The organism is Paraburkholderia sp. BR10923, from assembly GCF_040948765.1.
GTDB lineage: Bacteria > Pseudomonadota > Gammaproteobacteria > Burkholderiales > Burkholderiaceae > Paraburkholderia > Paraburkholderia youngii.
The window spans coordinates 1-57671 of sequence record NZ_JBFPKO010000010.1 but is presented as its reverse complement, the minus strand read 5'-3'; the positions used below and the strand labels follow the sequence as shown (position 1 = coordinate 57671).

At 60.7% G+C, this 57671-nt stretch carries 39 protein-coding genes and 5 pseudogenes (1 of these 44 running past the window's edge); 23 read left to right on the top strand and 21 right to left on the bottom strand.

The annotated features are described in order from the left end of the window. The 6 genes from AB3X94_RS20295 to AB3X94_RS20270 form a co-directional block, all read right to left on the bottom strand. Nucleotides 1-1117 carry the 5' portion of a CHASE2 domain-containing protein gene (locus AB3X94_RS20295; protein ID WP_368612497.1) on the bottom strand. The gene continues 242 nt to the left of window position 1, outside the view, so only the first 1117 of its 1359 coding nucleotides appear in the window; its start codon is at nt 1115-1117; the stop codon falls past the left edge of the window. A gap of 414 nt (nt 1118-1531) precedes the next feature. Next, nucleotides 1532-2512 (bottom strand): ABC transporter permease, encoded by a 981-nt coding sequence (locus AB3X94_RS20290; protein WP_368612496.1) that lies wholly within the window; start codon nt 2510-2512, stop codon nt 1532-1534. Between the two features lie 13 nt (nt 2513-2525). Beyond that, nucleotides 2526-3536: an ABC transporter permease gene (locus AB3X94_RS20285; protein ID WP_368612495.1), complete on the bottom strand. Its 1011-nt coding sequence runs from the start codon at nt 3534-3536 to the stop codon at nt 2526-2528. Beyond that, nucleotides 3529-5112, bottom strand: coding sequence for a sugar ABC transporter ATP-binding protein (locus AB3X94_RS20280; protein WP_368612494.1), 1584 nt, complete (start codon nt 5110-5112; stop codon nt 3529-3531). The genes AB3X94_RS20285 and AB3X94_RS20280 overlap by 8 nt, the downstream gene beginning before the upstream one ends. A gap of 460 nt (nt 5113-5572) precedes the next feature. Continuing rightward, the gene (locus AB3X94_RS20275; RefSeq protein ID WP_368612493.1) at nt 5573-6694 is read right to left on the bottom strand and encodes a Gfo/Idh/MocA family protein; all 1122 of its coding nucleotides are present in this window, start codon (nt 6692-6694) and stop codon (nt 5573-5575) included. A gap of 89 nt (nt 6695-6783) precedes the next feature. Further along, nucleotides 6784-7749, bottom strand: coding sequence for a sugar ABC transporter substrate-binding protein (locus AB3X94_RS20270; protein WP_368612492.1), 966 nt, complete (start codon nt 7747-7749; stop codon nt 6784-6786). Nucleotides 7750-8090: 341 nt separating this feature from the next. On the opposite strand from AB3X94_RS20270, the gene AB3X94_RS20265 reads away from it, so the two are divergent. Beyond that, nucleotides 8091-8948: a sugar phosphate isomerase/epimerase gene (locus AB3X94_RS20265; protein WP_176110523.1), complete on the top strand. Its 858-nt coding sequence runs from the start codon at nt 8091-8093 to the stop codon at nt 8946-8948. A gap of 303 nt (nt 8949-9251) precedes the next feature. Here AB3X94_RS20265 and AB3X94_RS20260 read toward each other — a convergent pair whose 3' ends face one another. The 3 genes and pseudogenes from AB3X94_RS20260 to AB3X94_RS20250 all read right to left on the bottom strand — a co-directional run bounded on the left by AB3X94_RS20260 (nt 9252) and on the right by AB3X94_RS20250 (nt 12650). Continuing rightward, the gene (locus tag AB3X94_RS20260) at nt 9252-9749 is read right to left on the bottom strand and encodes a RidA family protein (protein ID WP_176107331.1); all 498 of its coding nucleotides are present in this window, start codon (nt 9747-9749) and stop codon (nt 9252-9254) included. Between the two features lie 474 nt (nt 9750-10223). Beyond that, nucleotides 10224-10738: pseudogene (locus AB3X94_RS20255) on the bottom strand (cation transporter). Between the two features lie 370 nt (nt 10739-11108). Further along, nucleotides 11109-12650: a carbohydrate porin gene (locus tag AB3X94_RS20250; RefSeq protein WP_176107332.1), complete on the bottom strand. Its 1542-nt coding sequence runs from the start codon at nt 12648-12650 to the stop codon at nt 11109-11111. A gap of 1463 nt (nt 12651-14113) precedes the next feature. On the opposite strand from AB3X94_RS20250, the gene AB3X94_RS20245 reads away from it, so the two are divergent. The 5 genes from AB3X94_RS20245 (at nt 14114) to AB3X94_RS20225 (ending at nt 18165) form a co-directional block, all read left to right on the top strand. Then, on the top strand, nt 14114-14263 hold the full coding sequence (locus AB3X94_RS20245) for a hypothetical protein (RefSeq protein ID WP_176107333.1): 150 nt from the start codon (nt 14114-14116) through the stop codon (nt 14261-14263). Nucleotides 14264-14388: 125 nt separating this feature from the next. Further along, the gene (locus AB3X94_RS20240) at nt 14389-16050 is read left to right on the top strand and encodes an Nramp family divalent metal transporter (RefSeq protein ID WP_176107334.1); all 1662 of its coding nucleotides are present in this window, start codon (nt 14389-14391) and stop codon (nt 16048-16050) included. A 349-nt stretch (nt 16051-16399) separates the two neighbouring features. Beyond that, the gene (locus tag AB3X94_RS20235) at nt 16400-17107 is read left to right on the top strand and encodes an MgtC/SapB family protein (RefSeq protein ID WP_176107335.1); all 708 of its coding nucleotides are present in this window, start codon (nt 16400-16402) and stop codon (nt 17105-17107) included. Nucleotides 17108-17188: 81 nt separating this feature from the next. Continuing rightward, nucleotides 17189-17398 carry a hypothetical protein gene (locus AB3X94_RS20230; RefSeq protein WP_368612491.1) on the top strand — a complete coding sequence of 70 codons (210 nt, stop codon included), beginning with the start codon at nt 17189-17191 and terminating at the stop codon, nt 17396-17398. 626 nt (nt 17399-18024) lie between these two features. Next, nucleotides 18025-18165, top strand: coding sequence for a hypothetical protein (locus AB3X94_RS20225; RefSeq protein WP_176107337.1), 141 nt, complete (start codon nt 18025-18027; stop codon nt 18163-18165). A gap of 785 nt (nt 18166-18950) precedes the next feature. On the opposite strand, the pseudogene AB3X94_RS20220 reads toward AB3X94_RS20225, so the two are convergent. Continuing rightward, nucleotides 18951-19640, bottom strand: a pseudogene (locus tag AB3X94_RS20220) (lipid II flippase Amj family protein); the annotation flags it as partial. Nucleotides 19641-19965: 325 nt separating this feature from the next. Between AB3X94_RS20220 and AB3X94_RS20215 the strand changes: the two are divergent. After that, on the top strand, nt 19966-20094 hold the full coding sequence (locus AB3X94_RS20215) for a hypothetical protein (RefSeq protein ID WP_281375003.1): 129 nt from the start codon (nt 19966-19968) through the stop codon (nt 20092-20094). A 485-nt stretch (nt 20095-20579) separates the two neighbouring features. On the opposite strand, the pseudogene AB3X94_RS20210 reads toward AB3X94_RS20215, so the two are convergent. Further along, nucleotides 20580-21195 (bottom strand): annotated as a pseudogene (locus AB3X94_RS20210) (tyrosine-type recombinase/integrase); the annotation flags it as partial. A gap of 596 nt (nt 21196-21791) precedes the next feature. Between AB3X94_RS20210 and AB3X94_RS20205 the strand changes: the two are divergent. Continuing rightward, on the top strand, nt 21792-23417 hold the full coding sequence (locus tag AB3X94_RS20205) for a hypothetical protein (RefSeq protein ID WP_368612490.1): 1626 nt from the start codon (nt 21792-21794) through the stop codon (nt 23415-23417). Between the two features lie 115 nt (nt 23418-23532). Here AB3X94_RS20205 and AB3X94_RS20200 read toward each other — a convergent pair whose 3' ends face one another. The 3 genes from AB3X94_RS20200 to AB3X94_RS20190 form a co-directional block, all read right to left on the bottom strand. Beyond that, nucleotides 23533-25803 carry a filamentous hemagglutinin N-terminal domain-containing protein gene (locus AB3X94_RS20200; protein ID WP_368612489.1) on the bottom strand — a complete coding sequence of 757 codons (2271 nt, stop codon included), beginning with the start codon at nt 25801-25803 and terminating at the stop codon, nt 23533-23535. 276 nt (nt 25804-26079) lie between these two features. Next, entirely contained in the window at nt 26080-28473 is a 2394-nt protein-coding gene (locus AB3X94_RS20195; RefSeq protein ID WP_368612488.1) for a filamentous hemagglutinin N-terminal domain-containing protein, read from the bottom strand. A 1107-nt stretch (nt 28474-29580) separates the two neighbouring features. Beyond that, a complete protein-coding gene (locus AB3X94_RS20190; RefSeq protein WP_176107341.1) occupies nt 29581-30558 on the bottom strand; it encodes a zinc-binding alcohol dehydrogenase family protein in 978 nt (325 codons plus the stop codon). 213 nt (nt 30559-30771) lie between these two features. On the opposite strand from AB3X94_RS20190, the gene AB3X94_RS20185 reads away from it, so the two are divergent. Beyond that, nucleotides 30772-31707 (top strand): LysR family transcriptional regulator, encoded by a 936-nt coding sequence (locus tag AB3X94_RS20185; protein WP_176107342.1) that lies wholly within the window; start codon nt 30772-30774, stop codon nt 31705-31707. Nucleotides 31708-31764: 57 nt separating this feature from the next. Here AB3X94_RS20185 and AB3X94_RS20180 read toward each other — a convergent pair whose 3' ends face one another. Beyond that, nucleotides 31765-32676, bottom strand: coding sequence for a LysR family transcriptional regulator (locus AB3X94_RS20180; protein WP_176107343.1), 912 nt, complete (start codon nt 32674-32676; stop codon nt 31765-31767). Between the two features lie 479 nt (nt 32677-33155). Between AB3X94_RS20180 and AB3X94_RS20175 the strand changes: the two genes are divergently transcribed. The 7 genes and pseudogenes from AB3X94_RS20175 to AB3X94_RS20145 all read left to right on the top strand — a co-directional run bounded on the left by AB3X94_RS20175 (nt 33156) and on the right by AB3X94_RS20145 (nt 39262). Beyond that, nucleotides 33156-33425 carry an aldehyde dehydrogenase family protein gene (locus tag AB3X94_RS20175; protein ID WP_368612487.1) on the top strand — a complete coding sequence of 90 codons (270 nt, stop codon included), beginning with the start codon at nt 33156-33158 and terminating at the stop codon, nt 33423-33425. After that, nucleotides 33422-34060, top strand: coding sequence for an NADPH-dependent F420 reductase (locus tag AB3X94_RS20170; RefSeq protein ID WP_368612486.1), 639 nt, complete (start codon nt 33422-33424; stop codon nt 34058-34060). The genes AB3X94_RS20175 and AB3X94_RS20170 overlap by 4 nt, the downstream gene beginning before the upstream one ends. 44 nt (nt 34061-34104) lie before the next feature. Further along, on the top strand, nt 34105-35364 hold the full coding sequence (locus tag AB3X94_RS20165) for a hypothetical protein (RefSeq protein WP_368612485.1): 1260 nt from the start codon (nt 34105-34107) through the stop codon (nt 35362-35364). A gap of 25 nt (nt 35365-35389) precedes the next feature. Next, nucleotides 35390-36709 carry a hypothetical protein gene (locus tag AB3X94_RS20160; protein WP_176107347.1) on the top strand — a complete coding sequence of 440 codons (1320 nt, stop codon included), beginning with the start codon at nt 35390-35392 and terminating at the stop codon, nt 36707-36709. Between the two features lie 106 nt (nt 36710-36815). Beyond that, on the top strand, nt 36816-37877 hold the full coding sequence (locus tag AB3X94_RS20155) for a hypothetical protein (protein WP_368612484.1): 1062 nt from the start codon (nt 36816-36818) through the stop codon (nt 37875-37877). Then, nucleotides 37859-39049 (top strand): annotated as a pseudogene (gene dmeF / locus AB3X94_RS20150) (CDF family Co(II)/Ni(II) efflux transporter DmeF); the annotation flags it as partial. The gene AB3X94_RS20155 and the pseudogene dmeF, both read left to right, overlap by 19 nt. Nucleotides 39050-39057: 8 nt before the next feature. Next, nucleotides 39058-39262, top strand: a pseudogene (locus tag AB3X94_RS20145) (DUF1289 domain-containing protein). A 241-nt stretch (nt 39263-39503) separates the two neighbouring features. Here the strand turns inward: AB3X94_RS20145 and AB3X94_RS20140 are convergent. Next, complete coding sequence (locus tag AB3X94_RS20140; RefSeq protein ID WP_176107350.1) at nt 39504-40721, bottom strand: hypothetical protein; 1218 nt, start codon at nt 40719-40721, stop codon at nt 39504-39506. An 847-nt stretch (nt 40722-41568) separates the two neighbouring features. On the opposite strand from AB3X94_RS20140, the gene AB3X94_RS20135 reads away from it, so the two are divergent. The 6 genes from AB3X94_RS20135 to AB3X94_RS20110 all read left to right on the top strand — a co-directional run bounded on the left by AB3X94_RS20135 (nt 41569) and on the right by AB3X94_RS20110 (nt 46953). Next, entirely contained in the window at nt 41569-42018 is a 450-nt protein-coding gene (locus AB3X94_RS20135; RefSeq protein ID WP_176107351.1) for a mucin-associated surface protein, read from the top strand. 650 nt (nt 42019-42668) lie between these two features. Then, complete coding sequence (locus AB3X94_RS20130) at nt 42669-43298, top strand: transcriptional regulator (RefSeq protein WP_176384734.1); 630 nt, start codon at nt 42669-42671, stop codon at nt 43296-43298. Beyond that, nucleotides 43288-44259, top strand: coding sequence for an ornithine cyclodeaminase family protein (locus AB3X94_RS20125; protein ID WP_176107353.1), 972 nt, complete (start codon nt 43288-43290; stop codon nt 44257-44259). The genes AB3X94_RS20130 and AB3X94_RS20125 overlap by 11 nt, the downstream gene beginning before the upstream one ends. A 280-nt stretch (nt 44260-44539) precedes the next feature. Further along, on the top strand, nt 44540-45697 hold the full coding sequence (locus AB3X94_RS20120; RefSeq protein WP_246391991.1) for a pyridoxal-phosphate dependent enzyme: 1158 nt from the start codon (nt 44540-44542) through the stop codon (nt 45695-45697). A gap of 53 nt (nt 45698-45750) precedes the next feature. Then, entirely contained in the window at nt 45751-45960 is a 210-nt protein-coding gene (locus tag AB3X94_RS20115; RefSeq protein WP_368612483.1) for a hypothetical protein, read from the top strand. A gap of 63 nt (nt 45961-46023) precedes the next feature. Continuing rightward, nucleotides 46024-46953, top strand: a complete 930-nt coding sequence (locus AB3X94_RS20110; protein ID WP_368612482.1) for an asparaginase domain-containing protein — start codon at nt 46024-46026, stop codon at nt 46951-46953. A 309-nt stretch (nt 46954-47262) separates the two neighbouring features. Here AB3X94_RS20110 and AB3X94_RS20105 read toward each other — a convergent pair whose 3' ends face one another. Beyond that, a complete protein-coding gene (locus AB3X94_RS20105) occupies nt 47263-48354 on the bottom strand; it encodes a branched-chain amino acid ABC transporter substrate-binding protein (protein WP_246392162.1) in 1092 nt (363 codons plus the stop codon). A gap of 1096 nt (nt 48355-49450) precedes the next feature. Between AB3X94_RS20105 and AB3X94_RS20100 the strand changes: the two genes are divergently transcribed. Further along, nucleotides 49451-51790 carry a filamentous hemagglutinin N-terminal domain-containing protein gene (locus AB3X94_RS20100; protein WP_246391993.1) on the top strand — a complete coding sequence of 780 codons (2340 nt, stop codon included), beginning with the start codon at nt 49451-49453 and terminating at the stop codon, nt 51788-51790. Nucleotides 51791-52110: 320 nt separating this feature from the next. Here the strand turns inward: AB3X94_RS20100 and AB3X94_RS20095 are convergent, their stop codons facing one another. From AB3X94_RS20095 to AB3X94_RS20080, 4 genes are all read right to left on the bottom strand, one after another. After that, nucleotides 52111-54513: a filamentous hemagglutinin N-terminal domain-containing protein gene (locus tag AB3X94_RS20095; protein ID WP_368612481.1), complete on the bottom strand. Its 2403-nt coding sequence runs from the start codon at nt 54511-54513 to the stop codon at nt 52111-52113. A gap of 634 nt (nt 54514-55147) precedes the next feature. Continuing rightward, entirely contained in the window at nt 55148-56482 is a 1335-nt protein-coding gene (locus AB3X94_RS20090) for an amidohydrolase family protein (protein ID WP_368612480.1), read from the bottom strand. A 26-nt stretch (nt 56483-56508) separates the two neighbouring features. Beyond that, on the bottom strand, nt 56509-57294 hold the full coding sequence (locus tag AB3X94_RS20085; RefSeq protein WP_176107358.1) for an alpha/beta fold hydrolase: 786 nt from the start codon (nt 57292-57294) through the stop codon (nt 56509-56511). Continuing rightward, nucleotides 57291-57671, bottom strand: a 381-nt coding sequence (locus AB3X94_RS20080; RefSeq protein ID WP_368612479.1) for a fumarylacetoacetate hydrolase family protein, incomplete at its 5' end; no start/stop codon positions are given. The genes AB3X94_RS20085 and AB3X94_RS20080, both read right to left, overlap by 4 nt.

Below are 57671 nucleotides of genomic sequence, written 5' to 3'. Positions count from 1 at the left end.
GGCTGCGAGCCCAGACGGCCGCAATAAACAAGGAGCCGAGCATCAGGTCCAGCACAGTACGTGTCCACCAATTGAACTCATACACGGGCTCAAAAGCGAACGTCCATACAGCACTGGCGTGGTAGAGCACCCCTGGGAGTCTGTCGTAGCCCGGAGCAAAGAAAGAATCTCTGCGGAGGTCCTCGGGCTCTATGTCCCCCAGCAAGACAACTCTTTGACGGTAATCTCGTGCATCAGGGCCCGCAATCGCCTCGGGCGACACGTCAAGTGTTCGCTCGCGCTGAAATTGGCCCACTTTGCTGAAGTTCACAAGACGTCCTTCCTCGCTCTCGTCGACCGGCTCGATGAAGGGGCTCATATACCAACTGACTTCGGGACCTCGTGCGCCTTGTCTTTTGAGGTAAGAATCCGCTAGTGCATACCCCAAAGTTGGCAGCCCCTCGCCTTCCGCGTTCGGAGCGAGGTAATGAGACTGCATTCGCGTCACCCGGTCTCCGTCGGGCGTCTTGGCGGTACCTAAGAACGCGCCTAGCGATTCAAACTCGCCAAGGCCCAGCCAGCGCTCCGGGGTCAGGTCTCGAGCGCGGTAGACGCCGACAAACACCGGCATCTCAGTGCTGACTTGCCTCCAGTGCTCAAACAAATCAGGGTCCGCGTCACGGTCCATAAATCCGGACTTGTTGGGAGACATATCGACGTCGACTCCCACCGCAGTCGCGCCAGCCTGCCGCAGCGCGTCAACGATGTCCTTGAGCTTCCGCCGGTCAGTCACCCCATTGGTGCCAACCTTGACGTCCCCGATATCTAACACGACCACTGGCAGACGCTTTTCCGTGGTGTCCGAGAGTAGCCCTTGAAAAAACGCAAACGCGTGGGTCTTGCTTCCCTCGACAAGCCGGGTGTGTTCCGTTGAAAGCTGAACCACAAAAAGAAAGGCCATGATGGCCAGTGCGACTGCAATTTCGCGCGACGTGTTTAGTGGACGTCCCGGAGGTTTTGATGGTTTCGTCGGCGGTTGCGCCGGCGCATCGGAATTGGAGGTCGGCGGTTGCGCCGGCGCATCGGAATTGGGGGTCGCCGGCCCGTTATCGCTCTGGATTTCGTCTGACGAAGACACGCTGGCTCCTGATGCGGAACTACCGATTCCTCTGATGCGACCTGCGTACATCAGAAACTAATGGTAGTTCAGGGAGCACTGTTTTTGGAGCGGGCCCGCCAAGGTGGAGCGTGCATATCCACACGACCGTTCAGACTCAAGTCCCCGCCGACGGCATTTACAGTAAGCCCCTCGCTCAACGCGAGGCTTTTGAAGCACACGCAGAAAAGTTGTGCGCGGGAAGTCGGGGACGGAAGTGCCCCACAAGTGCCTTTCCCGCATGTTGCCCTGGCAGCCTCGACGCGTCCTGCGAACTGCCGCAGCAATGACTGACGATGAATCGACTATGACGCGCGACCGGATTGACCTTGAATCGAAAAATGAAAAACGACCGACGGGTCCGAGACATGTCGGCCGAACTGCAGTGTCCGTGGATTAAGTCGTAGTGGTTGTCTTTCCTCGCGCGAATCGGCCGAGCGGAGCAGCCAAGACCGCACCCAGACGACCATCGAGCAAGACGACAACAAGCAGCAACAGGCCGTTGACGAGAAGAATCTGCGTGGACGTCGCATTCAAGAGGCCGAGCCCGTTGTTCAGCACAGTAAGAATCAGCACGCCCATCCCGACGCCGACCGGAGAGCCGATACCGCCACCTAATGCAACGCCGCCGACAATTGCCGCCGAGGCCGCCTGCAGCAGTATGTTGCTTCCCATCGTTGCAGAGGCGGTCGCAAGGCTTAGGGAGAGCAAGCCCCCGCCAAGTGCCGAAAGTCCGCCCGAGATGACGAAGCCGACTGTCAACGCCTTGCCCACGCGCGCACCGCTTTGAATTGCCGCCTTCCGATGTCCCCCCGAGGCGTAGATCTCCCGTCCCAAGGTGGTATAGCGCAAGAAGAGTGCTACGACAATAAAGCAGGCAATCGTGATAAAGCTACGCGGCGAAAAGATGGCAAGGACATTCTGGTCGAGGAAGTCGCTGACGTCGAGGTTGCCGTAACTCAGCACGCGTCCACCCGCGAGCCAGTAGCCTATTCCGGTCAGGAACATCATCGAGCCCACGGTTGTCACCAACGAGGAGACGCCAAGCCAAGGCAGCAACGCCGCGTTGGCAATGCCGACCACCACACCGAAGACAACCGCATAAAGTACGCCGAGCCACGCGCTATCGCCACCGAACTTAACGGTAATCAGGCCCGCGACCGTCGAGATTGCAGCGACGCTCAAGTCAAACTCGCCCGCAACCATCGTCACGGAGAGACCGAGCGCCACAATCCCGAGGAACGCGAACGCTTGAAAAATCGCGTACAGATTCGCCTGCGAAAAGTAGTGGTCAACGCTAAAACCGAAGATGACAGGCATTCCCACGAGCAAGACAAGGCGGATGGCCAGATTGAGAAATCGTTGAGCTTGTTCCATTTCGAGTCTCCTGTTATTTCCGTCCCGGACCAAGCCGGGCAAGCAATGCGCCGAACACCACCGCCGCGAGAACCACGATGCCCTTCGCCACCAGTTGATACTCGTAGCTCACGCCGCTGACGAGGAGGATGTTGCTGATGGCTGCCAGGAAGATAGCGCCGGTTACCGCGTCAGAGATTTGGCCGCGTCCACCGCGAATCGAGATTCCGCCAACGAGCACCGCGGCAATCGCGTTGAAGTCCAGGTCAATGTCGTACGTCAGGTTGCCTTGAGCCGACGACGACGCAATCAACGAGCCTGCGAGGGCAGCTGCAGCACCAGCGAACCCATAACAAACCAGCGTCGCTGCCATCAACCGGAGACCAGCGATGCGCGCAACTTCAGCTCGCATCCCAATCAGTCGAATCTCACGACCAATTCGTGACTTTTGCAGGATGAAGCTCGCGATTGCACCAAAGACGGCCAACACGACAATCTGGGTCGGCAGCCAGCCAAACAACTTGCCTTGCCCGAGCCATGTCGCGTCACCCCGCCCGATGACGGTCAATCCACCGGTGTAGATGACACCAGCACCGATGATGATTGAGGAAGTGGCAATGGTGGTGATGATGGGGTTCGCTTTACCCAAGGCGATGATGGCGCCTTGCACCGCACCCATCAGTAGACCGCTCAGCACCACAAGTAGAAGTGTCGCTCCCAGACCGAGATGAATGAGCGCGGCAAACATCACGGTCGAGACCGCTGCTGTCGCGCCCATCGACAGCATGAAGAGATTTCCGCTGAGCGTGATGAGTGCCATCCCGATAGCGCCGACACCCACCGCAGCAACCGAATACATCAGCGATTGAACGTTGCCAAACTCGGTGAAGTGCGGAACGACGGCTGCGGCAGCGACGATGAGAAGAAGGGTTGCGATTCGAATCGACGCAGCATGAATACTGGTTGTTCCAAGCAGCGCTGCTGCCCAACGTCGCGGCGCAGTTGACGATACTTGCGCAGTGGGCTCAAGAGCAGTCTTATGCATTACCCACCTCCACATGATTGCTTCGGAAAGAGACGTGACCATGAGATGCGTCACCGCCACCCGCAACGATGTCATGCAGGAGGGTGTCGCCATCTATTTCGAATCTCGGCTTATGGTGGACCATGCGGCCTCGGAAGACAGTCAGCACAGTGTCTGCAAGCTCGAGGATTTCTTCGAGGTCCGTCGAGTAAAAGACAATCGAAAGACCTTCATCTGCCATCTTGCGCAGCGTCGCGTAGATTTCGCTGCGCGCTCCAATATCGACGCCGCGCGTCGGCTCATTCAGTAGCAGCAGGCGCGGCGACAGCGCCACGGCCTTCGCAAGAGAGACCTTCTGTTGGTTTCCACCGCTAAGCGTGGATACTTCATGCGGAAGGCGCTTGGGGTCGATGGTGAACATCGACGCTAGCCGTAGCGCCTCCTCCTGCTCCCCGGTTTGTCGCATCACACCAGCACGGCTGAACTTCGCCATGACAGAGGAAGTGATATTGATGGAAATCGGTGCGTCCAGGAAGACGCCTTTGTCTGCGCGGTCTTCTGCAACGTATCCGATACCAGCTCGCAGCGAACTGCGGATGCCATCGAGTTTGACCCGCTCGCCATCGAGCTTCACAGAGTTGGAGATGTCGCCTCGAAGGCCTGCCAATGCCTCGACGACTACTTCCGCTCCCGAGCCCAATTGTCCGACCACAGCGAGGATTTCTCCTGGCGCAACAGCTAGCGAGAGGTCCCTGACCTTGTCGGCAACGGACAGATTGTCAATGGAGAGACGCGGCGTGACATTGGCACGACTCTCGGGCGGTTTGACCTGGCTATGCACGAGTTCGCGGCCAATCATCGCCTTAACCACTTCGGCACTCGTCATGTCAGCGGTGCGCTGCGTAAGGACATGCTGGCCGTTGCGGAAAACCGTAATGCGGTCGGTGAGCGCGAACACTTCGTCAAGTCGATGGCTCACGAAAATCATAGCGGTTCCCTGGTCACGCAACCGGCGTGCGACCTCGAACACCCGGACAATCTCCGCATCCGACAGCGTTGCGGTAGGTTCATCGAGAAGCAGCACTTTCGCGTGACGCGACATGCCACGGGCGATTTCAACGAGCTGGCATTCCGCAAGACTGAGCCGCGATGCAGGCGAATCGAGCTTGACGTGTGACAGACCGACTGAATCCAGATGTTCGCGAACGGAATCGCGGTATTGGCTTCGGCGGTAGATTTCGCTCTGGTCCGCGCCACCAAGAAGGATGTTGTCGAGCACCGACAGTGTCGGGACGATAGCAAGCTCCTGATGAACGATTGAGATAAGTTTGGGGTCGGTGCGATGACCGAGCTTCAGTTGATGTCCGTCGACGGTGATTTCGCCATCGTCCGGTTGAACAAGGCCACCAAGAATCTTGATGAATGTGCTTTTGCCTGCTCCGTTTTCCCCACACAGCGCGTGAATCTCACCAGGCGCCAACTCCAGGCTGACTCCCGTGAGCGCTTTCACGCCGCCGTAGTGTTTCGTTAAATTGCGAGCGCAAAGCAGTTTCGGCACGGCGTGCGTGTCGGCGCCGTTTTTAGCGTCTTGCAGCATTGTCTTCCTCCATAAGCGGACAATCTTTTGCCATCCGCTGACACGGGCGAATACCCGTCACGGTCACCTGACTGTTCTCGCAACTGCTCAAACTGGGTGACGGCTTACATACCGAACAACGAAGCCTTGCATCGACGCTGAGGCGGACTTCTCCTGAGGTCTCGGCCTGCCTGATGGCGGTGTCGAATCAGTGATGCCGCTGTTGGTTCACTGGGAGAGGAATCAAGGAATCGCTGCGTGCGCAGGAATGAAGGTCGTCTCCAGCAGTCGCTTCAGCGGCTTCGTTGTTGTTGAGTCACAGATTATTCGTTCGCTCAGGAAAGAAAAATGCACTGAGGCGAAATGATATTTCCGGTGGCAGGAAATATCCGAGGCACCGGCAAACAGCAAAAAAAGCGCGCGGGAGTCAGGTCGCGATACCTGACAGACCGCGCGCAACCCTGGATACCCCTAGTCGTTCTTAGAGAGGAATATGCTGTCCTTCAGCCGAAGACCGTATCGCCGCATCGACAACCCGCTGGATTTCCCAAGCCTCGCGGAAGTCGGGGAACGTGGGAGACCTGTGCTCGATGGCCGCTAGAAACTCTGCCATTTCAATCGTCTTCAGGTCGTTGAAGCCAAGCTGGTGCCCCCCAGCCACGGTGAAATTATCGTAAGGAGGATGCGCCGGGCCGGCTTCGATTCGGGCAAATCCTGCTGTCCGCGGGTCGGCGCCAGCCTTGAAGTATTGCAGCTCGTTGAAGCGCTCCTGGCTAAACAACAGCGCGCCCTTGGTTCCGTACACCTCGAACTCAAGCTGCATCTTGCGCCCGGTCGCGGCCCAGTTAGCCTCGATTGACCCCGAGCACCCGCGCTCGAACTTCACAATCAAGCGCGCGATGTCGTCGACCTTGACCTCCCGACCCTCGACCGACCCCGGTGCGACGGGGCGAGTCTTATTCACGGTCTCGAGTTGGGCGTTCACCTTGGCAATAGGGCCCAGAAGGAAGCGGGCCATACCGACGATATGGTTGCCGATTTCAGCCAGAGCGCCGGCACCGTTCCGAGGGTCTACTCTCCAACTGTAGGGAATGTCCGGGTCCGCCATGTAGTCTTCTGCGTGCACGCCCCGGAAGCTCGTGATTTCGCCCAGTTCTCCGGACGCAATCATTTCTCGCGCTAGCTTGAGGATTGGGTTCTTGATGTAGTTGTAGCCGACTTGAGTCACGACGTTCGCAGCCTCGGCCGCTGTCATCATCTCGTGAGCCTCAGCGGCAGATGGCGCAATCGGCTTTTCACAATGAACATGCTTTCCGGCGGCAATCGCGGCAAGCGCCATTTCCCGATGCAAGCTGCAGGGCGTTGTGATTGAGACCACCTGCACGCTCGAGTCGTCGAGCAACGTCTTCCAGTCGCACGTTGCGCGCTCGAAGCCATATTGCTCCGCGGCTTGCCGCGCACCTGCCTCGCTGACATCGGCCACCGCAACCAGTCGCGGTTTCAACGAGTTCGGGAAAGCATTCGGCACCGCTCGGTACGCAAGTGCGTGCGCTTTGCCCATAAAGCCAGTTCCAATCACGGCTACACCAATCTCGCGTCTCATTGTTGTCTCCAGTTCAAAGCTAAAGCGACCCCCGCAGGGTCGCAGTTTTGTCCGACTCACGACTCGGCGGCTAAAGCCGCCGGCGCAAATCACTTCTTTTGGGAATAACAGACGTTGAGGCTCGCCTTGGTGGCCGCGGGGTTTGGCAGATACTGCACTGCCTTCGGCGTTTTGCCCGATGCGAGTTCCTGCGCGGCCCTCGCCGCGTAAGCGCCATCGTCGAAGGGGGATTGCTCGACTGTTGCGTATGCCTTGCCTGCCGAGATAGCCTCGACCCCCCCAGAGTCACATCCGTGCCCCACAATCACGAGCTTCGAAGGGTCCAGTCCAAGTCTCTGTGCGGCCGTCACCACTCCACGAAGTTGCGAGTCGTTCTCCGTGTAGACCCCTTTCACATCCTTGAACTGAGTTAAAAGAGCAGATGCTGCTGCCTCCGCTTTCACTGCATCCCAGTCCGCTGGCTGTGCGCCCACCACCTCGATACCCGGAGCATCCTTCTTCAACTCATCGACGAAGCCTTGGTACCGTTGTATCTGAGGAGGCGTACCCATCTGGCCGTTGATGACGATGACCTTCCCTTTGTCCCCGTAACCCTTGTCCTTGAATCCCTGAATCATCGCTTTCGCGGCGACCTGACCGTTACTGATGTCATTGGGCCCGGTGAAGACTTTCCAGTAGCGCGAATACTTTTGGTCGGGCATTGAGTTGGAAATGACGAGCGGGATTTTCGCCTGGTCAATCTTGCGAATGGACGGGACCATCGCGCTCGAATCCACGGGCACGAGGACGATGACATCAGGCTTCTGAGCGAGTGTCTGCTCAACCTGGGTCGCCTGCTCGTTCGGGTCGTAGTTGGTTACCTTCACATCGAGCCTGAATCCTTGTGCCTGAGCCTCCTTTTCAAAGCCCTTGACGTAGAGCGCCCAGTATTCAACGCTCTGGGTCGGCATGAGCAAAGCGACGTGCGGCTGATTCGCCGCATTGGCGCCTGTACTGAGAGCGGCCGCGATAGTCCCAAGAGCGAGACAAGAGATAACGGATTTGCGCAAGTTCATGCTGTGTCTCCTGAAGGCCCGGTCGAATCGCCGAGCGGGTTTCCGTGTTGTGGTGGAGTGCACAGTAAGGGTTCGCATTGGAAAGAAAAATGCAACAGAACGAAAAGTTATTTCCTCCCACCGGAAGAATCATCGCGCTCCCCAAGCGATAGGGGCGCCAAGCCCGAACAATCGAGCCAGCGAGCTGGGTTAGCACGCGTGAGCGGATTGTCAACTTTCGCTCTACGGAAAGACGATTTCTGGTCTGTTTATCTCCCGCAGCTTCTACGTGATAGTGATGGACATCGTCTCTAGGCGACTCCCGCGTTGGGTTCGTCGCAGCGTCCTTCATGAGGGTTCAAATGTCCAGGTCCAAAGTCGAGCTTGTTGCCGCCTACTTCACGCTGTCCGGTGATGTCTTTCCATTCGGCCCGACCGAAATCAGTCCGTTCAGCTTTAAAGACCGCGTTGAAGCCGCCGCCAAGGCAGGTTGGGATGGCATCGGTCTGATTCACTCCGATATCTACGCGACTGCTGACAAGATTGGCTTTCCGGAAATGCGCCGAATTCTTGAAGCCAACGACATCAAGCACATTGAGTTCGAGTTTCTCGTCGACTGGTATCAAACCGGTGAGCGACGCCGCACGTCCGACAGCATGCGTTACTACTATCTCAAGGCTGCGGAAGAACTTCGCGCCCGCATTGTGAAGGTCGGCCCCGGCATCGGCGAGGAGACTGCAAATGTCCCGCTCATGGTCGATGAGTTTGGCAAGCTGGCCGAAGATGCGGAGAAGCGCGGCACGCAAGTCATGCTGGAAATCATGCCGTTCAGCAACGTACGCACGATTGAAACGGGTAAGGCCATCGTCGAGGGGGCGAACAAGGCGAACGCGGGGTTGTTGCTCGATATCTGGCATCTGAGCCGTGGCAACGTCGACTTCAAGGAGATCGCCACGATCAAGCCGGAATTCATCAAGGGGATTGAACTCGACGACGCCGACCACTATGCAATCGAGCCGCTGTGGATGGACACCATCCACAAGCGCCGCCTGCCGGGTGAAGGCGTGCTTGACGTGAAGGGATTCATCAAGGCCGTTCAGGCAACGGGCTTCGATGGTCCATGGGGCGTCGAAATTCTGTCCGAAGTCGAGCGCAAACTGCCGTTGGACGAGATGGCAGCGCGTGCGTATAACGCGACGATTCGACAGTTCGAGAACTAACCGGCAACAGCAGGAAGCGGTGAATAAAACGGCTGCGACAGTGTGCTTGCGGCCGTCTTCTTCCATGAGTAGGACGCTTCGCCTGCTCGACACGATGGCCTTCAACAGAGACAAGCGCTCGTCTGACATGCTTGCGTCGCAAACAGTACGCTGGCACCAGGCCGCCACCGGCGGTCGGCGAATGCGCCAAACCGACCTTTCTGAGTCACCCAGATGCTGTCCCTGACCGTCGGTTCTTGGATCGACCCGAGACGATGGTTCCTATACGCGCGTATGAGACCGGCTCTCGGCGGCAATCCTCGATTACAGGCGCAGTCCGTCAATCTCAACTTCCGCTTCGCATTCGACGGGCACGTTCAGAGGGAGCGCGACGCCGACGGCTGAACGTGCATGCATACCTATGTCCGGCCCGAACAGTTCAAGGATCAAATCCGAGAAGCCATTTGCAATCCGTGGCATCTGGTCGAAACCGGGCGCTGCGTTGATCATTGCGAATACGCGTACCCAGGCCGTAATGCGATCCAGATCTCCGAGCGCCTTCTGAAGACTCGCCAACTGGGCAAGCGCCACAAGGCGTGCTGCTGCGTAGCCTTCGTCTGAAGAAACTTCGGCGCCGACCTTACCGACCGGTTGCGCAAGCGTCCCATCGAGGCTGAGCGGCACGTGTCCTGAGACAAACGCCCGTGTGCCGCTCACGCGCACCCATGCAAATGGCAATGACATATTTACGTTTGCAGGCATCTTTAGCGTCTGCGGCAACGTCAGTCCCATCTCCGCCAGCTTTGCTTCGATTCTTGCCATGGCCGTCTCCTCGGGAGCCTGCGAAGAACGTTAGATGCTGGCGGTCGGCTTTTCAAGTCGTGCTGCCTCAACCTCGAAAACCCGGAGGATCGATCCCAACAATAAGGCGGCCCCGAGGAACAGGCTGCGTGCAATCTCGCTGGTGCAAAGTACGCGTCAGTGGCATTCAGAACCGACGCTGCGATGCGAGCGGTCGTCCGAGCACAAAGAACCGCCGACCGTTGCCGGCCGAACCCAGTAGTTCGAGACGAAGCAGCGAACCAGCGCTGCTGAGTCGGTTCTGAATTTCCGTGATCGACCCTGAGCAGACTCAGTTCTGCATGAAACTTTGCCAACGCTAACTGCACGTCTTCCTGTGCAAGTTGCTCGTTGGCGGGCGGTCAGATCAATCTATGAGGTTTTGCGTGAAGTGAACATGGCGCGAAATACGCGAGGCGTTGTTACGGCCCACGGATAGAGCGGGCACGCGATTGATCAAAGGGGATCTTCCGCGGCTGGCTCGCTCTGGATCGAGTACCGGCGTGGATCGACATGGGTCATGACATTGAGCACCCGGTGTCTATCCAGGACGCGCGCACGGGCGTCGACGGCGATGTCATGCCCAGCTACCACTGAAATCGAGGCATCGACCTCGATATGTGCGTCGACCAGGATCATGTCGTTTCCGAAAAGCCGACCAGATCATGCCAACGCCGACAGCAGCAAGCAGAACACCCACCGCCAGGGACGCGGCAGTCTTGGACCGCTGGTGACCATACGGGTGCTCCTTGTCCGCGCCCATCTTGCTGTGATGGAAGGTCGGAAAGCGAATGAACGCCATCCGCAATCAGACCCTGAGAATGCGAAAGGACGCCGGCGGCAACCTGTGTGACGGTGAGCATCAGGTTTACTCCGACACTGACCCATGTGCTTCGCGACGCGGCGGCTGCTCTTTCAGAGAGGGTGTATTGGGTATCCTCAGAATCTTCGAAAAACTCGCTTGATTTCATGGAACGCTCCAATGAACCGTAAACCGACTAGGGGGCAACGGAGAAGTGTCACTTTCGTGACGTTGCCATGTGGTCCTTCTGCAAGGGAAAACCCGGCATGCTGCGGTTCGACTGAAGCGAGAGGGGATGAGCGACGCCGAACGAGGGCGTGCTCACGGGGCTGCTCGCCGGCTCGCTGATCGGCTGTGGTATTCCTCCGGCCGCAGAACATGCCGCCGAGCCCGTCCGATACGTCCGAGCGGGTTTGACTCTGACAGTCTTCTTCCGCCAATGGCGCAGCCGTGTCCGCAGGGAGGCCTCGTACGAGAGACCACATATCAGGAGCCCGCTGCATCGCTGGCGGCCCCTGTTGCTTCAAAATCCCAAACGATCAGAACGTCACGACCGTCCGCAGTCCGGCCACGGCCTCATTGCCGATGCGTGCACCATTGTTGTTCGGATCAGGGATGCCGCCGCCCGGATGGACGATGTACTGGAATTCACCCTGCAGTAGCCACCACGGTGCAACCTGGTACTGGTACGTCGCCTCGATCACCGTTTCCGCCGAGCGCACGGGGTAGCCCGGCGTCTGGAAGGCTGCGATATCACGATCGAGCGCGCTCGCACTCGAGCTGACGTTCGCGTAGCTGAGCGCAAGCCCGACCGAGTCGTTGTCCCGGCCCTTGAACGGAGCTTTCAGCACGATTCCTGCGTTGACATTGAAGTCGAGCAGGTTACGGTCGCCCGGCGCGCCCATCACACGCGTGAACACGCCGACCGATTGCGGGCTGTCGGCACTTGGGCGCCACACCATCTGGTCTGCGACGGCGTAGATGCTAAAGTTGCCGCGATGCGTGGCCGGCACGCCGTTCGACGCGGGGCTCGCGAGTGAAATGCCGTTTGTGTCGAGGTGTTGATCCGCGAAGTGATTGTTGTTGTACCAGAAGCCCAGCTTGTAAGTGCCAGGTAACCCGCTCGGCACTGTCGCACCGGACCCGCTCGGCGGCGATTGATTGATCGTGTACTGGACTTCGCCGATCAGCATTGCGCCGTTGTGCAGGTTGAACTGGGTACCGTTGGGGTTGAGCTGCTGCGGGTCGCCGTTGCCCGGCGCAGGGTTGCCATCGAAGACGCCACCCAGAATCGTCATCGAATCACTCGGTTTGAACCGCAGGCGTACTCCAAGCGACGATAGCGGATAGGCGGGACCGCCCGCAGGCAAGGCGGTGGCGGCCAGCACGGGCCAGCCGAATGTCGCGTTCGCAAATGTGCTGCCGTACTGGCTGATGATGAATTCCTGATCAAGGCTCTGCTGGCCGATCCTTACGTCGAACCTGTCGCCGAACGCCTGCTGGTACCAGAGCTCCCACAAACGCGTCGTCGCTTCGGCCTCGACACCGCTCACCGCTTGCAGCGAATTCAGGCGTGCAGCCGTGATGCCGTGTCCATGAATCTGCAAGGCATCGACGAAGAATGTGCCGCCCTTCAGCCCGAACGCCTTGTCGGTATCAACGTTGAGGCCGAATTGTGTGACACCGTTGTATGAAGCGCCCCTGGAAAGACCGCCGGAGAAATTTCCGTAGAGCTCGCTTGTTTCCTGCGCGCTGAACGTGACACCGTGGTCGCCCAACAGCGTGCGCAGTCCGCCCATGTCGCCTAGCAGGTTCGAGCGCTCCCAGAAGCCGGTCGGCGCGGCGGCGGAGTCGGCCGGCGTGCTGTTTGCGTCGGTGTTCGGGGCTGCAGTTGAGTCGTGGTCAGACGCTGTCGGGGCGACAGCTTCCGACTGCGCGTAAGCCGGAGCAATCGTGCCGGCAGCCAGTGCGACTAACAGCGTTGCCGCAACGCAGGCTGGCTTGAGGCGCGAAGACGGAGCGAGGAGGCACCGCGTGTCGATGCCGTTGTCGTTTTGTAAGAACGTGCCAAAGGAGATCATTTTGCTTTCTTCTGGGAAACGAACTGATGAGCGAGCGACACCGAAGCAGGGAGATACCCGGCGTCCACCCGTAGTTGGGCCACAGTCCTGTCCAGTCGCCTTCGCGACGAGCGACAGCTCAGGCCGGCCATGATGTACCGCGGACGTTGCGTCCTGACGTCGTCCAGAGGGCCGCGACTGAGGCGTCGCGTTGCACTGCCTCGCCTGCGCGGGCGATGGTGTGCCGCCAGAGCTGGCTATGCCCGCCAAATTCCCGGTGCGCAGCGGCGGCCGGTGACGCACGCAAAAAAGCGCGTGAGACCCGCAGAAAGCGTTCGATATACATGATTCAACTCCCGTCGAGCCCGGCCAGGCCACGCAACGTTCGATAAGTGACGCACCGTCAGCGAAGTTAAGCGCCGTGGGCGTTGTTATGCAGAAAAGGGAGCGAGCTACAGGCAGACCGCAATGGCGGTCCTGAAGAAGCGCGCTGACCCGACAATCGGGGCCAGCGGCGGGGAGTATGGTCCGGCGTCGCTAACGCGCGATTGCAAGCTGGGTGCCGGCACAGGCCGGCGTACAAGATCGACTGTTAGGGCTTGCGTCCACGAAGGACTCTCCTGTTTCAAGACAGGGCGAATTCTATGCGCGCCATTCGCGAGCGCGCAAGCAGAAATTGCTATGCAGTGCTGAGTGGCCCGCATAAGCGACCTCAATCACATTGCCATGCCGCGTCCAGGGGGGTAGTCAAGCTCAATGCACGGGCGTTGCCGGCGGTGTTCGTATGCAAGGCCGCAGGCGCAGCACTCACCGCTGCGATGATGCACTACGAAGATGTGAGCAAAAATGATTTGCATCCACGCCAGGTAACGGAATCGAAAGAAAAATCTTCGAAATAGTCGTTGACTCGGCTCGCGCGACATCACTAGAATTCGCGTGTTTCCACGAAAGGGGCATATGCCTTGGACAGTTGCAGTAGTCGACCTTCGAACAGTTTTTCTGCCTGACCGGCACGACGCCCGCCTGGATTCTTTCTTAGCCGCCGTCTTGCCAGCAGGCAGACGGTGCGCGCCGCAGTAGCTTTCGCAGTTTCTCCCCGCGCATCTCTTCGATTGGCCGCCGTCGCTTGACGCGTGCGTTGTAACGCACATTCGTCCCTGCGACCCGGCGCGTCGAGCCTTTGGCTCGCGGCGCCGCTTGTTCACGCCGTTTTCGCGCACCCAATGTCGCGCGGAGCCTGCGTGCGGTTACCCACGTCCGTTCAACGCGAACCGGATACAAACGACAGAGGAGTTCACGATGCCCGACCCTGAGCCTTGTTCCTGTACGACTCACCATGCGTTCCCGCAGAACGCTGCTCGCTCCGCCTGACATCCTCGCCGCATACGTTCCTCCCGCACACCCGAGCACCTCGGTCTGCGTGAACTGAAACGAAGGCCGGCCTGGTCGAAGGCGCCACGTTTCAAGCTATTGGAGGAATCACCATGCACTTCGCTCTCCTCGTTTCGCAGCTCCCGCACGTCGAAGAGGCCCGCTCGCACTACAACGGCATGCTGGCGCTCGACGCCCGTTCGCATGCAACGGCCCGCATGATCACCGCCATCCGGGCGGCGCTCAGGAAACTCGCTCACTAACGTTGCCTCGCGTGGCCGCCTGCCTGCCCGTCGTACGCACACCGGCTCGAACTCCGGCATGTGGCATGGCGGCGCCACGTTTTTCAGCGCCGATTTCAAGCGTCACCGATAAGGAATAAGTCCAAATGTCCACCACACCAGCAAACATCGCGCAGCGCCGCGCCGCTGTGCTCGACGACGCTCATGTCGGCGATATCAAAGGCGCCTTCGGCACGATCGCCCACCACGACACGGCCCCGCGCAGCAACTGGATGGCGCGCCTGCGCACGCTGCTTGCCATCCTCGGCCCCGGTCTCATCGTCATGGTCGGCGATAACGATGCGGGCGCATTCGGCACCTATACGCAGGCGGGGCAGAACTACGGCACGTCGCTGCTCTGGACGCTCGCTCTCCTGATCCCGGTTCTCTACGTCAACCAGGAAATGGTGCTGCGCCTCGGTGCCGTGACCGGCGTCGGTCACGCCCGCCTCATCTTCGAACGCTTCGGCAAGTTCTGGGGTGCCTTCAGCGTCATCGACCTCTTCCTGCTCAACGCACTGACGATCGTCACCGAGTTCATCGGCATTACGTTCGCACTCGACTTTCTCGGTGTGTCGAAGGTTCTGGGCGTTTGCATCGCCGCGGTCCTGACGATGGCCGCGGTCAGTACCGGCGATTTCCGGCGCTTCGAACGCTTCGCGATCGTCTTGTGCCTGTTGAGCCTCCTGCTGATCCCGGTGCTCGTCTCGATACACCCGCCTGTCGGCGTCATCGCGCGCGACTTCCTCGTGCCGACCTGGCCGAAGAATTCGAAGCTCTCCGATGTGATGCTGCTCGTCATCGGCATCGTCGGCACGACCGTCGCACCGTGGCAGCTGTTCTTCCAGCAGAGCTATGTGATCGACAAGCGGATCACGCCGCGCTTCATGAAATACGAAAAGGCCGACCTCTGGATCGGCATCGCGTTCGTGATCATCGGCGCCGTGGCAATGATGGCCTTCACGGCTGCGCTCTTTGAAGGCCGGCCCGAGTTCGGCAACTTCACTGATGCGGGTGGCGTGATTGCGGGTCTCCACAAGTACGTGGGCCAGACGTCGGCGACGATTTTCGCCGTCGCGCTCCTCGACGCGTCGATCATCGGCGCTGCCGCTGTTTCGCTCTCGACCGCCTACGCGATCGGCGATGTGTTCAAGGTCAAACACTCACTGCATCGTAGCGTGCTCGACGCGAAGGGCTTCTATCTCGTCTACTTCGGCATCATTGCGCTCGCTGCCGCCCTCGTGCTGATGCCGGGCAGCCCGCTTGGCCTGTTGACTGAAGCTGTGCAGACGCTCGCGGGCGTACTGCTGCCGAGCGCAACCGTGTTCCTGCTGCTGTTGTGCAATGACAAGGCGGTGCTCGGCCCGTGGGTGAACTCGAAGAAGTTGAACGTGTTCACGGGCGCCGTCATCGCCGTGCTCGTCGTCCTGTCGATCATCCTGACGGCCGCCACCGTGTATCCGGACATCAGCGGTGCGGCTATCGTCAAGATTCTCGCGGGCGGATGCGGGCTTGCCACTGCCGTTTATGCCGCGGTGGAACTCTCGCGGAAGGCCCGTAGCACAGCTGCCGCCGACGACGCGCCGGCAATCAACAAGCCGGCTCAGAAGGCGTTACGCAACACGTGGCGCATGCCGCCGCTCGAAGACCTGCCGGCGCCGCAGCACCTGACGCTGTCGGCACGTGTTTGGATGGGCGTGCTTCGCACCTATCTCGTCGTCGCGGTGGGTCTCGTCATCGTGAAGGTCGTGCAGATGGCCATTCACTAAAGCTGAAAGGGGCAGACGCACGTCTGCCCCTTCGTACAAACGCACGGTGGGCGATTTTTGCGAAAGCGCATGCAGCTCGTAAACAGCGGGCCCTGCATGGCGTGACAGGCCGCTCAGGCGGGTGAGGCGGGTGCCGGCCCTCGTCCGGGCGTTAATGTCAAAGAGTCGGATGGGGGGCGTATCGCTGCCGGGACTGGTCCGGTTTTGCGGCGGAGGCGCTTTGACGCCGGTCCCGTCACGGAAGGACGGTTCAGCTACGGTCACGTATGGGCCGTTGGCGCTTCAGCGCTGACCTGTACCGCCAGGCGCCGCGAAAACGCTCCGTGCTACTGCATCAGGAGTCCACGAGATGACTGCTGAATTCATCTGGCGCCTGCTTGCCGCCTTTGGATGTGGCGTAGCCATCGGTCTGGAGCGGCAAATACGCCAGCGCACGGCGGGACTGCGGACCGTCACGCTGGTGACGTGTGGCGCGTGTCTCTTCGTTACGCTGGGGATGCTGACCGGAAACGGTGAATCCGGTGTAACGCGGATTGCCGCTTATGTCGTGTCCGGTGTCGGGTTTCTCGGCGGCGGTGTCATCATGCGCGACAAGGGTGAAATCCAGGGCATCAATACTGCGGCGACCCTGTGGTGCGCGGCCGCCGTAGGTGTGCTCTGCGGCACTGGACACTTCGGTCCGGCCATTGCGGGGACAGCGCTCGTGCTGTTGACCAACACCTTGCTGCGCGAGGTCAGCCACGCCATCAACGCTGCACCGGTGTCGGCTGCCGACCTTGTCCGCGAATACGTTCTGAGCGTCGTGTGCCGGGAACAGGACGAAATTCATATCCGCACGGTGCTCTCGAATTCGATGCACTCACAGCCGTTGTCGTTCCAGAGCCTCGTTAGCCAGGACGTCGACGGTGACGGGTCGCGTGTCGCGGTCACGGCGACCATACGCGTGCATCCGAAGTACCAGTCGAAGCTGGAACTGATGGCGAGTCGAATCAGCATGGAGAAGGGCGTGTCCAGTATCAGCTGGTCGGCAAGGGACGCCGAACCCGTGCCGGAATGAGCATCGAATCCGGAGAGATTGCCGAGACGTCACCCGCTCAAGATGATTGCTTCGCCAGCCCGATTCAATGAAGGGGAACACATGCTAAGTCCGCACGAATATGCAACGCTGGTGCTGGTACGAAACGCGCCGGCACAGATCGACAGGGAGAGATGCGAGTTCAAAACGCTGCTCGAACAACGGCTGATCGACCTTGAGTGGGATGGAGAGAATGGAGGTCTGCCCGTGCTGACCGAGCAAGGGAAAACGCTGCTTGAAACATTTGATGGACTCTTTGCAAATCCAGCTTGAACCGGCGCCGCGATGCCCAATCGGTCATCGAAAGATCCATAAACAGAGCGCCTGACAACGACCGTCGTTTACGCAAAATATACGGTTACGCTTACGAATTTACATGGACCTGTCCTTTGTTCGTCTCCTAAACTTAAGAGTCTTCACAAAGGGGGGCCGTGCCTTGGACTCTTGCAGTAGTCGACCTTCGAACCAGTTCGCTGCCTGACCGGCAAGACGTTCGCGCCCGCCTTTCCCAGCCGCCGTCCTGCCAGCAGGCAGACGGTGCGCGTCGTAGCCATATTCCCGTGCACCCTGTTGATTAACAATATGCGGAGCCGCCTTCGGGCGCATCGCATGGCATCGCGCCGCCAGACTGAACTCGCAGCGCGCTCGTTCGCGTCCGGTCAATCCATTCGGAAACCGGCGCGCAGTGAAACACGCGTGCAGCAATCGCTACATGCGAACTTGAAGCAGAACGGAGTCGAAATGCTGGACAGTGACAGTGATCCCTTATGGCATTCACCTCGATCATTAACCGAGGAAAGCAGGTAGGCCACGACCGGGTCTATTTGACGCGTCGTCCCGTGCCCGTGTCTGCTGGCTTTCCACAATCACGCGTCGAGCCAGACGCACGGAGCAAGATCATGAACTTCGGCCTCCTCCTGTCGAACCTGCCACACGTCGATGAAGCGCGCCTTCACTACGACGCGATGCTGTCGCTGGGACCCCATGAATCGCATCGGTTCGCCACCTTCTGGCACCGTCTGAAATCGCTTTTCTCCTGAGCGCCTCGCTGTGTTCCGCCAAACGCGAGGGGCGGTCGTTCCACCACTGACGGCCTCTCGCCTTCCGGAGCCAAGCATTTTCGTTTCGACAACCCGTCACGAGGGGAGGAAACAAAATGTCCATTCCAGCAGAAACCTCAGCGGCACGCCGCTCGAAGTCGCGTGGCAGAAAAAATGGCCTATCTCCTTCGGGAAGAGTAGGCCGGCAAGCACACGCCGGAAACAGGGATCGGTGCCCGACAAAGGAGTCTGGTCGACTAATCTGTCAAACAACGAACAACCTGATTGTTCACCCAATTCCTGGGTGTTTCTGCATGCCTCAGGGATCTGGGATAACCTGAAGGGTACGCGTCACCTGAGATTCCAGATTCCCCAGATCGCAATGGCTGTGCCGATTGCTATAACGCCGCCGAAAAGTACGTAAGTTTCCACGGATACCTCCAGGGATTGTTAAACGCAGCCACGCTATCAAGCGCATGGGCTAGCGATCCTACGCGATGGTTCTTTCAGTTCCGCTACAGTGCATGGTGCATCTCTGCAGTACACCACCCGACCCGTGTGTTCGGTGTCGGCGACAGGCGCGGTGGTCCTCGCCTGGTTGCGAGAAACAGGTGGCATGCGGGTAGGCGTTGTCCAACGCTTCCCCTCGTGCCTGCCGTGGGGCTGGTCGCATTACTCCACAATGTGTCGGACGAGCTACGCACAGAATTCGGCCAATATAACTGGTCGGCGTCGCTTCACTGACGTTCACAACGGGTATGGGGCAACGAGGACATTCGCAAATGCGAATGCTCGGAGATCCGGCCTTCTATCACGTCGTTCGTCATGACAGAAACCTGCGGGTCGATTGCCACCGCCAGAACCACAGTCGCAAATCCATTAATGACCGACGACAGATTGGCGCACGTCACGCGCAAATCTGGTTTCAGGTATCCCGCGTAGAGTGACGCGAAAACGCCGACCGTCCAGATGGCCATCGCGAAGACGTTGAGAGCTATCACCCTTCCAGAGACACCCGCACCGCTCGTCAGTTGAGAGATGTTTTGGCGTGACGGGATGCGTGCACCGTCACGCATATAGTTGATGCCGCCGCGACTGAAAATGTGGAGCAAAAGGCGCGGCAATGAACGATTGGCTTGGAAGTGCTCGACTGCGCGACTGAAATAGCGCTGGAACGTTGGGATCAGCAACGCGCCGACTATACTTGCCGCAGTGGCTGTAACCAGAAAGAGCCGAAAATCACTGAGCAGCCCACCCTCCAGATGCTGAGCGATATCAAGCTCTACGCGCTTGGCTATGAACGGCCCTTGAAACGAGTTCGCCGTTCTGGAGACAAGGGCGATGATCCCGAACAGAGAGAACGACACGGCGATACGCCGCGTGCGAACACCTGCGATCCGTACCGCGTAGGCCAGCGTCGCGATGACGTCGAGTACGAATGTAAGTCCGCAAATGATGAAAAGCTGGGAGTCCATGCTATCGCGACGAGGTTGCGCAAGAATTGCAGTCTACCGGAGGCCGTCCCCGTTCCGATTGTCACCAAACTGACGGCCGATGCCCTCCGATTCCTTGCCGGGTTAAGGCAGTGCCCTCCGCAATTTGCTCGCCGGAGACCGGCCATTGAGCGAGGGCGAACGAGACCTCGGCAGCCAAACTGCACGACGACATCGACCGGCGGCTAATGGGCCGGCCGCTGCCCCACGCGGTCGGCTCTAGTTCGACCCCGAAGGAATCTTCGCATTTCTCCAAAGCAGATTCACTTCACGCTAAGATGTCAAGCACGTGTTCCTGGAGAACCGAATGAACAAGGCACTTATGCTTCTATTGGTCTTGAGCGTCCTGCTGGTGATGCTTGGGCTTTATCAATTCCACTGGCAAGGCGTGAATTTCTGCAACGGCAAAGGCGGCAGATTCGTTTGCATCCGTTAGCCAATAATGTGGGATCTATTCCGTCTAACTGATATCGTGCTTTGAGCTTTCGCGTGTGCTCTCAATCAGCCTTCGCGTCCCAGAAGTAGACTTTTGTAATGAGATCGTGCGATAAGTACGGTCGTTTGTCCAAACACGAATCCGCCAACGCCTGCCCCGATCATTCCCCCCACGACCTTTTGAGCGGCAAATGCACCGAGTGCCAAACCCAATCCGGTGCATATGATGCATGCGAGCAAGCCGGCCCATGTCTGCCAATGGCGCCATGTGCAGCGATAGGCCCGTCGCCAATTTTTGCGTCGATCGCTCGCCGGTAAATTCGCGAGTTCTGGAATGCTTCTGAGCGTCCAAAAAATGGTCATCGCCAATTCCTTCCCGGTTGATTTACGGCATGAAATTGTCGACGATCTGGAGCCTGTTGTCGACCGACCGCTCGTGGGCCGGACAGCGCCCGAGTGCCGTCCGGCCGCCTGTCGTTCAAACCTTGTCTGTTCCGCCATCTCGAGAGCGTCGTCGACCTTAATGCCAAGGTATCGAACGGTACTCTCGAGCTTTGGGCACCGAGCAGCAACTGTATCGCGCGCAGGTTCTTTGTGCGCTGGTAAATCAGGGACGCTTTCGTTCGACGCATTGAATGCGTTCCGTAAGCTGTGTCGTCGAGCCCGATCGACCCTATCCAGCGATGGACAAGGCGGGCGTACTGGCGCGTCGAAAGATGGGCTGAGCCGTGAATGCGGCTTGGGAAGAGATAGTCGCTCGACGACAGTCCCGCCTCTCGAATTCACGCAGCGGCGCTCTCCCGGGTCTGTTTAGTGATTTCAAACTGGACCGGCCGCTGGGTCTTCTGCTGCATTACAGTCGCCCTTGGTGCCACACGCGAGCCAAGACAGATATCCCTCACTCGCAATTTCGTTAGATCGCACGCTCTCAGCTTGCTGTGATCGCGAGGTTGAACAGCGCGAGCTCGCGCGCTCTTCCAGCAAGCTGCAGGCGGATACGGATTCCCCAAATCTCCCTCAGCTTCAGTGGCAGCTTCTGCCCCGTCAGCTTGTCCTTATTCCACGGTACACGGCCGACGCCGGGGTTGATGGTGGCTTCCATGACGATTCTCCTTTCGAAGGACGGGAGGATCAGTTTGCACCCGGCGCCGCCGGGCAATACCCGACCTTTCTCGGTCAGACAACTTTCCCGAAAACGGTCAGTCGACAAGATCCAGACCCCGCGAACTGCGGTGCGACAAAGCGGCCGGTGGCGACCTGACCCAATCGGCCATCAAGGGTCATCCGACCGAACCGTACCAGTGACATTGACGCGTCCGTTCCTCATCCGTAACCGGCCGTTCGATCCGTGACGATGCAAGCCTATTCATCGGCCAATGCCGGGGACCGTGCCTTGCGGCCAATCCAACTTTGAACGACTGCGCGGTAGGCTGATGGCTAAGCGGCTGCAACTGGTCTGTGCGTTGGATCCGTTAGTGAAAATGTGCAGCCGCCCAGGGTTTCCGAGCTTGTGGGCACGTAACGCCTTGACTAGAAAAAAAGTGCTCACCACTCACTCCAGTCGGAATCGTCCACGGCGCCCGGAGCCCTCGCCCACGACAATGTCATTGCGATGGGCATCGCCGTCGGGCCGCCTGGCACCACCGCTTTTGACGATCTCGCGTGAAGTTTGCCATTCATCCTGCGGGGGAGGTCATCATGTATCACAAGCAGCTAATAACCGCATGCCTGCTCGCGGTCCTCGCATCCGCTCCCGCGCTCGCCCAGCGCGAAGAACACCCCGCTGCGCCGCCGACTGGCGGCAAGTTCGGCACCGTGAAGTTCCCCACTTCGTGCAGCCTTGCGGCACAAAGCCAGTTTGAGAAGGCATTGGCGATGCTCCATTCCTTCTTTTACCCTTCGACAGTCAAGGCGTTCGAGGCCGTGACCCAGATCGATCCGCAATGTGCGATTGCATACTGGGGCATTGCAATTGCCCAGCGTCCTAATCCGCTGGTCCCGCCGTTTGACGAGACGGCACTCAAGCGCGGATGGGAAGCTGCGGAGAAGGGATTGGCGCTGGATCCGAAGACCGAACGGGAGCGCGATTGGCTGCTGGCTGCCGAAGCATTTTACAAAGACTACGACGAAGTCCCACAAAGCCAGCGCACGTTGGCATACGAGCATGCGATGGCGCGCCTGACGCAGAAGTATCCCGACGATACGGAAGCCGCGATTTTCTATGCGCTTGCGCTCAACGAGGCCGCGGACCCCAGCGACAAGACGTACGCCAACCAACTCGAGGCTGCAACGATCCTGGAGAAAATCTACCGTGACCAGCCCGACCACCCCGGTGTCGCGCACTACCTGATCCACAGCTACGACTACCCGCCGCTCGCGAAGCGCGGACTGCCGTTTGCCAACAAATACGCGCAGATCGCCCCGGCGGCGCCGCACGCCCTGCACATGCCCTCGCATATTTACTCGATGCTCGGCATGTGGGATGCATCCATCAAATCGAACGAAGCGGCGCTGAAGGTGATGCAGGAAGAAGCCGCCAGAAGCTGGCCGGGCGCCACCCATACAGGGGCGCCCCATTCCTGGGATTTCATGGAGTACGCCTATCTACAGCTGGGCCAGGACGCGCATGCAAAACAAGTGCGCGATGACGCCAATGCTGCCACGAAATTTCCATTTGACCGACTGGCAGTCTACACGGCGCTGGCTGCCATCCCGGCGCGCTATGCGCTCGAGCGCGGCGACTGGCAGGAGGCTGCCACGCTCGAGCCGCGTGGCAGCCGCTGGCCGCAAGCTGAGGCAATCACGTATTTTGCCCGTGCACTAGGCTGCGCTCGCAGCAGCAAGGCGGACATGGCGCAGACCAATATCGACATGCTCATGCAGTTGCGCGCCAAGCTCGAAGAGGCCAAGCAGCCATACTGGGCCGATCAGGTCCAGATTCAAATCCTCGCCGCCTCGGCGTGGCTGGATCATGTTCAGGGCAAGGACGATCAGGCGCTCAAGCAGATGCACGCCGCCGCCGATCTGGAAGACGGCAGCGAAAAGCAGGTCGCGATGGAGAACCGGCTTTACCCGATGCGGGAGTTGCTGGGCGAAATGTTGCTCGATCTGAAGCGACCTGCCGATGCGCTGAAGGAGTATGAGGCATCGATGCAAGCAACCCCGAACCGCCTGCGTGGCCTGTATGGTGCGGCGAAAGCAGCAGACCTGGCGCACGATAAGAAGGCGCAACTCTACTACGCGAAGCTTGTCACGCTCACGCGAAACGCGGACACGGTCCGGCCGGAGGTACGACTGGCCAAGCTGTATCTCGACCAGCATTGACCAATGCACCTTGAAAGCTGTCGTTAAGGCGGTGTTGCATCGAGCGTCAGAAACGGGACCCACTCCGGTCTCGAGTCGTCTGCGTGATGGACAGTTCCACCAACATCGCGCCAGGCTAATGTTCCACTTGCCACCGCAGCACTGGATGCGTGGCGCCAGTTGCCATGACCCACGCGCCGTTCGGCCCGAAGTCCCAGCCGACGAAGCTCGCCGGGTTGCTCATCTGGGCCGTGGTGAGCCCGTTGGATGCAGGTAGATCGCCGCCGCTCGACGGTTGTCCCGTGGTCTGGACGTTCCAGTAAACGTCGGCGCCAAGGCCACCGGAGCAACCCGCGCAGATGCCGCCCATCGCCAACCCGTTGCCGCTGGAAACGCTGCCTGACGCAAACGACTGCGTGACTTTACCGAGGTTCTCGAAGACCAGTCCGGCACCACCGCCGTGCGTCAAAAAGCCGGTGACGGAGCCCGTCGCGTACGACTGGTCGATCGACCCATAGTTCGTGCTAACGAGTCCGGCCGCTACGCCGCCTGTCCGAACTGTGGCACTGCTTCCCGAGCGCTCGATCAGCCCGTAGTTCGCCCCAATGAGCCCTGACAGCGGTGCGTCGAAGCAACCACAGCTGTTCGCGCCAGAGGTGAATGTATTGACGACCGTACCGTGGTTATTGATCGCGAGAAGGCCGATTCCATAGTAGAACCCTGTGTCGTTGGCGAGCGGGTGGCCGTCGACTTTCAGGTCGCGCACGACACCGCCTTGGCCGATATCGCCGAAGATGGCGTCGAGGCTCGGAGAAAGATTCGAAACGGTATGCCACATGCCGTCGAATTGACCGGTGAACGACGTGCTAATCGCATACGGGGTAGTGCCCAGCGTGATGAACGCAGCGTTGTTCGCTTCGATATCTCTTCCGAGTGCGTAGTTGCCAGTCATGTCGTTGTCGACGGCCTGAAAGTCCGCTACCGAATTGACGAGTTGGTAACCCGTTATCTGCGCGACCAGGCCGCTGTAAGCCGGGGCGGTCCACGATGCATTGCCGACTAATGTGCCGGGGCCGTAGGTGCCGTTCATGTCGTAGAACGCGCTGACGATGCCGGTACTCTTCGACCAGTCGATCGTGCCGCCGTTGTTCACGCTGCCGCCATTGTCGATACCGGAGGCGTCGGCGCGCATCGTCAGGTTGCCCGCACCGGCGTTCGCGATGGTCGTACCCGTCGTCACAGAGAGGTCGTGGTACGCGGCGAGCGTGAGCGAGGCTGGACCAGACCAGCGCAGGCTCGAAGCGACGCCGAGGTCGCCCGTTGCGCCGTTACCAGCTGTCGTCCCGACATTCACCGAGGTGCCCGCGTTCAGGCTGCGTTGCAACGCATGCGCGGCGACATCATCGATCGTGAAAGCAGGCGTCGAGAGATTCCATTGGCCTGCATCGACCACCGTGTGCTTGCCGAACGTCAGTTGTACCGCCTGTGTATCGACGGTCCCGCCGCTGCCGTCCGAGTTGCTCGCGACGATCTTGCCGAGTTGGTCCACACTGCCGTTGTCGGCGACGAGCCAGGCGTGCCCGTCGCGGTTGGCCGTGCCGGTTGCGCGGATGCGCGCACCGCCGCCTGCGAGCGCATACACGTTGCCGTCGGCGGCCTGCAGGCTCACCTGTGCGGCTGTTATCCGCCCCTTGTTGACGACTGTGCCCTGACTGCCCGTTTGCACGAACACCTGCCGGCTGCTTGCCGAGTCCTGCAACAGAACCTGCGCGCCTGCGGCCAGTTCCGCCGTGCCATTGGGCGCTGCCACGGTGCCGGAATTGATGACTGCGTCTCGCGCAATCAGGAACACATCGCCGCCGCTCGAACTGATCCTGCCAAGGTTGAGCACGCTTGCATCGGAGTCGCCTGAGAGTGTGAGTGTGCTGCTGCCGCTCATGAATGCACTGTTGCAGACATCGAGGGTGGACGCGACGAAGCGGCCACCGGTGCTGATCACACCCGACGGACCCACGACGATGCCCTGCGGATTGATCAGATACAGGCTGCCCGTTGCACTGAGCATGCCAAGAATGGCAGAGGGTGAGCCACCCGTTACCCGGTTCAGGGTCGCGCCGGTGCCGTTGTCGAACGTCACGCGGTTGTGCCTGCCGATCGAGAAACTGCTCCAGTCAATCACGCCGCGCGTCGAACCCGGTTGCGTGATCATGAGACTGTTCCCCTGGCCGGCTATGGTGCCCGTGCCGGCGACGTAACGGCCGCCTCGCGGAAGACTGCCCGCCGCGAACGCGACGGCAGTCAGGGACAGCCCCGTCAGCGAAATGCCGACGGCAAGCCAGATGTGTCCGCGCGACTGCTGTCGACGCAGTGCGCGTCGCGCGGGCCGAGGTAGTCCTGGATGTGACATCACAGCCCCCTTTCCGCATGCGTGCGGAATGGCTGCCGACGACCCGCAGAGCCAGCCGGAAACGCGCGAGTCGCTGCGTCTGAAGAATAGGAGTCGGCGTCGCGAATGCAAGGGCAGGTATCAGGCGTGGACCGGCCATACAGCGCCTTTATCTATGAACTCGTCTTCGACCTTGACTGATCCGATAGGCAGTAGTGGCGCGGCTGCTAGTTAACCCACTACCGCCACAATGCAACAGGATGACTGCTCGCTGATGGTTGTGGATAGCAGTCGGTCTCATTGCGCCAGTTGCCACTGCAATATCGGATGCGTCGCTCCAACGGGCATCGCCCAGACACCGCCTGGGCCGAAGTTGTATGTCGGACCGAAGCTGGACGGCGTGCTCATCTGCATAGTAGTCAAGCCTTGAGCGTTACCCAGGTTCGCGCCTAGGATGGTGGCGCGGACGCCGACTGGCGCGCCTGTCGTTTGCGTATCCCAGTAAACATCGTTTGTGATGGTCCCCGGGGAAGACGCGATGTAATTTGCGTTGTAATCAGCGATGCCGCCCGGTCCTCCCACAGGTCCGGATGGCTGGTCAATCTTGCCGGTTGCGAACGACTGACTGATCGTGCCTGAAGTCCCGCCAACTAACCCACCCCCGCACGCATTGACCGTGTCACATTGCGGCTGCACATGAACTGTTCCAGTCGCATAAGACTCTGTGATAACGCCAAAATTGTAGCCGACCAGACCGCCCGCTCCCTGAAGATGGGTCGAGGTGACATCGCCCGATGCGAACGATTGCCGGATTACGCCGAAGCTGTTGGTTCCGACCAGGCCTCCCGTCAACGAATCAGATGAAACGTCGGCGGTGCTTGACGAACGCGTGATCGTGCCGTCGAAGTTCAAGCCCACAAGTCCCCCAGTTGAAATACGACCGATTGAAGTAACACTGCCGCTTGAGTGCACGGATGCGATCGTACCGTCGTTCCTGTCTGCGAGAAAGCCCGCCCAGGCGGCAGACTCGGGCAAGTTGGCACTGCCCTCAATGTTGAGGTTCCGAACGACGCCCGAAGACCCGATGTCCCCGAAAAGCGATTCAGATAACCAAAGATTCGAAATCGTGTGTCCCATGCCATCAAACTGGCCCGAGAACGAAGCCACGGTCCGACTGAATTCACCGGGCGGGGGCGTGGCGTCGATGTCTCTGCCGAGCGCGTAGTTGCCCGAGGGGTTGAGGTTAATTGCGCCCAGATCGGAGACGGTATTCACCAGCGCATAGGCGGTAACTTGCGTCACGAGACCACTGTCTGGAGCGGCAGACCATGTGCTGTTTGACAGAATGTTTCCCGGTAAGTATCCACCAGCTATGTCATGCAGTGCACTCACGATGCCCGTGCTGCGCGACCAGTCGATCGTCCCATTGTTGTTAGCGCTGCCACCGTTGTCGATGCCGGCTGCGTCGCCGCGCAACGTCAGGTTGCCCGCACCGGAGTTCGCGATGGTCGTGCCCGTCGCCACCGACACGTCGTGATACGCGGCGAGCGTGAGAGAAGCAGGACCGCTCCAGCTCAAACTCGAAGCGACGCCCAGATCGCCTGTTGCGCCGTTCGCGCCTGTCGTCGTGACATCGATCGACGTGCCCGCGTTCAGGCTGCGCTGCAAGGTGCGCGCGGCGGCGTCATCGATCGTGAAAGTAGGCGTCAACAGGTTCCATTGGCCCGCGTGAACGGCTGCATGCTTGCCGAAGGCCAGTTGTGCCGCTTGCGTGTCGACCGTTCCGCCGCTGCCATCCGCGTTGCTCGCGGCGATCTTACCGTACTGCTCGACACGGCCGCCATCGGCGACGAGCCACACGTGGCCGTCGCGATCTGCCGTGCCCGTCGCGCGGATGCGCGTGCCGCCGCCCGCGAGCGCGTAGACGTTGCCGTCTGCTGCCTGCAGGCTGACCTGCGCGGCGTTTATGTTCCCTCTGTTGATCACGGTGCCCTGACTGCCCGTCTGCACGAACAACTGTTTGCTGCTGCCCGCGTCCTGTAATAGCACCTGTTCGCCTGCAGCCAGTTCGGCCGTGCCGTTGGGTGCGGAGATATTGCCGGCGTTGATGACGGCGCCCCGCGCGATCAGGAACACATCGCCGCCGCTCGAACTGATCTTTCCGAGGTTGATGACGCTTGCGTTCGCGCTGCCCGACAGCGTGAGGGAACCACCGCCCTGCATGAACGCGCAATTACCGACATCAAGTGTCGACGCGACGAAACGGTCACCCGTGCTGACCACCCCCGATGTTCCCACGACGATGCCTTGCGGATTGATCACATAGAGACTGCCCGTTGCACTGAGCCTGCCGAAGATGGCGGACGGCGAACCGCCCGTCACGCGGTTCAGCGTCGCGCCCGAGCCGTTGTCGAACGTCACGCTGTTGTTCCTGCCGATCGAAAAGCTGTTCCAATCGATCACGCCGCGCGTCGAACCTGGTTGGGTGATCACGAGGCCGTTGCCCTGGCTCGCTATCGTGCCGGCGCCGGCTACGTAAGCGCCGCCTCGTGGAAGGGTGCCCGCCGCGAGCGTCGCATGTGCAAAGGACAGCCCGGTAATTGAAATACCGATGACGAGCCAGACGCGTGCGATTGACTGCCGACGATGCAGTGCGCGTCGCGCGGGCCGAGGTAGTTTTTGACGTGACATACACCCCCCTTCCGCGTGGGGCGCGGAATGGCTGCCGGCGACCAGCAGAGCCGACCGGAAACGCGTCAGTCGCAGCGTCTGAAGAATAGCCGCTGACGTTGCAAATGTATGCCGATATCTCTGCGTTTTGCGCCTTCTTCGGCTTTTATTCTGTGCGCTTGTGGCGCCTGGCGCGTAGCGGCATCTCCGGATCTTTTTACGAAATCAACGCGAGACTGCAGTCGCCTGGGATACATGCTGTGGGCAGCCTATGGCCACGGACGATACCGGCATTCGTGTCCCAAAGGCCAAGGACCATATGCAATGCGGTGCCGACGTCTGAACGTCCGTCTAAGGGGAGCGGCGAATGTCGCTTGATGGCCTGTCCAGGGTGTATGAGGGCTGACAGCGAGCCATGCGACGACGGGGCCCCTATGAGTGAAGCTGCGGCGAAGACAGCGATTGCCGCCAGCAAGTACGTCAGCTAACCAGTGCAAACTGGCCGCTCAAATGACCGGGTGACGGTCATGGCGAATGACGCTTCCTGGCCGCGTCAAGGCAGTGCCCTCTGCAGTTTGCTCGCCAGAAACTGGCCATTGAGCGAGGCCGGACGAGATCTCGGCCAGTCTAACTGGACGACGACCTCGACCGGCCGCTTCTGGCCGCGCGGAGCCCTTCATCGCGTAGGGCGGCTGGCCTCGCGCGCGCACTGGCGCGCATAGGGCGTAGGTCGCGAAGGCGAACCTTAGCCGAGCGCGACGATCGAATCGGCAGCGCACCGCTGCAGAAGGCAAGTTCGGCCCCAGCGTCGCTGGCTCTCAGGGTTCATTTCGGACATTCCGCTTTGCGGTCGTCGTGACGACTCCGGCTAGCCGGGTTGCGGCCAGCTTGACGTTCATCTAGCCGCCCAAAAAATAGCGGCGTTTCGTGTCGACACACCGCAAAAGGAAATTAGGGAATTTTGCGGCGCGTTGCACTCTGGGCTAGGTCGGCCGCGTCGCCATTAGTGAAGGTGCTTCGAAGGCCACCGCGGGCGCGGTTTCCTTATGGCCAGCTATTGTCGGTATGCATCGCGAAACGTGAGATGGGGGCTTCCATCGGTCGGTGCAATCGCCTCGAGGCCGCCTTTCATGGCAGCACGACGATCTTCCCTCCAGCCTTGTTCTCTTCCATGCACCGGTGTGCTTCCACGATTTCGTCGAGCCGAAAAACCTTCCCAACAGGGACGCGAAGTGTTCCGGCCTTCACCTGCGCCAGTAGTTCGTCATACGGCGTCGCCATGAATTCATTGACTCCGCCGTCGTAAATGGTGAGTTTCACCGTGCTCGGTATCACTTCCATCGGACTGAAGGTATCGAACGACCACTGGTTGCCAACAATGCCAGTCATGCACACCACGCCGCCTTGTTTTGCACAGCGCAACGAGTCCTTCAGCGTCGTGGTTCCGATGAGTTCCAGCACTTTATCCACGCCGCCGGGCGACACTTCGCCGATCTCCTGCGCGATTGCGCCCGAGTCTATTACGACACGGTCGGCGCCGTTCGCACGCAGCGCGTCGCCTTTCTGCGGATTGCGGGTCGTCGAAATCACAAACGCACCGTGCGCTTTGGCGATTGCCGCGGCGGCAAGTCCAACCGATGTCGTTCCGCCCCGAATCAGCAGCCGGTCCCGCTCTTGCAGCGCGAGGGCCTTGAACAGCGAGCCCCACGCGGTCTGAAGCATTTCCGGCATTGCGCCGAGCGTTTCCCAAGCCAAGCCAGTGACCAGTTTTTGCACCTGCCGGGCAGGTACGCAGGTGTACTCCGCATAGCTGCCGTCGAACTCACGCCCCAAGCCTCCCATCGCGGTGGCAACCGTGTCGCCCTTGGCGAACTCCATTCCCGGTGCGTCTTCCACGATGCCGACCGCCTCGATTCCCAGCACACGCGGAAACTTCACGCTCTGGGAAAATCCCTGGCGCGTAAACATTTCGGACCGGTTGAGTCCGAACGCCTTCACGCGGATCAGCACCTCGCCGCGCTGCGGCGTCGGTATGGGACGTTGTTCGAGCCTGAGCACCTCAGGACCACCCGGCTCGTGGATCACTGCTGCTTTCATGGTCGTCATCGACGCCTCCTTTGCGGCTCGCGAGTGTCTATTCGAAACCATAGACGAGCCGCGATTTTCCGGTAGACGGAAAAGCAGAAAAACGTTTTCCAGTTCCGGGAAGGTCGGCGTGCCATGACATGTCACGTGCGCGCTCGTACTCCGGGGTTGGCGCCCGTTCTTGCGACGCCGCTGACGATTGGCGCACAATGGTTTTCCAATGATGGAAAAGTGATGGCGAACCTCAGCTCGCTGGTGATATTCGCAAAGGTGGTCGAATCGGGCAGCCTTTCCGGGGCGGCACGCCGGCTTGGCATGCCGGTCTCTACGGTCAGCCGGCACATCGCAGAGTTCGAGAAGGCACTCGGCGTTCGGCTCCTGGAGCGCTCCACGCGCAATCTCACCCTCACCGACCTCGGCAAGGAGGTGTATGAGCAAGCCGTGCGAGGCGTCGAGCTGAGTGAGGCCATCGACAGAGTCGCTTCCAGCCATCTCTCGGACGTGTCAGGGCTCTTGCGCCTTTCGGCGCCGCCGAGCGTTTCGGACACCTTGCTGACGCCGCTCGTCCTGGAATTCCAGAAGCGCTATCCGAACGTGCGTTTTCAGATTCTCGTTACCGAGCGCTACGTCGAACATATCGCGGACGGCGTCGACCTTGTGTTCCGGGTTGGTGCATTGCGCGATTCGTCGCTGGTCGCGCGGCGCCTTCTGGCCTATCGGCATCGCATCGTGGCAACGCCCGCCTGCCTTAAGCGCTGCGGGGCGATCCGAAAACCGCAGGATCTGCTCGAGCATCGCCTCCTTGCGTTTTCGCACTGGAAGGCGGATTGCAGCTGGTGCTTCGTGCACGAGAATGGAAGGGAAAAGCAGACGCTCACGTTCCAGCCGTTATTCGCGATGAACGATTTTGCCGGCCTCGCTTCCATGTTGCTGGCGGGTGCCGGCATCGGTGAACTGCCCCCTGTGGTCCGGCCCGATCTTGTCCGCGAGGGCAAGCTGGTGGAGGTGATGCCGCAGTGGCGCCTCCCGACATACGACCTCTCTCTCGTGTACTTGGGCAACCGGCACATTTCGAAACCGTGCAGGCTCTTCAAGGAATTCGCGATTGAAATGGCACCCGTGTTGTTTCCGGATTTTCCGGAGCAAAGCGCGGAACATTCGAACTCCTGACGGACGGACTTCGAATGGTTGAAACGGGGTTCGGTGGTATCGCCTGTTTTCGCCTTTTCAGGATGGTAAGGTGCCAAAGAGCCCAGGCACCATCTTCGACGCGAAGTCCCTGAAGATGCGGACCTGCCGGGGCAGATAGCGGTCGCGCAGGTTGGCGATGGTCAGGTCGAACACCGGCAGATGCCAGTCCGGCAAGATCTCGACGAGCTGCCCGCTCCGGACGAGGTCTGGCTGGACGATGGGCGGCAGTTCCCCAATGCCGCAGCCCTCGAGCAGCGCCACAATGAGCCCGGTGTAATCGTTCATGGCAATTGCCGGCTGGAAGGAAACCGTTTCGGTATCCCGGCCGTTGACATGAACGAAGCTCCAGCAATAGTCCGGCTTCCAGAAAGAGAACGCGAAAAGCCTGTGCGCGGGAAGGTCCCGCGGCGATTCCGGAGGCGGCCATCTGGCGAGGTACTTTGGACTTGCAACGAGCTGATGCCGGTAGGTCAGAAGCGTGCGCGCTGCGAGCGTGGCGTCGGTGAAGGTTCCGACCTTGAACGCGATATCGACGTCCTCGGCTATCTGGTCGACGATGCGTTCGGTAATGAATGCCTTGACCTCCACGTTCGGGTAAGACTGATGAAAGGCTCCGACGACAGGTACGATCAGCGAATCGGAGAGGTTTGGCGGCGCACAGAGCCGTACGGCGCCGGACACCTCGGGCAGGCGGTTCGAAATGACATTGTCGACGGCTTCGCTGACCTCGGTGGCCTGTCTCGCGAGCTCGAATACTTCGGTGCCGAAGTCCGTGAGCCTCAGGTGATGCGTGGATCGATCGAGCAAACGAACACCCAGCTGATTTTCGAGTTCGGCAATACGGCGGCTCACTGAGGAAATGGGCATCTTCAGCCGCCTCGCGCCCTCCGAGAAACTGCTCGCCTCGACAACCTTCGCAAAAATCAGCAGCGTATTCAGATCTTTCATTACCGTTACGCTCCGTCCGCCCCGCACCTTGCTGGCGATCCGCGGCCTCAATCGTCTGATGCAGATTACCGCCGCAACCGGGCGGCAGCAAGGCAGCCGTCCGCCCGTGGCGACGTAAAGGATCCAGTCGCCTACAGCACGACTCGCTCGCCGTTCGGATTGCCTTGAAAAGTCCAAGGGCTTCTCGAGTATCGAGGACAGCACTTCGGTTGGCGCGAGCATGGGCTTCTTCCTCCCCATCAGGGGCACACGTTCGAGCATACAAAAGCGGCCTCTCGCGTGAGCTTTCCAGAAATGGAAATCCGATTTCCGCGATGTCCGTTAGCGGTCAGCCGAACGGTTGGCTACCATCCAGAACACATTGCGTGTCACGAGTGTTTGAGCAGTAGCTCTTAACGAAACGGGAAACCGGACGGGGGTGTGATATGGCTATTAATTTGCGAGGTCGGCCTGGCTTCACCGCGCAGACGAACACGCGAATGTGCGAGGTGTTCTGCGAAGTCGCTAGTCTGCCTGCGGGCGTCGTCAACGATGGGCCGCTCGCGCGGGGCGCCTTCTATCGTCCGGCACTTCTGGAGATCAACGACCATTCCCCGGCGATCGCACAGACGGAAGTGTTCGGGCCGATCCTCGTCGTGCACGCTTTCGACAGCGAAGACGAATGCAAAGCGTCACTGATTACATCATCCGCCGCGATGCACCGTTGCAGTTACGCAGGCGGGAAACAGAAAGGAGCGCAACTGTCATGAGCACGGCAATCATCGGCCTTGGAAACATAGGTTCCCGGCTGGCGAAGAATCTGGTAACTGGTGGCGAGACGATCATCGTCGCGGCAAGGACGCCGGATGAGGCCGAGGAGGTGGCCCGGGACCTCGGCAACCATGCCGAAGCGTCGACGGTCAAGGATGCAATTGCCAAGGCGGACGTCATTGTGCTGGCGATCCAGTTCGACGCAATCAGGCAATTTCTCGTCACCCATCGTGAGGCGCTGGCGGGGAAGATCATCGTGGACCCGTCAAACCCGATCGCCCCGGACGGTAACGGCGGATACAGGAAGATCATTCCTGACGAGCAATCTTCTGGCGTGTTGATTTCCGGGCTGCTCCCGGATCGGGCGCGTCTCGTCAAGGCGTTCGGCACGCTGGGCGCCGAATCGCTGGAAGCCGGAGCAAACCGGTCGCCGGAGCGTGCCGTGCTGTTCTATGCAGCGGACGATGCACAAGCCGGCGAGGTCGTGGCAAGACTCATTACCGTCAGCGGTTTTTCTCCCGTGCGCGTGGGCGGCATCGACCAGTCGATTCGGATCGAGGTTGGCGGCGATCTGCACGAGTATGGAAAGCTTGGCAAGCTGGTCAGCGCCAAAGAGGCCGTGTCGCTCGTCTAAGCGGCCTGCACGCCGTGCATCAGATCATGGAGGAACGACTCACCATGAACACCGAAACGCGCACCGTCTCCACGCGCGCCGAATTGCAGACGGCAGTCGACGACGACCAGGTTCTGCATATCGTCGTCTCAGCGCAGATCGATGGGGTGGCAGCCCTTCGCCTGCGGCCCGGCCTGGCTCTGACCGGCATCGACGCACATGCCGCCCTGCGCTTTGCGCCAGGCAGCGACGGGCTCCAGCTGTCGGCAGACAATCGGGTCGAAGGCTTGCGGGTTGCCACGGACCCCGATCGGCGCGCCATTTTCAACGACACGCGTGTCGACGGATTCGGTCGGCTCGTGCTGCGCCATTTGAGTGTTGCGGGCGTCGTGCAACTGCTGGCCCGCGACAGCGTGGCTGGCGGCCATGTCGAAGCACACGATATCGACATTTGGGCCGCGGACGCCCGTGGCTATGAAGAGCGCCCGAAGGGATACGGCGTCGAAGTCGTTCCTGGCGTTTTCACGCTCTGGAATCAGAGCGAAGACCGCGGCGTGGTCATCACGGCGGACCTCACCGGGCTTTCGGCGGGCCGTGCCGGTGCGCCGGTCCGCGGCAGCGGCATCTTCGTTGGTGGCGCCGGAGAGACGGGCGGGCGTGTCGTGGCGAATCGCCTGGAGACAGGCGCCGTCCACAGCGATGGCGGCATCGCGCCCGGGACGCCGGATCGCATCACCGGCGGCGTGTTCGTCGTGTCGGGCGCATTCGTTGCCAGTGTGCGCAATCACGGCCCGGTGACGACCTACGGTTCGAATGACATGGTGCTCGACAACTGGGGAACCGTCGATCGCTGGATCGTCGACGGGAAGGTCACGTCCCACGGGCCGAGCGGCATCGGCTTCGTCAATTTCGGCTCCCTCGAGCGGCTCGAAGTCAACGCGTTGATCGAGACGTTCGGCCAGGGATCGCGCGGCTTCAATGTCTACACGGGCACCGTGCGGTCGGCGCAATTCGAGCGCGTCGTCACGCATGCCGATGGCGCAGTGGGCATTCAGATCAGCCAGCCTGTCGGCGAAATCACCGTCCGCCGGGGCATCGAGACGTGGGGCGGTACGGGCGACTCACTGGTCAAAGGCGTCGTTGTCCGGCTTGCAGCGACGGCGCTCAGCATCAAGCCCGGAGGATCGGCGCGCAAGATCGCAATCGCCGGCGGCCTGATCACGCATGGCGAAGGCGTCAATCCGCTGGAACTGCATGGCGCGATCGATGCACTTGAGGTCAGCGGTGGATTGACGGCGGCCGGTGGCGGATTCGCCACCATCTAGCATCGAACGACAACCAGGGAACGCAATGGACCACACGACAGAATCCGGTATGGCGGAAGAGGCTCGTGCGCGGCGCGAATTTCTGCGTGCGGGCTCAACCTCGGCACTCATGCTTGCCTTGTCCCGCCCGGCGCTGGCCGGGGGCGAAAAGGCCAGGGCCGACGTGGAGAGGGGCGGCTTGCCGCGGCCGGGCGGTCCGCTTCGGTCTGCGGGAGCCCTCGAGTTCGGGCCCGACAATGTCCTCTTCGTCGGCGATATCACGGGTGCGGCCGTCCATGCGTTCGCATTGAAGGATTCGGACGTGACCTCTCAGGCCGACGTGGAGATGGGAAATTTTCACAACTTCGAAGGCCGCGATCTGGTTTTGGGCGTGGATCAGAAGCTCGCTGCGCTCTTCGGCACGACGGTCGGAAATATTGTCATCAACGATATGGCGATCCATCAGCCGTCGCGACAGATCTTCATGTCGGTCGAGCGCGGCAGCGGACCAGGTGCCATGGCTGCGATTGTGAAGGTCAATCACGGCAAGCTCGAGTTGCTCGAACTGGACGGTATTTCGCACTCGAAAATGGCAATTCCAAACGAGCCGGACCAGAGGGCGATGCTGGAGTTCGAGCCCCAGCAGGTCTATGCGATTACGGACGTCAAGTACTACAACGGCGAAGTTTTCGTCACAGGGATCTCGAATCAGCGCTTTGCATCGACGCTCTATCGCATCCCGTACCCGTTCAGTTCCCGCCTGTCGACGAGCACCGTAGAAATCTGGCACCCGACGCACGGGGAGTTCGAAACGCGCGCCCCGATCGTGCGGCAACTGATCCGGGAGATGGATGGAAAACCATACCTGTTTGCCGTGTATGGTTGCACGCCGCTCGTTCGCTTCCAACTGGAAGAGTTGAAGGATGGCGCCCATGTGCGGGGGGACACGATCGGCGAGCTGGGCTATGGGTCGAATCCGCTGGATATGCTGACTTATACGGATCCGACAGACCATAAGGATTACTTGCTGGTCACCATCGATGTACGCAGCGCGTCGCGTATCGAGGCTGCGGAGTTGACGACCGCGAAACCCGAGCCGACCGGTGGCCCAATCGATTTCGGGCCGGGTGGCCTCGGGCGTACGCAGCGCGATCTGCCGATCCGGGCGGAACATATCGCGATTCTCGATCCACGATGGGCAGTCGTGATCTGGCGGCATCCGAAGACGTCCTGGCGGCTGGACATCGGCACGCTGATGGTTCCGTACTTCTTCGACCGCAGATTGGGAATGGCGGAAATGAACTGGCCGAATGGTCCCGATCCGTTCCACTACCGCGAACATCGCAACGAGATCGACCACGCGTAGCGGTGGGCAGATCACGCGACGAGACTGGGTAAGGATGCCAATGACACTTCAGCCAACACTGCGGGTCGAGCACGAGACACAGCGGAGCGGGGCGGCTTGCGTCGGCGTGTACAACCTCGATGCGGATCTCGTTGAGTTTCTCGTCGAACGCCAGGGAACGGCCCGCCAGCTGCAATCCGTGCTGCGTGTGAACGTCATCGATGCTGCCACGCGCGGCGGCGACGAACTTCCCGATGTGGCCGGCCGCTATCAGCTTCTGGAGGCCGGGGTGCGATTCGTTCCGCGTTTTCCGTTCGAACCGGGCGTTCGCTATCGGGCAAGCTTCGATCCGCGGCCGCTCGGCCGGGTCGGGTATGCGGACGTGCTGACGCTCGAATTCTCGCTACCGAATCCGATCGGGGTCGACCCGGCTTCGGTGACGGGTGTCTTTCCATCCGCCGATGTGCTGCCGGAAAACCTGCTTCGCTTCTACGTTTGCTTTTCCAGCCCGATGCGGCGTGGCGGTGCCGAGGCGCAGATCCGTCTCATCGGCCCCGATGGACGGCCTGCGCACGACGTGCTCTATCGGCCTGCGCTGGAGCTTTGGGACAGGAACATGCGATGCCTGACGGTTCTGCTGGATCCGGGCAGGCTGAAACGCTGGGTAGGTCCCAATCGGGAACTGGGTCCGCCGCTGAGGTTGGGGCAACGCTACGCATTGGCCATCGGCTCGGCAATGGTCGACTCGTCCGGTCGTCCGCTACGGCAGAATTTCTACAAGCCTTTCGTTGTCGCACAGGCGGTCCGGGAGCTCGTCGCGCTCGCGGATTGGACGCTTCTACCTCCTGCCGCGCAGAGTTATCAACCTCTGGAGATGGTGTTTCCCAGGTCGCTGGATTGGGCGTTGCTGCGGCGCGCGATTATGGTCGTGGGCGATGACGGACTTCCGGTAGCAGGGCGCGTGGCGATCGAAAAGGGCGAAAGACGCTGGACCTTTACGCCGCATTCGCCCTGGACGGCGACGCGGCCAGCCATTCGCGTCGCGCCGTACCTTGAAGACGTCTGCGGCAACAACCTGTTCGAGGCGTTTGACGGGCCGCTCCGAGCGCACCGCGAATTGACCGTGGAACGCACCAACCACAGGATTCGCTTTGAACTCACACGAGCAGCGCACTGTGCAGTGCGATGATGGTGGCTGAAATTGTTGGCGGAAGCGTGTTCGGCTCGCTGGCGCTCGTCGCCGATGGCCTGCACATGTCGACACACGCCGGCGCAATGATGATCGCCGCTTTGGCATACACCTACGCGCGCAGACATGCGAGCGATAGCCGCTTCGTATTTGGCACCGGCAAGCTGGGCGACCTGGCGGGTTTTATCAGCGCTATCGTGCTTGCCATGATCGCGCTGCTGATTGGATATGAAGCCATTTCGCGCTTTCTCTCGCCCGTGCCCATCCACTTCGGTCAAGCGATTCCCATCGCGGTGCTCGGCCTGCTGGTGAATCTCGCAAGCGTCTGGCTGCTCAGCGGAAACCACCACGGCCACGATCATGGATATGGGCACAGCCACGGTCACGGGCATGGACATGAAGACGCACACGGTCATGAGGAAGAGGCGCATCGCATCTTCGGTAACGCGGGCGTTTTCGCCGTGTCGGTCTTCGAAGATGGTGTGCCGCCCGTTTTCCGCATTACGCCTGAAATGACTTCTTCGAGGCTGACCACCGACGCGGTATCAATTACGACGATTCGGCCCGACGGTTCCCGGCAGACCTTCACGTTTGAAGACCGTGGGAGCTATCTGGAGTCGAAAGATGACATTCCCGAGCCACATGCATTCAGGGCCATTGTCAGCTTGCCCGATGGTGAACGCTCGATCGAGTTCGAAGAACACGATCACAGTCACGACGAAGCGCATGCAGCGGCGAATCGCGATCACAATATTCGCTCGGCCTACATTCATGTCATCGCAGACGCGGCAGTTTCCGTGCTCGCGATCATCGGCATCCTGCTGGCCCGTGCGTTCGGCTGGGCCTGGATGGACCCGCTCGCAGGCGTAATCGGCGCCCTGGTAATTGCGAACTGGTCGTGGGGCCTGATGCGCGATACGGGAGGCATTCTGCTCGACATGAATCTGGATAAGCGCATGGCCGAAAACGTTCGTCACGTCATTGAAGACAACGGTGACGCCGTGCTTGACCTACATGTCTGGCGCGTCGGCCCCGGGCACATGAGCGCGGTGGTATCGGTCGTCACCAATGAAATACAACGCAGCCCGAGCTTCTATCACGCGGCGCTCAAACGCTTTAAGGGGCTGTCACACGTGACGGTAGAAGTGAATCCGACGCGTGCCGGCGCCTGAGACAAGCGATGGCAGTCAAATCACCGTGCGTCGAGGTATGCGCTTCCGACGGTAATACCGAGCTATGCATCGGTTGCTTTCTTTCGAACTCGAGAAGAAATTCGGGATTGGAAGAAGCTGACGGACTACCGGCGGCGGCAGATCCCGAATGAGAAATTCCGGCGACAGGCGAAGGTGATACGGGGCGCACCGACGGCCCAAGCGGAATGCTGAAGAGGTGGGTGTCTGGGCTTACACCACTTGAGTGTCCGTTCTGCAGCGCCTTGTGGTCCGTTCGCGGGGAACCGGTCAACGGCGGAGGTACGGCCGACCGCTTCAGGCAGTCGGCCATGAACGATCGGCCGTACTTTTCATGCTTGTACCATGAACCCCTTTACCCCGTAGCGTGTATTGCGCCTGCCGCGGCGCGAGTCGGTTCACAGCTGCACCGTGTCTGATGGCACCGCCGGATCCGTCACTGTTCCTCAAACGGCAATTTCCAGTCCGTGACTGCGTTCGTATTGTCATCGACCGCGGCAAAGTGCACGTGCTCGTTCATCACCCGACCAAACGCGATGCCGAACGCACCGTCTGGCGCCGGATCAATCGGCAGTTGCGCAACGAATTGCCCTTGCGGCGTGAACTCGACGAGTTCGCTCGGCTGTGCCGGATCGGGGTTGATCGCGTCGCCGTTTGAGGTGAAGAGATGGCCGTTCGGTCCTGACGCAAGACCGAGCGCTCCATGCAGGTGCTTGTTGTCCGCGTAGATCACCACGCCCTTGCCGCCGTCATGCTCTGAGGTGCCCGCGCCGAACACGGCGAAGATCGCATTGTCGACGATCGACGCGACGTAGAGCACATCGCGTAACGGATCGTACACGAGCCCGGCAGGCCCGATCTCCACTGCTGCCGGGTCGCCGCGGAACTGGTAGCCAGATGCGACCTGGATTGCCCTCACGAGATGCACGCCGCTGTCGTCGACCGTGACGTCGAGCCGCACAACGGTTCCGTTCAGCACGTTCGAGACGAACACTTTCGCGCGATCGCCCTGGTCGAACACCGTCATACCCCATGGTCCATCGATCTTCGCGGCGGTCGTCCACTGCGCGATCATGTTGCCGCTGCGGTTCACGATGATCAGCGAGCCGGGTTTTATCGTGTGGAACGTGCCGTCAGTAGTGGGGGTGTTACCGACCAGCACGAAGCCGCCGCGCAGCACATTGAGCGCCATGGTGAGGCCAAGCCCGGGGGGGCCCTGGAAGAACGTCGTGGCCTGCTTCGCGCCCGGCACGATCTTGACGATGGTAGTGCCGGTGCCCTGCACGTTCTGCGCATTGTTGAAGTTAGACACCAGCAGGTCGCCCGGCGCGATGGTGCCGTAGGTGGGAAAACCGGCCGGCACGAAGGCGACGCCATACGGATTGAGGTCACCATTGGCCGGCACGGTGGTCGATGTGACCGAGGGTGGCGGCAGCAATGGGACGGAATCTTCGGCGTACGCAAAGTTTGCTGCGCCGAGCGCGACGCCGATGCCGCACAGCGCGAGCAGCAGACGACGCCACGGGTAGCCGCGTGCGCTGCGCGCGGGACGGCCCGAACGGGCAGTACTTCGCGCGAGCATGGGCTGCGTTGCTTGCGCGGGATTGGCAGGCGCCGCAAGACGCGGAGCCAGGCGTGTGATGACAGTTTTCATGACTCGACTCTCCACGAAAGCTGCGTCAGCCTCCATCCACGCACGCGCGAACGCCCTGTGGGTGGTGTGCTGGCTGTCGCGAGCGATCCCGCCTGATGAGTTGCATTTGCGCCACGGCGAGCGCGCGAAGGCCCCTCACCGGCGGCGGGTGATGCATCAGGCGATACAGAGGCGGCGTTGTGGCAAGGTGCGCGGCAACACCGTTCTTGCCGGCACGACCGGTCCGGCAGTCACGGCGGCCCGGCCGCGAGACGGAGGGGACCGCACGTACGCACTAAACGGCTGCGCGCGGCAAATATTCCGGCGATAGCAGTCGAAATGCGCTTGCCGACTCCTCGGCTCAGCCGCCTTGCTCCTGACGACCTGGAAAGGACGAGGCAGCACCGCTTGACGCCGATGGCCCGCAGCGACGATTGGCAGCGGCGGGAACGAGTATTCGCATTGCATTCGCGGTGCGCGAGTCGGCCTTCGTTCGAGCGTCTCTGGTCGTCAAAGGCCAACTGCGACGAGGCGCTGGCAGACGAGCAGGAGCGTAGCCAACGACGATGCGCCAAACTTCAGGTCGCATTGCCGGCATGACGCACGCCATTTCCAGGCAGAAGATTAAGCAGGCCGTTCGGCGGAACACTTAGGCTTTTATGCGCGTCACGCGATGTGTTCGCTTGCGAACACATCCAGATCGAATGCGTCCATGCTGTGATCCATTATCGGGCTAGCGATGTGAGACCATGTGCTCTCCCACGCTGGCCACGCTGCCTGCGATAAAAAAGTCGACCGTAGGCGACGCGCATTTCATTGGGAATCCTTTGGGGGTTTCTACCATTAACTCGACCATATGAGGATTTCGATGACACTGAACGTGGACGGCACGGCTGGCGTGCCGGATGAGATCGTTACGACGCCGACCGATGAGTCAATCCAGGAGCCCAATGCGTCAGGGGACGTTGCGGATCTGGCGGTAGCTGAGTCAGCCGACGTTGCAGATGAGGCGGTAGCTGAGTCAGCCGACGTTGCAGATGAGGCGGTAGCTGAGTCGGGCGACGTCGCAGATGCGGCGGTAGCTGAGTCGGGCGACGTTGCGGATCTGGTGGAAGCTCAGTCAGGCGACGTTGCAGAAGTTGCGCAAGCCGGGTCAAGCGACGGTGCAGCTGTGGCGGAAGTTGAGTCAGGCGACGCCGTTGATGCGCAGGTAGCTGAAAGTGCGGGGGCGGATGCCGGCGCACCCGCTGATGAGAACCCAGCGGCCGATCCAGTAGATCCGGCCGTCGACCAAGACGGCGAAGTCAACGAGGATTGACGATCGGCACTCCGGGCAATCCTTGTACCGCCCCGTTTCGCACCCGGCACCGGGGAGTTGGTAACCGGTGCCGGAGCCACAGCCGGGGACATGTCGCGCCACGGACGGCGGCACGATCGGTGCGGGAGGCATAAGACTGCAAGTGGCCATGAGGCGTCATTTGCTCGCACGGTCGCGCAGACGTTCAAACGTCGGATCGAGTCAGGAACCGGCCGTTGCTTTAGCAAGAGTCGGAAGGTTGCCTGTTGGAGCGATCGAACGAGCATGGGGTACAACATTACGCGCAAACGCCTATCGTCGCCGCGTTCGGTTAATTGCGGAAAAGTGTGAATGCGCGCCATCGGGGTTCCCTGTGTTCGAGCGCTTCGCGGCAAGGTGACGGACGGCACCGTGCACTGCACGGGCCGAAAGGGGTGCCACAGATCTGTGACGGGCCCGATCAGAACGCCTTCTGGCGGGGTGTTAGGTCAGAGGAATCCACTAGAGCGTGGATGAGCATGTTGTCGTGCATGCACCGATTTATCAGGCGTTGGAAGCTCCTCGCCAAACAAGGCTCGGGCTTTTCATCTAGACGGTTTGTTAGGGGTTTGACAAATCTTCTAGTAATAGCCAAACTGCCCAGCATGCCAAAGAAAACGACTGGACCCAACATGCCGAAGAAAACTCCCGAACAGCAGCTACTGCTGGGGCAGATCAAACAGGTCGCCGAAGGGCTGGCCCTAACCTTCGCCCCCTTCACCGAGGTCGTGGTGCATGACCTTCTGGATCCGGAGCATGCGGTGCTCGCGATCCACAATAATCTGTCGGGTCGCGAGGTCGGACAACCTGCGACCGAACTTGGTCTGGCGCGGATCATGGACCCTGCCTATGAGCAGATCATCGCCAACTATCCGAACCAGTTCTCGGATGGCCGACAGGTAAAAAGCACTTCCATCGGTATCAAGGACTCCAAGGGCGACTACATCGCCGCGCTGTGCATGAACGTCGACCTCACCCTGTTCCACGGGTTCCAGAACGCGCTGAGCAGGTTCACGGCGGTCGAGGGCAGCACGCCGGCCAGGGAATCGCTGGACCCTGCTAACGCGGACCAAATTCGCGCCCGTATCGACGAGTTCGCCGCACGCCTGGCATCGACACCACGCTCGCTCAGGCCGGAGGATCGTCGCTCGCTGCTGAAGGAACTCAAAGCGGGTGGCCTGCTTGAGGTCCGTCGCGCGATGGACACCATCGCCGCCCACCTGGGCGTGTCCCGCGCTACGGTATACAGCGATGCCAAGTGACGCCACGCTCCTCCTCGTCGACAAGCACGTCGTCGAGCAACTGCTCGTACCGGACGATGTCATCGCCGCGGTGCGTGAGGCTTTCGAACTCCACGGACGGCAGGCGGGCCGCGTGTTTCCGGTGGTTCGAGAGAAGCTGAACACAGGCGGTATCTTTGGCATCAAGTCCGGCGATGTCGGTAGCCAGGACCTGCTGGGGTTCAAGGCAGCCGGCTTCTGGCCGTCGAACCGGTCGATCGGTGGCGAAGCGCATCAGGCCACGGTACTGCTATTCGATCCGGCCACCGGCCGGCCCCAGTGCGTGATCGACGGCAATGCCATCACCACAGCACGTACTGCTGCGGCCGGCGCCCTTGGTCTCTCTTTGCTCGCCCGTCAGGACAGCGCCGTGGCCACGGTCTTCGGCACCGGTATCCAGGCCAAGGCTCAACTCGCGTTTGCACTCAGAACGCTGCCTTCGCTGACGCACGTAAATTACGTCTCGTTGGATCGGGAACCGCAGGCAGACTTCGAATCTTTGTTTGCGGACCAATGCATGTTGAGATGCGCCGTGAATGCGGATGAGGCGGTCGCCCAAAGCGACCTCATTATCACCGCGACGACCGGTAGCGGCCCACTTTTCGATGAAACAGCCCTCCAGGCTGGGACGCATTTGAACTGCGTCGGCGCGGACACCCGAGGCAAGCGCGAGCTCCCCGTGGGCGTCCTGGATCGAGCCCGGATCGTCGTCGATGACCTGGAGCAGGCCCGCGAGCTTGGAGAACTGCAATGGGCACCGCAGACGGCTTCCGTCGAGATGGGAGACCTGCTCACGGGCCATGCCCAATGGCGGCGCGACCCGACAGATATCAGCGTTTTCGACATGACCGGCCTGGCCTTGCAGGACTTGACCGTCGCTCGATTGATCCACCGCCGCGCCACTGACCTCGGCCTCGGAGTCACCGTGGCGTGGCCCTGGTGATCGCTGTCCTGGCCTGAACCCAGAATCCGGAGGATCCGCGATGATGACCCGCACCGTGCATGCTCCTCGCCTTCATCGCACGTCGCCGCGCGACCTCCCCGCACGTAGTCGATGGCGGCCTCAACCGATCAATTCCTGATGCTAAGGGCGCCTGGCGTTTGGCTCCCTAAGGGCCGCCTTTTCATCAACCAATGGCCTTCCCGCAACACCCCACAACGTCATGGCCATCGTCGTCTTGCTCTTGCAGCGATCCGGTATGCGCCAACCAGGAGTCAGAAACTTGAAATCGCACTATGTTGAGCCGCTCAGCGGCGCGACCTATCCTTTAGACACGCCTCGGTGGTGTTCGGACAACCGCAAACCGCTCTTGATCTCGCCGCTGGCTGGAATTTCGCGAGATGACATCGACCGACACACTCGCTCCCAATGGCGCTATCGCGCATCGCTCGCCGTCGAGATCGTCTCCCCCATCTCCATGGGGGAAGGTTGCACCCCCCTGATCCAGAAGACATGGGACGACTACCGGCCGCATTTCAAGCTGGAGTGGTTCAGCCCCACAAGCAGCTTCAAGGATCGCGGCACCACGGTGATGCTTTCGATGTTACGGCAACAAGGTATCACGTCCGTTCTGGAGGACAGTTCAGGCAACGGCGGAGCGTCGGTGGCGGCTTATGGCGCTGCAGGCGCTATGCGCGTGAAGATTCTGGCGCCCGCATACGCGTCGCCCGCGAAGATCGCCCAGATGCGAGCCTACGGGGCGGAGGTACAACTGGTCGACGGGCCTCGACAGGCGTGTGAGGATGAGGCGGTCCGGCAGTCCGCGAGCATCTTCTACGCCAGCCACAATTGGCAGCCATTTTTCCTCGAAGGGACCAAGTCGGTCGGCTACGAGATCTGGGAGGACCTCAACTTCCAGGCGCCGGATAACATCGTCATGCCTGCAGGCGCGGGCAGCAATGTACTTGGCTGTTATCTGGCGTTCTCGGAACTGATGCGCGCGGGTCAGGTTCACAAAATGCCCAAGCTCTTCGTTTGCCAGCCATTGAACTGTTCTCCCATCGATGCCAGCTTCCAGGCGGGCGTCACGACTCCCGTTCCGCGCGAGGTTCGAAAGACAGTCTCCGAGGGGACGGCCATCGCCCATCCTCTGCGGCTGGCGCAAGTGGTCAACGCTGTCAGAGAGACGGGCGGCACGACTGTGGCTGTGGAAGAAGAAGCAATCGTTGAAGCTCTCAGGCGGATTGCGCGATTAGGTCTTCTGCCTGAGCTGACTTCGGCGACTGCGGTTGCAGGATTTGATCGGCTTACACAGGTTGGGGCGATTCGGGCGCGAGAGGAGACGGTTGTTCTGTTGACAGGCACGGGTATCAAGAACGCCGGAGCCATCGCGGATATTTACTCGGTTGATGAGCGCACGGTGCCCGTATTCGGCGACTAAGGGCGGGATGTTGCACTGACGGCCCAAGGCACCGAGCGTCGCTCGACGCGGCAATGCGTTCGGCACCGACACGAAAAGGCAAGCGCGAATTGCCGGAAGGCACCCTGCAAAAAGCGAAGCAATTCGTAGATGACAAACAGCAAAGTCGCCCGATCGGCGAGGGTCAGTGGGGTGACATGAAAGACGAAATCGAAATCGGCTGTACCCCGGCGGGCGAAATCGCAACATCACGCAGCCGAAAGACATCACCCTATTTGATATGACAGGACTGGCATTGATATTCCAGCGAGAAAATTTCGAAACTCTTGTCTAAAGGCCCAACCCTAATGAAAATCGGACTCCTCAATTGCGGCGGCACCATCACGGAAGACTATCAGGCTGACGGGACGATCAAGCGTCTATTGGCACACGATTTGATCGCATTGAGCGGTCAAGCAGACTGGATCGGACATGACATCGATCCTGTCGATAGCTGCGATCTGACCTTCGCCTCACTTTGCCGGGCTCGTGATGTCATGCGGCAGGATCGGGAGAGGGAAGCTTTCGTGATGTGTTGCGGCACTGACGCAATGGAAGATGTCGCCTATGCCGCCGCTCTGCTTTTTGATCGTGACCGGCCTGTCGTTTTGACCGGTGCTGCGATCCCCGGTGGCAATGCCAATGCCGATGGTCCGCGAAATCTGGCAGATTCTGCAAATCTGGCACGGGTCATGCCGCAGGGCGCGAGCGCCCTCGTTGCCTTCGCGGGACGGATTTTCGATCCGGTGTCGATCGTCAAGGTATGGCCGCAAGCCATTCAGCCCTTCGGACCAGAAACAGCGATCCGCGGCTCCATAGACGCCGATATCGTCACGCTCGCAGGATCGGGAATCGTTGACGAGAGTTACGCGGAACTCGATGTATCCGATCTCGGCGCCCGAGTTGCGATCGTCATGGAGACTTTCGGCTTACTCGTTGGCTTCCCGGATCTCTCCAAACTCGACGGTATCGTCGTGGCAGGCAAGGGCGCAGGGGGCTTCTCCGCGCAATCAGAGAGACTGCTGAGCGAAGCCGCACGGCACCTCCCTGTCGTGCTATCTACACGCTGCGCCCATGGTTTCCGGGTCAATCCAGCCGTAACCAAATATGCCTATGATCACGCCCACAACCTCGGCCTGATCACGGCAGGTTATGACGGTCTCAACGCATCAAAGGCAAGAATTCGGCTCATAGCCGAGCTTGGTCGTGCAAATCGCAGCGAGAAGGCTGGGCGCTGATCAGCGCCTCGTCCACTTGGGGCCTGTTTCAGCACCGTACTATTCGCGTAGGTGTAGACCGTCGAACCGGATGGGCGAGCAGTTGTCGTAGCGTATCGCCGCTTCGCTATCTTAGGCGTCGATCTACAGCAGCTACACGCCGCACATCCCAGTCAATCACGGTCGCGACGCGCCGCTTGCAGTGCCCTCGTGCTGAGCGCACAAGAGAAACGCCGCCGGTGACGGCGGCCATTCAAAGATTTCAGCAAAAATCCCCCCGGTGCGGTTCGGCGCGGGGGCTTGGAGGCTCCCGCGTCAGCCCTGCTTCGATTACATCTTCTCGACCTCGAGAAGGGTCCGCTTGCCTTTGACGTACTTGTAGAGCGAGATGGAGCTGTCCTTCAGGTCGCCGTGCTCGTCGAACCGGATATTGCCAATCAGGGTGTTGAGATTGGTCGAGGGCATGGCGGACAGGATACCGGCGCGCGTGACCGAGTTGGAGCGTTTCATGGCATCGACGATCACGTAGACGGCGCTGTACGCAACCGGCGAGTAGACCACCGGATCGTGGCCGTACGCGGCCTTCAGTTCCTTGCCGAACGCGGCGCTGCCGTCCATCGCGGACAGATCGCCGCCCGCGACCGAGCAGACCAGGTTATCGGCGGCGTTGCCGGCCAGCCTGGCCAGGTCGGTGGTGCAGACGCCGTCTCCCGCCAGGATCCTGGCGGAGACTGCCAACTGCAAGGCCTGCTTGGCGAAGGGGCCGCCGGTGGCGTCCTCGCCGCCATACATGATGGCGTCGGGGCGTTCGGCTTTGATCTTGGTCAGGATGGCCTTGAAGTCAGTGGCCTTGTCGTTGGTAGCGTCGCGCGATAGCACCTGGATGCCTTCGGCCTTGGCGGTCTTCTCGAACTGGTCCGCAAGGCCCTGGCCGTAGGCCGTGGCGTCGTCGACGATGGCGACCGTCTTGACCTTCTGGTTTCGGGCGTACTTGGCCAGGGCGGGGCCCTGCTGGGCGTCGGTGCCGATCACACGGAAGGCGGTCTTGTAGCCTTGCAGCGTGTACTGCGGGTTGGTAGAGCCCGGGGTGATCTGGGTGACGCCGTTGTCGCGGTAAATTTTGGACGCGGGGATAGACACGCCGGAGTTCAGGTGGCCGATCACTGCCACGACGCCGTCGTCGACCAGCTTCTGCGCGACATTCGTACCTGTCCTGGGATCGGCCTGGTCATCCAGCGAATCGACCTCGAGGACGACCTTCTGGCCACCGATGACCAGATTGCCCGCCTTGTTGATTTGCTGGACGGCAAGCTTGACGCCATCGGCCGCATCTTGGCCCATGTGGGCAATGTTGCCGGTCAGCGGGGCGGCGCTGCCGATCTTCACAGTCACGTCGGCGAGAGCAGCTTGACCACAGGCCATGGCGATGCAGGCGAGAGGCAGCGCGGCGCTGATGGGTTTGAGATGAAATTTCATATGCTTGAGCCTCTTGTTGAACTGGGTTGCTGTTGAAAAATGCGTACGGCGTCTCCTATCGAAGTAATCGACGTTCGCGATATTTTCGAATGTAAGTATTCGTCAGAGCCGCCTATCAACCGAGGAAGCGGGCACGCTCGTTGGCACTCCTTAGCGTGACCATTGGGCAAACTGGCGGTGGTCAGGGGCCCACCTGTTCCATAGGGGACCCCGTCTTTCTAGAAAGATTATCTAGAATTAAATAAATTGTATTGTAGGGGTAAACACTTAGTGCGGGTCCGACTTCCGACCATGGGGTGAACTACTGATAGATGGAGGGGAGGCCGAGATTCGAAATCCGCCGCATCTCGGTCTAGGCAGTTGACTTGAACGTAACATCGCTCGCCGGATCGACTGGTGGCACGTGGCGCAGCCGATCCAGCAGATACGCACCGCTGTCGACGCCTCGGGGCTGAATGCGATCGGGATTACGCGAAGTCTCGAAGACCTCCAAAGCAGCCACCCATTCCGTCAAGCACGAGCGGCCGATGAGGGTCGACTGCTGCCCGACGCGGCCGATCTATGGCCGACCATGCCCGCCGGTCTACGTCGGGCCGGGGTCGGCCATCAAGGGTCATTCGCCCCTCCCGTTGGACGGACGTTCAGACGTCGGTTCTGCAAACGCTAGCGGCCATTGGCCGCCGCAACGCGAGCATCTATCTTTTTGATCAACATTTTTTCGGTCAACCGTAAACGACAGGCCCCTTGCTCCTATCGCCCGGCCGCAATGTGGCGTCGGATTCTTGTCGAGGCGCACCATAGATCCCGCCCCGCAATAGTTGGCGCAAAAGACCTCGCCGGAAGGCGCGATAAACAGACATATCGGCATGCGTTCGCTGCGCCGACTGCTATTCTTCAGACGCAGGGGCTCCCGCGGTTCCGGTCGGCTCTGCGGGGTCATCGACGCCATTCCGCACTCTCGCGGAAAGGGGGGTGTATGTCGCGTCCAGAACTACCTCGGCCCGCGCGACGCGCGCTGCATCGTCGGCAGTCAAACGAACGCATGTGGCTCGCCCTCGGCATTTTGCTCACCGGACTGTCCTTTGCACATGCCACGCTCGCGGCGGGCACATTGCCTCTAGGCGGCACTTATGTGGCCGGCGCCGGCACGATAGCAAGCCAGGGAAACGGCCTCATGGTCACGCAACCGGGTTCGACGCGCGGCGTGATTGACTGGAACAGTTTCTCGATCGGCAGGAACAACAGCGTGACGTTCGACAACGGCTCGGGCGCGACGCTGAACCGCGTGACGGGAGGCTCGCCGTCCGCCATCTTCGGCCGGCTCAGTGCAACGGGGAGCCTGTATGTGATCAATCCGCAAGGCATCGTCGTGGGGCCATCTGGCGTCATCAGCACGGGTGGCCGCTTCGTCGCGTCAACGCTCGATGTCGGTAACTGTGCGTTCATGCAGGGCAATGGTTCCCTCACGCTGTCGGGCACCACCGACGCAAGCGTGATCAACCTCGGCAGGATCAGCTCGAGCGGCAGCGATGTGTTCCTGATTGCGCGAGGCGCGGTCGTCAATGCGGGCACGATCAAGGCGCCAAACGGCACCGTCGAACTGGCCACCGGCGAACAGGTGCTGTTGCAGGACTCGACCAGCAGCAAACAGGTTTTCGTGCAGACGGGCAGCGGTGGCACAGTCGTCAACAGCGGACGTATCGCCGCCGCGCAGATCAGCCTGCAGGCCGCCGATGGCAACGTGTACGCGCTCGCCGGCGGGGGCACGCGCATCCGGGCGACGGGCACGGCGAACCGCGACGGCCACGTGTGGCTCGTCGCCGACGGCGGCCGTGTCGAGCAGTCGGGCGTGATCACGGCCCACAACGCGGACGGCAGCGGCGGGACCGTCGATACAGGCGCGGCGCAACTGGCATTCGGCGCCGGGGCCGCCGTCCGTGCCGGCAAATGGAATCTGTCGACGCCCGCGTTCACGATCGACCCGTCCGCTGCACGCGCACTGCGCCGCAGCCTGAATGCGGGCACCTCGGTCGATGTCACCACGACAGGCGCGATGAACGCGACGGGCGACATCGACATTGCATCGAACCTGAGCTGGCAAGGCCCCGCTTCGCTGACGCTCGACGCGTACCGCAACGTGTCGGTCGCGAGCGGCACGACCATCGCGAACAATGGCACGGGCAATCTCCGCTTGCGCGCCGACGCAACCGGCATCGACAACGGCGGCGGCGTCGTGAACAACGGCACGCTCGACTGGTCGAACAGCACCGGTTCGCTGAGCGCTTTCTACGACATGAACGCCACCTACGTTGCCGGTACCCAGCTAAGCAACCCGGCATGGACGCCCGTCGCATTCAGCGGCCTCGTTACGCAGATCACCGCGTACAGGCTGGTGAACTCGCTGACCGATCTGACGGACGTCGCCAACGATCTCACGGGAAACTACGCGCTCGGCACGAACATCGATGCGAGCGCGACGAGCAACAGCCCCTTCTTTTCGATTGGCAACGCCAACACGCCTTTCACGGGTCAATTCGACGGACAAGGCAATTCGATCACGTCGCTTACGCTTGCGCCGTTGGGCGGCATGTTCGGTGCAATCGGCGCCCAAGGTGTCGTGCGCAACATGAATATTTCTGGCACGGAGAGCGTTGCCATCGGATTCATCGGGCCAATTGGCATCCTGGCTGGCGCGAACAACGGCCGGGTAGTAGGAGTGAACACGTCCGGCACAGTGATCAGCAGCGGACCAGAGGCGGCTTCTTCGCCCGACTATTCGATAGCGGGTGGGCTGGTGGGCATCAACACGGGCTCGATCCTGCGTTCTTCGAGCAGCGCCGCTGTGACCGCGGGTTATGTGCTCGGCGGTCTGGTGGGTGCGAATACCGGCCTGATCAATCAGTCGTTTGCTACGGGGCCCGTCGTATCGCTGAGCTATATCAACCAGGGGGGCGGCGGCCTTGTCGGTGATAACAGCGGCACGATCAACCAGTCTTACGCAACCGGTTCGACCACGCTTCGGGGCTACTGCAGAGGCGCATCCGGTACGCCATGCGGCGGCGCCGCACTCGTCGTCACGAACGAAGGAACGATCAGCCAGTCATTCGCAACCGGCCTCGTGACCCAGCCGTTCTACGAACCCATCGGCATCGCGCGAACCAATACCGGCACGATCGGCAACGACGTGTACTGGAACATCGACACCACGGCCGCCACGATCGCCGTCAGGTACGGCACACCGATTCCCGCAGCGAACGGGCTGAGCACCGCTCAGATGAGCACGCCTACCTCGTTCGTGGGATATGACTTCAGCCCGACCGGGGTGTGGGCGATGCCTGCCGGCGCGACGCATCCGGTGTTGCGCTGGCAACTGGCGCAATGACACACGCGGAGTCAGTCAGTAGGGCTGTTAGCGAGCTTTCGACGCGGGATGATCTTGCCCACGAATCTGCCACGGCACGCGTCCAAAAAGGCCTCGAACACACCAACGATTTCGCCTCACGAATGTCCGCTGTGCTCGGAGACGAACCGCTCAGGTCGCACCCGGGCGACTGGCTGAATCGGGTCGGCTGGCGCCGACCGCGTCGGCTGCCCGCTTTATCAATGACACCCGCTTGAGATACGGTTGCCAGTCCCCGAAGCGGAGTCGTGCGAAACTGCCACGGAAACTTACTCACGACCCTGGTCACCCATACCCGGATATCAACGTCCGGCCAACCAGCGCAGCGCCGGCCCGTTAGAGGACATCACCCATGTACCGGTCGCGCTGAAATCCCAGGTCGGGCCGAAGCTCGCACGGTCGAGTAGCTGGGCATTAGTGAGTCCGCTCGCATCTGCCACCGGTGTTCCAGAGCCCACCCCCGTAGTCGCGCCGGAAGACTCGCTGTTCCAGAACACGTCCGGGGCGATGCTTCCGCTATTGATGCCAGCAATACCGCCAGTCGTCGCACCCGGATCAGGCATAAGCGTCGATTGGGAATAGGACTCGCGGATGACGCCCGCATTGCTGCCCACGATGCCGCCGACCACCGCGCCACCGTTCACGCCACCCCCTACGATCTCCTCGGACATGGATTGGTTGATCCGGCCATTGTTCACACCGACGAGTCCACCGAGCGTGGCTTGCGCACCGCCCGTCACACTACCCAACGCAATCGACTGGTCAATGCAACCGTCGTTCGTACCGGCAAGGCCACCCACGGTTCCAGCCCCGCTCACGCTCACGCCGGCGAATGACTGTTCCACTCGGCCCCTATTTTCGCCGACGATCCCACCGGCCACGCTGCTTGTGTCACCCGTGGATTGCACGCTACCGAAGGCGCCAATCCGCACGATGAGCCCATAGTTGGTGCCCGCCAGCAAGCCGACCGGTCCTGCGGAGGAGGTCGCTGAGCTTTGTGAAAGATCAAGATTGCGCACGACGCCTGTCTTGCCGATCACGCCGAAAAGTCCGGTATCGGCGCTGCCGGAGATGTTCAGTCCCGAGATGCCGCCATGGCCCATACCGTCGAACTGGCCGGTGAACGGTGTGGCAGCGGTGCCGATGCCGCCGAAATTCACCGGATTCAGGAAATCGATTGCCCGGTTGCCCATCGCATAGTTGCCGGCGAGGTTGTTGTTTACCGCACTGAGGTCTGCCAGGTAGTTAATGAGCTGATAGGCAGTGATCTGGGTCACCAGGCCACTAAACGGCGCGGCACGCCAGGACGGATTGCTGCGCAATGTACCGGGCGTGTAGCTGCCGTTCATGTCGTAGAGCGCCGTGACGATGCCCGTGCTTCGCGACCAGTTGATCGTGCCCAGGTTGGTCACGCTGCCGCCGTTGTCGAATCCCGACGAGTCGGCATTGAGAATCAGCGAGCCTGCGCCGTGGTTGGCGACGGTCGCGTTCGGCGCAATGGTCAGCGAGTGCGCCGCGTCGAGCGTCAGCGAGGTGGCGCCGTGCCAGCGCACACTAGCCTCAATCGCGATGTCTCCCTTGCCGGTCGCCCCACGTTGACCGTCAGCGCCGTTCGCGTCCACGTTGATCGAGGCACCGTGGCTCAGGCTTGCGCTTAGCGTGCGAGCGGTAGGGGCGTCCGCGATGAAGTCCCCAGTTGTAATGTTCCAGGTTTTCGCCTGAACGTCCGCGCCGCCGACCTCGACCTCCTTGCCGGACATATCGACCGCGCCGCCGCTGCCGTCCGCATTGCGTGCGCTGATCTGCGCCCTGCGCGCATCCACGTTGCCAGTGTTGATCACCGACGTCGCGGTCTCGGTGTTGGCGACCAGCCACACGTGGCCGGCGCGTGTCGCCGTGCCGGTGGCACGCAGCGCGCCCGAATGACCGGCGAGCGCGAAAATGTTGCCGTCGGCCGCCTGCAGATTGATGATCGCCGCCTGCACCGAGCCCGTGTTCATTATCGTGCCGCCGCTTCCCACATCCACGAAAACTTGCTGATACGTGCCGTCCAACAGACGGACCTGATGCCCCACGGCAAGTTCGGCATTGCCGTTTGGCGCATCGATCGTCCCTGCGTTCTTGACCTTGTTCGCCGATATGAGGAACACGTCCCCGCCCGACGAGATGAGCTTGCCGAGATTGATCACATTGGCCGTGGAACTGCCCGCGTACACCGACCCACCGATTGCGGGCGGATTCAAGAATGTGTCGTTGGGGATGTCGAGCGTCGAAGCGACGAAGCGGCCGCCCGTCGAGACCACGCCGTTTCGCCCGATTAAAACCCCATGCGGGTTGACAAGGTACACACTGCCGGTGCCGCTCAACGTGCCGAGGATGGTGGAGAAGTCGTTACCCGTTACGCGGTTGAGTGTCGCGCCAGTGCCGTTGTTAATTGAAACCGTGGCGCGCCGTCCGATCGAGAAACTGTCCCATTCGATAATGCCCCGCGAGCCTGTTTGCGTGATGTTCAGGTTCGTGCCGTTCTGGGCAATGCTTCCTGATCCGCCTACGAAGCGGCCGCCTTGCGGCAGCGGCCCTGCGGCGAAGGCGTGTTGTCCAGAGAGCAGTACTGTCAGTGCAGCGACAAACAGCGAGAGCTTTCGCGACGACCGACAGGTTCCAGATGCGCGTTGCAGACGCGCCAAACCAGCAGCAGGGCTCATACGTCCTCCGTGTAACGGAGTACGATCGGCACGCGCCAGAAAGGGCGCGAACTGCGCGACCTATGTATGAAGATTAGCGCGAGACGTTTTCCAGATGCGCCTAAATCTACGCGTTTTGCGCCCTTCGTCACAATGTGTGTTGCTTCAGGATTACCGCCCGAGGGATAGGCCGACTTCGCGGCCTCGCGCACGCGGATGAAGGTGCGGCGCGCATTAAGAGGTCGAAGACTGGCGGTTAATCGAATGGCCGTTCGGGCTGGGAAAGCTGCCTTCGCTTTCGCGTCAGGCCGAAGGACGGCTATGGGTCGACTGCTGCCCGACGCGGCCGATCTATGGCCGACCATGCCCGCCGGTCTACGTCGGGCCGGGGTCGGCCATTTGGAGACGTTGCCGACCTTCGGGCCGTAGCCGCCCTAACGGCCGGTTCTCTTCCGGGAAGCGTCATTGACCGGGTGTTGCGCACCGCTGGGAGAGGCAGCGGTCTTCCTATGCTTGTCCTTGCATCACGAACGTTGCCGACGAACGACGTTTCCGTCTGGAGCCCGCAAACCGGTCAGTCTTGCGCTCGATAGAGCCCGTAACCGACCGGTGGCAGACACATTTTCGGCACGAGCTGCAGGGTCCGTCCGAAATGCTAGTGCTGCAATGCTTCAGCCACTCCGGCGTCTTGCGTCGCTTTTGCAACCGGTGACGCATGGACGCTCGCACTAACCGGTTCGCTGTCCTTGCAGTGCTTATAGATGTCACCGCCCTTCATGACCATCAGGATTCTGGTCGGGTCTTGCATGACTTTCAGGTCCTCCAGCGGATTGCCGTCAATGAGGAGGATGTCAGCGTAAAATCCCGGCGCAATCTGGCCGATGCTGTCGGGTTGCATCATGATCTCGCCGCCAAGCTTGGTCGCCGCCAACAGGATTTCCTTGGGCGTCATTCCGATGTACTTTTGGAAGTGCTCAAGGTCACGCGCATTCGTCCCGTGAGGCATCCACGCAAAGCCGTAGTCGCCGCCCGGCAGAATGCGGATTCCCCGCTTGTGCATCTTCTGCAACGTGTCAGCCGCAATTTCGAGTTCGCGCGCATAGCCCATCTTCGTCGCGACTTCCGTCGAAATTCCCCACTGTTCAGCGTGGTAAAGCGTACTCACGAGCCAGCCAATGCCTGGGGCGACAAAGTGCTTATCCTTGTTCGCCTCGAGCATGTCGAGCGCTTCCTCGTCCGCGAAGCTCGCGTGATAGACGAGTTCAATGCCGTGCCGCACGCACTGCTTCACAGATTCAGCGGAGCGCGCATGCGCGGCAACCCGCTTGCCCGCGCGTTTGGCCTCCGCGGTACACATCGCGATTTCTTCTTCGGAAAACGGTGAGGCCTCTGCAGGAATGCCCGCGATATATTCGCCAGACAGGTTGAGTTTGAGATGGTCAACGCCGTATTTGAGGAACATGCGTGTCGATTTGCGCATCTCTTCCGGCCCGCACACGACTTCGCCAAAGCTAAGCTCACGGAACGGGAGGTGCGAAAGAGTGTTGTCGCCCAGACCGCCCTGAACGGTAATTTCCTGGCTGCCTGCGAGATAGCGCGGGCCGGGAAATTCGCCGGCGTTGATTGCATTGCGCGTCACCACGTCGAGGCGCGGCTTCGCAGTTGCCGCACCGATGGCGGACGTCCAGCCCATCTCCAGATAGCGCTTCGCCACGCGGACGCACCACAGAATATGTTCTTCGGGCGGCATGAACTGGATCGCACTGAGCGACGGCTGGTCATTCCACGAGAAGTGCGTGTGCGCTTCGGTCATGCCCGGCATGAGGAATTTGCCCTTGCCGTCGATGATCTGGAACCCCTCGCGCGATACCGATTCTTCCGCTTGGGAAACGCGCGTGATTCGATCATCTTCGACGAGTACCTCGCCCCGAAAAGGGTCGGTGCCGCTGCCGTCGAAGATGTTCACATTGGTGAAAAGGATCTTAGCCATGTCTCCTCCATTTCTCCTGGAAGGTGTTAGTTCGCCGTCTTGTAGAAGCTTTGAAGTTCGGCCGTGCACTCGGCCGGCTTTTCAAAGGTAGTCCAGTGACCGCAGCCCGCAAGGACCGTCACCTTGCTGCCCGCGATACGCTCTCCCATGGCCTTGACTGCGGCCGGCTGGCCTACACCGTCCTCATCTCCCGTCACGAGCAGCGTCGGCACTTTGATGTTGTCGACGTTCGCTCCCTGCGCTCCGGCCAGCGCTTCGCAGCTCTGCGCATATCCTTCCGGTGTTTGGCGCATTACGCTTTCGCGTACGAGCGCCACCGTCACCGGGCGCTGGGCCTTGGTCTCCACGCTCGTTGCACCCTTAACGATTGCGTCCGCCACTTCCTGCACGCCGACGATGCCCTTGTCCCGGCACAGTGCGGCGCGTGCCTTCATTCCGTTGCGACCGGCTTCTGGCGGTTCAATCAACGGACCGAACAACGCCAGACTCTTCACCAGGTCCGGATGCTTCAGAGCAAGGTGTTGAGCGACGATGGTGCCCATCGAGTGCGCGACGATGTGCGCCCCGGACACCTTGAGCTCACCAAGAACAGCGGCAATTGTCTGAACGTACAGCTCAATGGACAGAGGCTCCGACGCGAGTTCCGAGCGCGAACTGCCGGGCAGGTCAAGGCGGATGACCTTCATGCCTTCGAACGCGGGCAACACAGGCGTCCAGTTATTCGAGGAACCTGCCAGACCGTGGATACACACCACCGGTTGACCATCACCATCAATTTCCACAACCACGTTTTTGACCAAAGTCGTCGTCATTCACCCACCTCGTTTTCAAGAACACCTACGTTTTCGATTTCGATACGAACCACATCGCCCTTTTGAAGAAATCTGGGCGGTGTGAACCCAATACCGACTCCTGCCGGAGTACCCGTCGCAATGACGTCACCCGGCTGCAATTCGATGCCAGCAGAAAGGGTCTCGATAAGCGTTGGAATGTCGAATATCAGTTGCGATGTATTCGAGTTCTGACGCAGTTCGCCGTTGACCCAGCACTTGACATCGATGTTTTGCCCATCGACTTCGTCTGCAGTGACCACGTACGGGCCCATCGGGCAGAAGCCGTCCAGCGACTTGCCGAGAAACCACTGACGATGGAGCTTTTGCAGGTCCCGCGCGGTAAAGTCGTTAATCAC

What these genes read in the sequence shown, in the direction of transcription:
- AB3X94_RS20125 (WP_176107353.1), top strand. Translation starts at nt 43,288, where the DNA reads ATGCCAAGTGACGCCACGCTCCTCCTCGTCGACAAGCACGTCGTCGAG.
- AB3X94_RS20290 (WP_368612496.1), bottom strand. Translation starts at nt 2,512, where the DNA reads ATGGAACAAGCTCAACGATTTCTCAATCTGGCCATCCGCCTTGTCTTG.
- AB3X94_RS20275 (WP_368612493.1), bottom strand. Translation starts at nt 6,694, where the DNA reads ATGAGACGCGAGATTGGTGTAGCCGTGATTGGAACTGGCTTTATGGGC.
- AB3X94_RS20285 (WP_368612495.1), bottom strand. Translation starts at nt 3,536, where the DNA reads ATGCATAAGACTGCTCTTGAGCCCACTGCGCAAGTATCGTCAACTGCG.
- AB3X94_RS20245 (WP_176107333.1), top strand. Translation starts at nt 14,114, where the DNA reads ATGCACTTCGCTCTCCTCGTTTCGCAGCTCCCGCACGTCGAAGAGGCC.
- AB3X94_RS20250 (WP_176107332.1), bottom strand. Translation starts at nt 12,650, where the DNA reads ATGATCTCCTTTGGCACGTTCTTACAAAACGACAACGGCATCGACACG.
- AB3X94_RS20100 (WP_246391993.1), top strand. Translation starts at nt 49,451, where the DNA reads ATGTGGCTCGCCCTCGGCATTTTGCTCACCGGACTGTCCTTTGCACAT.
- AB3X94_RS20135 (WP_176107351.1), top strand. Translation starts at nt 41,569, where the DNA reads ATGACACTGAACGTGGACGGCACGGCTGGCGTGCCGGATGAGATCGTT.
- AB3X94_RS20260 (WP_176107331.1), bottom strand. Translation starts at nt 9,749, where the DNA reads ATGGCAAGAATCGAAGCAAAGCTGGCGGAGATGGGACTGACGTTGCCG.
- AB3X94_RS20195 (WP_368612488.1), bottom strand. Translation starts at nt 28,473, where the DNA reads ATGTCACGTCAAAAACTACCTCGGCCCGCGCGACGCGCACTGCATCGT.
- AB3X94_RS20280 (WP_368612494.1), bottom strand. Translation starts at nt 5,112, where the DNA reads ATGCTGCAAGACGCTAAAAACGGCGCCGACACGCACGCCGTGCCGAAA.
- AB3X94_RS20130 (WP_176384734.1), top strand. Translation starts at nt 42,669, where the DNA reads ATGCCGAAGAAAACTCCCGAACAGCAGCTACTGCTGGGGCAGATCAAA.
- AB3X94_RS20115 (WP_368612483.1), top strand. Translation starts at nt 45,751, where the DNA reads ATGCGTTCGGCACCGACACGAAAAGGCAAGCGCGAATTGCCGGAAGGC.
- AB3X94_RS20225 (WP_176107337.1), top strand. Translation starts at nt 18,025, where the DNA reads ATGAACTTCGGCCTCCTCCTGTCGAACCTGCCACACGTCGATGAAGCG.
- AB3X94_RS20165 (WP_368612485.1), top strand. Translation starts at nt 34,105, where the DNA reads ATGAACACCGAAACGCGCACCGTCTCCACGCGCGCCGAATTGCAGACG.
- AB3X94_RS20215 (WP_281375003.1), top strand. Translation starts at nt 19,966, where the DNA reads ATGAACAAGGCACTTATGCTTCTATTGGTCTTGAGCGTCCTGCTGGTG.
- AB3X94_RS20240 (WP_176107334.1), top strand. Translation starts at nt 14,389, where the DNA reads ATGTCCACCACACCAGCAAACATCGCGCAGCGCCGCGCCGCTGTGCTC.
- AB3X94_RS20090 (WP_368612480.1), bottom strand. Translation starts at nt 56,482, where the DNA reads ATGGCTAAGATCCTTTTCACCAATGTGAACATCTTCGACGGCAGCGGC.
- AB3X94_RS20200 (WP_368612489.1), bottom strand. Translation starts at nt 25,803, where the DNA reads ATGTCACATCCAGGACTACCTCGGCCCGCGCGACGCGCACTGCGTCGA.
- AB3X94_RS20205 (WP_368612490.1), top strand. Translation starts at nt 21,792, where the DNA reads ATGTATCACAAGCAGCTAATAACCGCATGCCTGCTCGCGGTCCTCGCA.
- AB3X94_RS20230 (WP_368612491.1), top strand. Translation starts at nt 17,189, where the DNA reads ATGCTAAGTCCGCACGAATATGCAACGCTGGTGCTGGTACGAAACGCG.
- AB3X94_RS20095 (WP_368612481.1), bottom strand. Translation starts at nt 54,513, where the DNA reads ATGAGCCCTGCTGCTGGTTTGGCGCGTCTGCAACGCGCATCTGGAACC.
- AB3X94_RS20185 (WP_176107342.1), top strand. Translation starts at nt 30,772, where the DNA reads ATGGCGAACCTCAGCTCGCTGGTGATATTCGCAAAGGTGGTCGAATCG.
- AB3X94_RS20105 (WP_246392162.1), bottom strand. Translation starts at nt 48,354, where the DNA reads ATGGCCTGTGGTCAAGCTGCTCTCGCCGACGTGACTGTGAAGATCGGC.
- AB3X94_RS20190 (WP_176107341.1), bottom strand. Translation starts at nt 30,558, where the DNA reads ATGACGACCATGAAAGCAGCAGTGATCCACGAGCCGGGTGGTCCTGAG.
- AB3X94_RS20160 (WP_176107347.1), top strand. Translation starts at nt 35,390, where the DNA reads ATGGACCACACGACAGAATCCGGTATGGCGGAAGAGGCTCGTGCGCGG.
- AB3X94_RS20175 (WP_368612487.1), top strand. Translation starts at nt 33,156, where the DNA reads ATGTGCGAGGTGTTCTGCGAAGTCGCTAGTCTGCCTGCGGGCGTCGTC.
- AB3X94_RS20170 (WP_368612486.1), top strand. Translation starts at nt 33,422, where the DNA reads ATGAGCACGGCAATCATCGGCCTTGGAAACATAGGTTCCCGGCTGGCG.
- AB3X94_RS20110 (WP_368612482.1), top strand. Translation starts at nt 46,024, where the DNA reads ATGAAAATCGGACTCCTCAATTGCGGCGGCACCATCACGGAAGACTAT.
- AB3X94_RS20085 (WP_176107358.1), bottom strand. Translation starts at nt 57,294, where the DNA reads ATGACGACGACTTTGGTCAAAAACGTGGTTGTGGAAATTGATGGTGAT.
- AB3X94_RS20140 (WP_176107350.1), bottom strand. Translation starts at nt 40,721, where the DNA reads ATGAAAACTGTCATCACACGCCTGGCTCCGCGTCTTGCGGCGCCTGCC.
- AB3X94_RS20180 (WP_176107343.1), bottom strand. Translation starts at nt 32,676, where the DNA reads ATGAAAGATCTGAATACGCTGCTGATTTTTGCGAAGGTTGTCGAGGCG.
- AB3X94_RS20235 (WP_176107335.1), top strand. Translation starts at nt 16,400, where the DNA reads ATGACTGCTGAATTCATCTGGCGCCTGCTTGCCGCCTTTGGATGTGGC.
- AB3X94_RS20270 (WP_368612492.1), bottom strand. Translation starts at nt 7,749, where the DNA reads ATGAACTTGCGCAAATCCGTTATCTCTTGTCTCGCTCTTGGGACTATC.
- AB3X94_RS20265 (WP_176110523.1), top strand. Translation starts at nt 8,091, where the DNA reads ATGTCCAGGTCCAAAGTCGAGCTTGTTGCCGCCTACTTCACGCTGTCC.